The following is a 57,671-nucleotide window of genomic DNA, read 5'->3' as shown; positions in this document are numbered from 1 at the left end:
GGCTTCAGGGCCGTTCATATGGATGGCTTCGCGCTCGCGAGCGATTTCAGCGTGGTAGATTTCGCGTTCGCTTTTGGCGGCAAGATAGGCGCCGGAGCCCATGGAGAGCGCGGAGGCGATCATGCCGGAGAGGCCTGCGAGGAGAACGTATTTGCTGTCGCCGGCCGTGGCGCCGGAGACGCCGGAGACGATGCCGAAGATGGCTCCGAGGCCGTCGTTGACGCCGTAGATGGCGTCGCCGATCCATGCGCCGGGCTGCTTGCGGCCCTGGGCGCGCTTGGCGAGGAGTTCATCGAGGACGGCCTTGGGGTCGACACTGGGTGCGCCGGCAGGAGCCTGGTAGTGGCCGCGCAGGAGCGAGCCGAGTTCGCGGTGGTGGTCCTTCTCGTCTTCGATGACGTGGTCGAGGATGGCGATGGAGCCTTCGTCGCCGAGTTCTTTCAGTTGCTTGCCGTAGTTGGCGATGTGGCGGCTTTCTTCGATTTCGAGGCGACGCAGGGCCATGCGGACGCCGCCGGCGCGGTTGGCGAGGGAGTTGGCTTCGCCGCCGGGATTGCCGTTGTAGACAGGCTCAGTGCCACCGAGTTCAACGATGCGGCCATGCCAGAGGGCAGCATGCTCCCACTCGGCACCGGCGAGGTGGCGCAGGACTTGGGCGCGGACGGGGTCGCTGTCGCGGTCGGCGAGAGTCTGGTAGGTGTGGTAGCCCTCCATCTCTGCCTGCCAGTTGGCTTCGAGAGCGGCCAGAATCTTTTTCAACTTGGCGCTGCTGAGGGCGGTGGTGGCCACGATACGTCTCCTTCGGGTTCCTTTGAGGATAAGGCATTTTCAGGAGAAATCGCAGTGACCGGCGAACTGAAAACGGTGGTTGCAGTAGGGGCCGCGAGCGGAACGGAGCCGGGAGCGAGAAAGATTCGCGGGCAGTTGGGCGCATCACTTCCCCAAGCCGGGGTTTTCCGTATAGTGTTGTGTGCAGCAATTTTGCCGGAGATTTGGCGGCACAGTGCGATCCCAGCGCAAAACAAGCTGGTCTAAACAAGAGCGCGACGAACGCAAATGCGCTTGAGTGTGCCCTTACCGGGCAGAATTTCTGAGGAAGCGGGGGAGCAAACAGATTATGGCAACACGATCTACGCCGGGAGCGGCTGCAACGACGCCGAACTACACCGGACCGTTCATTACGGTGGCAGTGCTGTTCTTTATCTTCGGGTTCATCACCAACTTGAACATGGCACTGGTGCCGCATCTGCGGTCGATTTTCGACCTGCCGTATGCGTGGGCCATGCTGGCGGAGTCGGCCTTCTTCCTGGCGTACTTTGTATTTTCGTCGCCGACGTCGAAACTGATTGAGACGATCGGGTACAAGAAGACGATGGTCGTTTCGCTTTTCATCCAGGTGGTGGGATGCCTGTTGTTTGTTCCGGCGGCCAAGCTGGTCAGCTTTCCGCTCTTCCTGACTGCAGTGTTTATTGTTGGAGCGGGCGTGACGGCTCTGCAGACGGCGGCGAATCCGTATGTTGCGATTCTTGGACCGGAGCACAGCGCGCCGGTGAGGTTGACGCTGGCGCAGGCATTGAACTCGCTGGGCGGCACGATTGCGCCGCTCGTTGCGGGCGCATACATTCTGACTGATCCGGCAAGCACTGCGACCAAGGCTGCCGTTGCCAACACGGTGCGCGGACCTTATATCGCGATTGCGGCCGGGCTGCTGATTCTTGGCGTGGCAGTTGCGTTCATGCATTTGCCGCACATCGCGCAGACGCAGGAGTTTCGGCCGGCGAAGGAAGGCGATCCTATTCTTAGCCGGAGCATCTGGGGCTATCGACACACGGTTCTGGGAGCGGTTGGAATCTTTCTGTACGTCGGCGTTGAGGTGGGACTGGCTTCGATCGCGGTGAACTACTTCAAGACGCAGGGAGTGGACAGCGCGAAGACAGCATCGTTTCTCGTATCGCTGTATTGGGGTGGTGCACTCGTTGGCCGCCTGCTTGGATCGTGGGTGTTGACCAAGATCAAGTCGGGAAGGCTGTTGGGTGGTTTCGGATTTGCTGCGGCCCTCTTCGTGCTCATCTCCATGGTGACCACCGGCCAGGTGGCAATCTGGACGATTGTGATTTGCGGATTCTTCAACTCCATCATGTTCCCGAACATCTTCGCGCTGGGCATCAAGGGTCTCGGACCGATGACGAGCAAGGGATCGGGACTGATCATGACCGCGGTGGTGGGCGGAGCAATCGTGCCGCTGGCGCTGGGCGCAGCAGCCGACCGCTTCGGTATTCAGCATGCGTTTGTCATTCCGATGATTTGTTATCTCTTCATTGCCTACTACGGGTTGTGGGGATCCAAGCCTACGCGGACAGTGACAGCCTAGGCGGGTTGGGGCAGTACCCTTGAAGGCCCTCCGGTTGCCCGGAGGGCCTTCGCATGTCTGGGGTACCCGCGCGGGCGAAGGAGGGAGTTCCCCCCATACTTTGGGGATGCGTCTGCTCATTTGATTGGGTTACGCGACGGCAAGTCTGCAAGATATTCCTGGTATTGGATTTGGCTGCATATATTTCTATATAAAGGACTTAGAGGCGCGGCGGGTGGGCGCATGCCCAGGAGCCCGAGCGGACTCTCGCCTCAATTCTTCCAGTGTGCGCCAAATGGGGAAATTACCTGCAAATTGCGCATGAGGAATTTTCCTTTTGGATTGCTGGAGTTAGAGGCCGACGATCAGAAGACGCTATTGACTCTGCTTGAGTCTCGACAGAAATACGATTTTTCTTGACGCGTATTACGGATTGCGATATTGTTATTGCAATTTGCGATTGACTTGGAAGTGGTCTTGAGTGCTGATCGCGGACGGACCGGATGAAGCTGGGCGAAAAAATCAGGTATTTGCGCGAAGTGGAGGGCAGTCTCAGGGGCATGAGCCGCGCGATGAGCCAGCAGGAACTGACACGGGCGATCGCGGCGGAGACGGGCTCGAAGCTGAGCCAGAGCTACCTCTCGCAGATTGAAAGCGGGGCGCGTCCGCACCTGACCAACACGACGCGGCAGGTGCTGGCGCAGTTCTTCAAGGTTCATCCCGGATACCTGGTGGACGATCCGGCGGGCTATCACCCAGAGCTGATGAGTGAGGTAAGGGGCCTGGAAGACAAGCTGGACCTGTGGCTGGTTTCGGGAGCGGAGCGGTTCCGGCGCGATCCAGAATTGAAAAGTGCGCTGCTGACACTGGCGCAGCATGAGAAGTCGCGGGAATGCTTGTTGCTTCTCGAGGCGATTCTGGAGACGCCGGGGCTGATGCCGAGGTTGATGGAAGTGCTGAGAAAGAAGACAGGGATTAGGGACATAGGGACATAGGGACAAAGGGACATAGGGACAAAGGAACATAGGGACAAAGGGACATAGGGACAAAGGGACATAGGGACAACAGGCATTTGGGGGCACGGAGATGAATTGGGAAAGTTTCTATCTGGCTTGTTTTTTAGCGGGGCTGATGCTGAGTTTCATTTCGCTTCTGGGCGGGATGGGACATTTTGGCGGGCATGTACACGCACCGCACTTCCATCTTCCGCATGCTGGACATGCGCCGCATGGAGGTGTGGGCGTTTCTCATCCTGTAAATGCGGGCGGTGGTGGCGCAGCGGGGCGCGGGGTTGGGCCGGAGGTTCCGTGGTGGAACGCGTTTTCGATCATGATTTTTCTGTGCTGGTTTGGCGCGGCGGGCTTTCTGCTGACGAAGTATGGAAGCTTTGTGGCGGGCCTGGTGGTGGTGCTCGCGGCGATTTGCGGGATTGCGGGCGGGGCAATCATCTTCATGTTTCTGACCAGGGTGCTGATGCCGCACGATCGCGAACTGACCGCGGATGAGACGGATGTTGTGGGCGTAGTGGGGCGCGTGTCGTCTCCGATTCGTGCGGGCGGGACGGGTGCGATTGTTTATCAGCAAATGGGAGCCACGCGGTCGGCGATTGCGCGGGCTGAGGACGGTGGCGGGGTGCTGAGGAAAGACGAGGAGGTCTTCGTGATCCGCTACGAGAAAGGGGTCGCGTACGTGAGGCGGTGGGAAGAGGATTTGCTGACAGCAAATCCTCAGGGAACAGGGAGTAGGGAACAGGGAGTAAAAAGCCAGGGACTTGGGACATAGGGACAAAGGGACATAGGGACTAAGGGACGTTTTGCCCGGCTGAAGGACCGGGATTGCAATGACGAACTCAACCGTGCTGATTGCGGATATGGCTGTCCTGGTGGGGATTTTTCTGCTGGGATTGCTGGCGAAGTTGTTTCCGAGAAGGACGGGGAACATCCACCCTGACGAACACAGATCGTACGTTGGGGACCCCGGCAGAGATCAGGGGTCAGGGATCAGGGATCGGGCTGATTCGCGCTGATGACTGTTCACTCTGAACTGAAGTTCAACCATCAACCGAATTCAACCCCTGTTGAAAGGACAGGGATCGAATGACGAATGAAATGATTTTGATTGTCGGTCTGGGAGTGTTGGCGCTGATCTTCCTGATGGGCATTTTGGCCAGGATGTATCGCAAGGCGGGGCCGAACGAGGCTCTGATTGTGTACGGATTTCGCGGGCCTCGTGTGATCAAGGGACATGGCACGGTGATCTTCCCCATGGTAGAGAACTGTCGCGAGTTGAGCCTGGAGCTGATGAGCTTCGATGTCGCTCCGCAGCAGGATCTCTACACCAAGCAGGGCGTGGCCGTAACGGTTGAAGCCGTCGCGCAGATCAAGGTTCGCAGCGACCAGGCTTCGATTTTGACGGCTGCCGAGCAGTTTTTGACCAAGACCCCGCCACAGCGCGAAGGTTTGATTCGGCTGGTGATGGAAGGGCACCTGCGGGGGATCATCGGCCAGCTAACGGTGGAGCAGATTGTGAAGGAGCCGGAGATGGTGGGCGAGCGCATGCGTGCGACGTGCGCCGAAGACATGAGCAAGATGGGGCTCGAAGTGATTTCGTTCACCATCAAGGAAGTGCGCGACAAGAACGACTACATCTCGAACATGGGCAAACCGGATGTGGCGCGCATCAAGCGCGATGCAGAGATGGCGACGGCGGATGCGGAACGCGATACGGCGATCAAGCGGGCCACGGCACTGCGCGAGTCGGCAGTTGCCAAAGCACAAGCAGACCAGGAGCGCGTGATTGCAGAGACGGCATCGGCTACGAGACAGGCTGAGGCGCAGCGCGACCTTGAGATCAAGAAGGCCGAGTATGCGGAGCAGAGCCGGCGCCAGCAGGCCACGGCCGACAAGGCGTATGAATTGCAGACCAACGTGATGCTGCAGCAGGTGACGGCGGAGCAGGTGAAGGTGCAACAGGTGGAGAAGGAAGGCCAGATCAAGGTGCAGGAAGCCGAGATTGCGCGTCACGAGAAGGAGTTGATTGCGACGGTGCTGAAGGGCGCCGAGATTGAGCGTCAGAGGATTGAGAACCTGGCGTCTGCAGAGAGGTCGCGGTTAACTACAGAGGCAGAAGGCCGCGCGGCTGCGATTCGTTCGCAAGGCGAAGCCGAAGCCAGCATCATCTTCCAGAAAGGTGAAGCGGAAGCAAAGGCGATGAACGTGAAGGCCGAGGCTTACCAGCAGTGGAACCAGGCCGCTGTGGTCGACAAATTGCTGACCAACATGGCCGACGTTGTCCGTGCGATGGCGGAACCATTGAGCAAGGTGGATCACATCACGATTGTGTCGACTGGCAATGACGACGCCGCGGGCGCGCACAAGATTACGGGCGACATGACGCGGATTGCGGCGCAGGTGCCGGCTTTGTTTGAAGCGCTGAGCGGGATGGACATCAAGCAGTTGATGTCGAATGTGCAAGCGATCAAGAACAAGCCGGGAGACGATAAGTCGCAGAATGGGGATGCGGCGAAGAAGTGACAGCAATCCCCGGTTCTGCGCTGCGCGGAACCGGGGTGCTGGTTTGGACGGGCTAAAGCAAAGCGAGATTGGCAAACGCGACGAAACGTTTGAGAGGACCGAATGAAAGCACAAGCAATGATCGGAACAGTGGCTCTGCTGATGTTGTCGGCGGGAGCCGACGCAGGACGCGCGCAGGCTTACGCGGTCGGCGCGAATGGGCAGATGCAGCAGGAGAAGCAGGCTACAGCGATTGCACCGGAGAATCAGGCAACGACCGAGCAACTGGGCAAACTGTTTGAGGTAATGCGGATCAAGCAGCAGATGCAATCGGTGCGGCAGATGGTGCCATCGCTGGTGGCGCAGCAGATCCAGACGTCGATGAAGCAGACCATGGAGGGGCTTCCGGCGGGTAGCAAGCCCACTGCAGAACAGCGCGAGCGCATGCAGCAGCTAATGACCAAGTACGTGGGGAAGTCGATGGATTTATATCCCACTGACGAGATGCTCACGGACATGACGGCCATTTATCAGAAGCATCTCAGCAAGGATGATGTGGATGGGCTGATTGCGTTCTACAGTTCTCCCCCGGGACAGCATCTGCTGGATGCGCAGCCGGTGATCTCTCAGGAATATATGCCGCTGGTGATGGGGAAAGTTTCAGAAAGAAGCCGGGTGTTGACGCAAGAAATGATGAAGGAGATGGCGGCGATTGCGCCATCGACAAAACCTGGTGGAACAAAGCCGGCAGCGAAGCAAGGAACTACAAAACCGAAGGCAGAGTAGTTGTTCGACGTGGTGGTTCAAGCGGAATTTGAATCGAAGTTCGGGATTAAGAGGAGGGATTGTATGTCGTTACTGGATAGAGTAAGCACGCTGTTGAGGGCGAATTTGAATGACCTGGTGGAGAAGGCCGAGGATCCGGAGCGGATGTTGAAGCAGGTTGTTCTGGATATGGAGAACCAGCTTATGCAGGTGAAGACACAGGTGGCGATTGCGATTGCGGATCAGCATCTGCTGCAGAAGAAGAAGGCGGAGCACGAACTGCAGTCTACAGAGTGGCGGCGCAAGGCGGAGCTCGCGGTGCAGAAGGGACAGGATGATCTGGCTCGTGCCGCGCTGGAGCGTGCGCTGAGCCAGGATCAGCTTGCAATCGGATTCACGACGCAGGCCGAGGACCAGAAGCACGAGGCGGATAATCTGCGGCAGGCTCTGCACAAGCTGGAGCAAAAGCTGACGGAGACGCGCGCACATTGCGAGATGCTGATCGCAGAACATCGCAGAGCGAAGGTTGTGGGCCGCGCGGCGAAGGCGCAACACGTGGTGGCCAATGACCAGGAGAGCGCTATTGGCCGCATGAAGAGCAAGGTACGCGTGACCGCTGCCGAAAACGCAGCGGCTACCGAAGTGCTTACACCTGAATCGCTTGAAGACAAGTTCAGGACGCTCGAGAGCGAGGACCAGGTGGAGCTGATGTTGAAAGAAATCAAGAGCCGGCAGTCGGTTCAGTAGATGTGACTAATGTGATCATGGACTGAGCCGGCTGGACGACAAATTTTGTATCCCGGCGTGGCAAACTACGTCTAAAGCGCAGGTGAACTTTATGTGACGCATCCGCCGCCTGATCAGTGGCGGATGCACCCCGAGGTGCGTCGGTCCAGCTTGGAAGAGCTGATTTGGAGCCGCGCACCTGATTTCCCCCAAGGGTGAATGGATGCGCCATAGACCTTTGTTTGTTACCGCTCTCATTACGCTATTCGTGTGTTTTGCAGGATCGGCGGACGTAGCTCGCGGCCAGCAGCCGGTCGCTGCCCGACCTGCTGTCGATGTAAGCACAGCTCCTGCAACATCGATTCCCGATGCTCCGGTCGCGGCAAATCAACAATCAGCGAACCCAGGCACACAGTCAACGCCGGATGCTCCGTCGACCACGGATCTGAATGGAACTGTGACCGATGAGAACGGCGATCTGGTTCCGGGCGCGACGGTTGTTCTGGAGGGCGCGAGCCCGGCGGATCGTCAAAGCCAGGCGGCGAATGATAACGCGTTCTTCAATTTTCCAGGGCTGAAGGCGGGGATTCCGTATCGGCTGACCATCAGCGCAAAAGGCTTTGAAAACTGGGTCTCGCCGCCAATTACGCTTGCGGCAGGGCAATTTTTCGGCGTAGCCGATATCAAGTTGAAACTCGCGGGAGACGTTTCGTCTGTGACGGTGTATTCGTCGACGGAGCAGATTGCCACGCAGCAGGTTGAGCTTGAGGAACAGCAGCGGATACTTGGATTCATTCCGAACTTTTATGTTGTGTATGACTCGAAGAACGCGGTGCCCCTGACGACGAAGTTGAAATTTCAGATGGCGTACCGGGTGGCGATCGATCCTGTCAGTTTTGTCGGCGCGGCGACTCTGGCCGGGATGGATCAGGGCGGGGACGATCTGAATTATCCGCTCGGCGCTAAAGGGTACGGAGAGCGCCTGGGCGCGACGTATGCCGACGGGATCACGGACATCATGTTCGGTGGCGCGATTCTTCCATCGCTGCTGCACCAGGATCCGCGGTATTTCTATCAGGGCACGGGCACGGTGAAGTCGCGCTTGCGTCACGCGCTTTCGAATCCGTTCATCTGTCGCGGCGATAACGGGAAGCTGCAACCGAATTACTCGAGCATCGGGGGCGACCTGATTTCGAGCTCGATATCGAATGCGTACTATCCACCGTCTAATCGTGGAGCCGGCCTGGTGTTTGGAAACCTGCTGCTCAGCACAGGCGAGCGCGAGGTGAGCAGCGTGGTGCAGGAGTTTGTGCTGCGCAGGTTGACGCCAAGCGCGAAGGATCGAAACTGAACGATCGCGGCGCTGCATAAGATTTCAGCAATCGATGAACTAAACTGGAGTGAGCCGGACGAGCAAGATTTCCAGATCCGGCAAGAGCAGGTATAGGCGGATTGAATCAGCCTTGTTTCTTTCCGCCGAATTGAATTCAATTTGAAGGCTTTTACAGGCCGTGGTGATTGCATGCGATTTTTTCCCCGTTTGATCTTAGGCACAGTAGTATTGTCGACTTCAGTGGCTGTGCTCGCCCAGAACCCAGCACCCAATCTTTCCGATGTACAAATCCTGCAGGTAGAGGCAGCGGAATCCGCGTCATTGCTGCCGGATGCGCCGGAGCCGCAACAGACGCAGGTGAAGGATCCGAATTCGAAACAGGCGCCGGCAAATGAGGGTACCCCGGCATCGAAGCAGGAGCCGAAACGAATTCTTGGAATTATGCCGAACTACCGCGCGGTGAGTGCGGGAGCGATTCCGCCGCCGCCGACGCCGAAGGAGGCGTTCAAGATCGCAACTGACAACAGCTTCGACTATTCGTCGTTTGTGTTTGTGGGATTGACTTCGCTGATCGCGAAGGGCGAGGACGCTCATCCTTCGCTGGGCAAGGGGTTTCCCGGTTACTGGGCGTATACGTGGCGCGGATTTGTGGACAAGGTGGATGGCAATTACTGGGTGATTTTCGCGTTGCCGACGGTGTTCCACGAGGACGAGCGTTACTTCGCAAAGGGAGAGGGTCCGATCTTGAAGCGCGCGTGGTATTCGTCGACGCGAGTCCTGATTACACCGGATTATCACGGCCATAATACTTTCAATGCATCGGAGTTGCTGGGGCGCGGGATTGCGCAGGGGATTTCGACGACTTACTATCCCAGTTCTGACACTTCCGCACCGGAGATCGCGGAGAAGTACGGATATGCGATCATGCGCGATGCGCTGACGAATACGTTTCGCGAGTTCTGGCCGGACATTGCTACGCATGTGCTGCATCGGAAGCCGTGAAGGCAGTGAATGAGTGAAGCAGTGAATGAGTGAAGAAGTGAACGAGTGAGAAACAGGCCTGGGCAGTTGCCCAGGCTTTCTTTTTGCGGTTCCCGATGCATGGAAAGTTATACTTGTGATCGCGAGTAAATCGGTTCACTGAATGGCGGCGGGAGGCAGATGTGTACATGCGTGTTGGTTCTCGGATGATGGTCATGGTTGGGATGTTGTGGATCGTTTGTGGAGCAATGGCGATGGCGAAGACTTCGCCGCAGGATGGCGGTGGGGCTTATGCGACGGGAAAATATCGCAACCTGTTTGCCGAGGATGGGCACTCACAAAAGGAGATCCGGGCGAAGATCGATGCTGCGTACCAGCAGTTGTTTCACGGGGACAAACAGACGCAGGCGATTGCGTTTGATGCGGGCAGCAACGCGAACGGACCTCTGATGTACGTGACGGACTGGGCGAACCACGATGTGCGGACGGAGGGCTTGTCGTACGGAATGATGATCACGGTCGAACTGGGCAAGAAGGTCGAGTTTGATGCGATCTGGAATTGGGCGAAGACCTACATGTATATCTCCGACCCGAAGGCGCCGAGTTACGAGTTTTTTGCGTGGTCGTGCAAGACGGATGGAACGCACAACTCGGAAGGTGCGGCGCCCGATGGAGAATCGTATTTTGCCATGGCCCTGCTGTTTGCGTCGAACCGGTGGGGAGATAGAAAAGGAATCTACGATTATCATGCCGAGGCGGAGAAGTTGCTGACGGCGATGGTGCATCGGGAGCGGATCACTGCTCCTGGCAAGTATGGGCCACACACGGTAGGGCCGATGATGAATCCTGATCCGCCGATGATCTTGTTTGTGCCGGATGTGTTTGGCCAGCCGTTCACCGATCCTTCGTATCATTTGCCGGCGTTTTACGAATTGTGGTCGCGGTGGGGGCCGGAGGAGGATCGCGCGTTCTGGGCGAAGGCCGCGGAGACGAGCAGGGCATTTTTTGTAAAGACGACAAATCCGCAGACGGGGCTGGCGCCGGATTACGCGAATTTTGATGGGACGCCGCATGCGAATCGCTTTCCGCAGTCTGGCGAATTTGGTTATGACGCTTGGCGCACGGCGAGCAACTGGTCAGTGGATTGGTCGTGGTGGCACAAGGCGCCGGAGGAGCGGGAACTGAGCGGTCGCATTCAGGAGTTTTTTGCGTCGCAGGGCATCGATAAATACGGGCCAGTGTACACGCTCGACGGAAAAGATATGGGCGCGACGCCGGGGCTGACGCATGAGGATCATCCGGCAGGGCTGGCAGGGACGAATGCGGTGGCGGGGCTAGCGGCTACAGATCGAGCGCGGGCGAAGGAGTTCACGGAGGCATTGTGGAAGACGCCGATACCGTCAGGGCAGGGGCGATATTACGATGGGATGCTTTACTTGATGAGCCTGATGCATGTGAGTGGGGAGTTTCGGGTGTGGGGACCGAAATAGGACCCTACTGAGAGAAAGCAAAAGCAGATCCTTCGCCCCCTTTACCCCACTGTGTGGGGCCCCGAGCGTGCGGGGCTCAGGATGACACTTCAACGATTACACTTTGTCCACTTTGCCCCAGGCGCCGCCGCCGGGGGATTGTATGCGGATGCGCGAACCTGCGCGGAGTTCGCGGGTGCATTTGCCGGGAAGGTTTTCTTCGGTGTTGTCGCGGAGAATGGTGGTCTGGCCGCTGGAGCCAGGGTCGCCGCCGGCGAGACCCCAAGGCTGGGTTTTGCGGCGGTCGGCCAAGAGCGTGACTTGCGCGTCGCCCAACAATTCCAATTCGCGGATAATGCCGTCGCCGCCGCGGTGCTTCCCTGCCCCGCCGGAATTTCGGCGTAGCGCGTATTGAATCATGCGGAAGGGATACGCGTATTCGAGGGCTTCGACGGGCGTGTTGAGGGAGTTGGTCATATGCGCGTGATGGCCGCTAGCGCCGTGCGATTGCGGCGAGGCTCCGTGGCCACCGGCGATGGTTTCGTAATACGTAAACGACTGGGCAAAGTTCGGACCGGGGCGAGGATCGATTCCGCCGATGGTCAGGTTGTTCATGGTGCCGGAGCTGGCGGCGGGGATGCGATCGGGGAGCGCGGGGGCTAGCGCACGCATGAGCGTGTCGACGATGCGCTGCGAGGTTTCAACATTGCCACCGGCAACGGCTGCGGGCGGGCGCGCGTTGACGATGGACCCCGGGGGCGCGAGAACTGTAACGGGACGCATGAGGCCGGCAGTAGCGATGGCGGCACTGGGCAGCAGGCAACGGAAGACGTAGAAAACCGCGGACCAGGTGATGGCGTAGACGGCGTTGATGCTGCCGGGGACCTGCGGGTCGGTGCCAGCAAAATCAACCGTGGCACGCCGGCGTTTGGGATCGTTGGTGATGCAGACGCGGATGGCGATGGGGCCGGGGATGACGCCGTCGTCGTCGAGGAAATCTTCGGCTTGCCATTTACCTGCGGGCAGCGAGGCAAGCACATTGCGCATGAGGCGCTCGGAGCCGGTGAGCATCTCGCTCACACCTTGGAGGAGGCGCGCGTAGCCGAAGCGCTCGACGAGTTCGATCATGCGCGTGGCGCCGATGCGGCAGGCGCCGAGTTGCGCGGTGAGGTCGCCTTCACGTTCCTTTGGCGTGCGTACGTTGGCGAGGATGACGGAGAGAAGTTGTGTGTCCATTTTGCCGGCACGCATGAGCTTGACGGGCGGGATGCGGATGCCTTCCTGCGCAATCTCGCGACAGGGGCCCATGGAACCTGGATACATGCCGCCCACGTCGGCGTGGTGGGCGCGATTGGCGACGTAGAAGGAAGCGCGCGATCGGCCGGGCAGGAAGACGGGCGCGACCATGGTGATGTCGGGCAAATGCGTGCCGCCGCGATAGGGATCGTTGAGCAGCGCGACGTCACCTGGGTTGAGGCGCAGATCGGCGAGGACGGCAGCGACCGACATGGGCATGGAGCCGAGGTGGACGGGCATGTCGTCGCCCATGGCGATGTGGTCGCCATTCCACCCCTCAGACGAAGACCTGCCTGAGGGAACCCCGGTCTCCGCTGAGAAGACGGCGGAAGAATAATCGCGACGCTCCTTGATGTTGGGCGAGAAGGCGGTGCGGCGTAAGGCTGCGCCCATTTCGACAGCGACGGAGTGGAGCGCGTGGCCGATGACGGCGATCTCGGCGGGATCGAGAGGGCGGCGCGCGGTCATTGGCGTGCTCCTGAGTTTGGACGGAGTATGAGATTTGAGAGTGGGTCGACGGTGGCGGTCCAGCCGGTGGGGAGATAGGTTGTCGCGCTGAGTTCGGTGATGACGGCGGGGCCGGCGATGCGTTTGCCGGGATGGAGACGGGAGCGATCATAGAGCGTTGCAATTCGCCAGCGGCCGGCCTCGAAGATGCGGGTGGAGGAGATGAGGGCGTGACCTGAATCGGTCTTCGTTGGCTTCCCACCCATCGCACGATGAAGCTGTGCGATGGATGGGGCACCCGGATTATGCGTGCGCGCGATGGCCTGCACGCGGAGAGTGACGATTTCAACGGGGCGTGCGGGGTCGGCATAACCGTAGGACTGGGCGTGGAGTTTGTGAAAGCGGGCGACGGCGTTGGCGGACCAGTCGACGCGAAGTTCGAATCCCTGGCCGTGATAGCGGAGGTCGGCGAAGCGGACGAAGATGGGCTTTGCTTTTTCAGTACTGAAGGCGGCGCGCGCTTCGTCTTCGAGAGAGCAAAAATGCGATGCAATTTGCGGAGAGCCGGGCGCAAGCATCACGGTGCGGGAGAACTCGCGGCGCAGATCCGCATCGAGGATGCCGAGAGCAGAGAGCGCACCGGGCGCGTTGGGAATGAGGACGCGGCGGATGCCGAGCGATTGTGCAAGCGCGCAGGCGTGGAGCGGGCCGGCGCCACCGAAGGCCAGTAGCGTGAAGGTGCGGGGATCGTGACCGCGTTCGACGGAGACGCGGCGCAGGGCTGACTCCATGCGCGCATTGGCGACACGAAGAATGCCTTCGGCGAGATGTTCGAGAGTTGCGAAAGATTTGGTGGGGACCGCTTTGAGTGCACGGCGGGCGCGGGCTTCATCGAGATGCATGGCGCCGCCGAGGAAGTGATCTGGGTGGAGGCGGCCAAGGACGAGGTTGGCGTCAGTGACGGTAGCGCGATCTCCGCAGCCGTAGCAGGCGGGGCCGGGATCGGCGCCGGCGGATTGCGGACCGACTTGCAGAGCGCCGGCATGATCCATCCATGCAAGGGAGCCGCCGCCTGCGCCAGCGGTGTGGATGTCGAGCATGGGCACGCCGACAGGTAGACCGGCGACCTGGCCTTCGGTGGTGGTGGGAGGTTCGCGTGATGTGTCGAGGACAGCGACGTCGGTGGATGTTCCGCCCATGTCGAAGGTGAGAATGCGAGGCATGCGCGCGGCTCGGGCTACGCTGAGTGCGCCGATGACGCCTCCGGCTGGGCCTGAAAGAATCGTGCGGACGGGCTCGCGCGCGGCGGATGCGGCGGAGAGGATGCCGCCAGAGGATTGCATGATGCTGAGACGCGCGCCGCGCTTGGCGAGGCCGCGTTGGAGCGCTTGGATGTACTGCTGCAGGAGCGGGGCGAGGTAGGCGTTGAGGGCGACGGTCGAGCCGCGCTCGTATTCGCGGAATTCAGGAAGGATCTGGTGGGAGAGCGAGATGGGCAGGCGGAGCGAACTTAATGCGGCGGCGATGGCTTGCTCGTGAGCGGGATTGGCGAAGGAGAAAAGGAGCGAGACGGCGATGGATTCCGATTTCGATTTGCGGATGTCGCGGCGAAGTTGATCGAGGGCCACATCGGTTGGTGCGAGGAGTACGGAGCCGTCGGGGCCGATGCGCTCGGCGATGCCGAAGCACTGATTGGTGACAGGCGCAGGGCGGTGGTGATTCCAGTCGTAAAGGTCGGGGCGGGCCTGACGGGCGATGGCGAGTGTGTCTTCAAATCCCGCAGTTGTGATGAAGGCGACGCGCGCGCCTTTGCGTTCGAGCAGCGCGTTGGTGGCGACAGTGGTGCCGTGACGGACTTCGACGGAAGCTTCAGGGATGAGCGCGGCAATCTTGCGGACGGCTTCAAGGATGGCGCGGCTGGGATCGTCTGGGGTTGAAGGAAGCTTGAGGACTTCGACGCGGGGGCCGATGCGATAGACGCAGTCAGTGAAGGTACCGCCGGTGTCGATGGCGATGGTGAGGTGTGGGGTCATTCTCAAAAAACATATCAGGCAGAGGCGGCAAGTCAGTAGACCATGAGTAAAAGGGAATGAGACGTTAGAGTTCAATCGAAGGCCATGCGCGACGAAGCTTCCCCTATTTCGATAAAGACGAACGGCCCAGCGGCATTCAGCTGGAGAGCGGCGACGACTGCGCAGCGGCGCGTGGTGATTGCAGCGGCGCTGGGGTGGATGCTGGATGCATTTGATGTGATGCTGTACTCGATTGTGCTGGCGACGCTGATGCGCGCGTTCAGCATGAGCCGAACGACGGCGGGGTTGCTGAATGCGCTGACACTGGTTGCGTCGGCGATGGGTGGGCTGGGGTTTGGCATGCTGGCGGACCGGTATGGGCGGCGGCGGATGCTGGGCGCGAGCATACTTGTCTATTCGATTTTCACGTTCGCATGCGGCTTGTCGACGTCGATCGCGATGCTCGCTACTTTCCGTTTTCTGTTGGGGCTGGGAATGGGTGGCGAGTGGAATACGGGCGCGGCGCTTGTGGCGGAGACGTGGCCCTCTGCGCTGCGGGGACGCGCGCTGGGGATTGTGCAAAGCAGCTGGGCCGTGGGGTATGCGATTTCGGCGGTGGTGGCGGGGGCGATCTTTTCTTATACGGGGGGGGCGCACGGAAGCTGGCGCTGGGTGTTTTTCGCGGGGATTTTGCCGGCAGTGCTGGTGTTCTGGATCCAGAGTCACGTGCCGGAGCCGCCGTTGTGGGAGCGGGCGCACGCGGGGTCCCCAAACGCTGGAAGACGCGGCAAGGTACCGGGGTCGGTAAAGGCGCTGGTGGTGCTGACGGCTACGAACACGTTTGGCATGTTCGGGTGGTGGGGGCTGTTTACGTGGATTCCGGCGTATCTCGTATTGCCGGTTTCGCAGGGCGGGCGGGGATTTGCGGCGCTGAGTTTGACGGGATTTCTAGTGACCGTGAATCTTGCGGGAATGCTTCCCGGTTATTTGCTGTTCGGCGCGTTTGCGGATCGGTTTGGACGGAAGCGGACGTTTGCGGTGTATCTTGCGGCGGCAGCGGCGGCCGTTCCGCTGCTGGCAGGGGCGCGCGAGGCGGGTTGGATTCTCGTGTTTGCCTGCGTGGCGGCGTTTTTTGGAACAGGGTTCTTCACCGGATCCGGGATCATCGGGAGCGAGATTTTTCCGACGGAGAGCAGGGCTACGGCGCTGGGCATTTCATATAACGTGGCGCGGGGGTTGAGTGCGCTGGCACCGGTGACGATCGGTGCGTTGAGCGAGCGGCATGGACTGGCGTGGGCGTTCGGCGCGAGTGCGGTGGCCTTTGCGGCGGCGGCGTGCGTCGCGCTGTTGCTGCCCGAGACGCGGGGCGTGGAACTGGCTTGAGCGATGCGCTGGAAGTTCAATCCATGTCGCCGGGATTTCTTTGCAGCATTCGGAGTCTATTGCTGCACGGCCCAGGCGAGGCCATCGGGGTTTCCGCCCGCATCGATTTTTCCGACGACTTCAAGTGTCTTCAGGTCGATGACCGCGACGAAGTTGTCGGCAGCGAATGAAACGTAGGCGCGCTCGCCGTCGGGCTGGACTTGAATGCCGCCTCCGCCGCCGCGGCCGATGTGAAGGCGCTTGATTTCTTTCTGCGTGGCCACGTCGAAGAACACGAGGTCACCGCCAGCGGAGATGAGGGCTTTGGTGCCGTCGGGGGTGAATTTGAGCCGGTTGGCGCCACGGGCGTTGGCCTGGAGAGTCGCTGTGACTTTTTTGGAGGCGATATCGATGACGGAGAGGGTGCCATCCCGCGCGTTGGCAACCCATGCCTGTTTACCGTCAGGAGTGACATCGAAGCCTTCAGAACCGCGGCCGACGGGGATGACGGTTTCGTTCCAGTCACCGCCGGGAGGCAGGGGCGGAGGGTCGCCGGGTGCGCGCATTCCGGGAGGAGGAACGCCGGCACCTGCGGGCGGCGGACCCTGTGGCCGACCACCGGCTTGTCCCGAGGTGTGCTCGAGAATCGTGACTGTGGCTGAATTCACGTTGGTGGTGACGATTTTCCCGGCACCGGGGAAGATGTAAATCATGTGGGTGCGGTTCTGGCCGGTGCCCATGATCCAGTTAATTTTTCCGCTGAGGGGATCGTAGCTGCCGATGGCCTTTGCGGCCTCGGCTGTAAACCAGACCTTGCCCTCTGCGAATGCGAGGCCATGCGGACCTCCAAGGGCGCCAAGATCGATTTGAGGTTCCGCTTTCTGGCCGATGAGGTCAACCACGGCGAGCGTATGGAATGCGCCGAAACCGTAATTTGAAACATAAGCGGTGTGACCATCGGCGGAGGCAACGACTTCGTGGGGATCATCGCCTACGGGAATTCGCGCGACAACCTGTAGCGTTGCGGGGTCCACGATAGCGAGGGTGTGGTCTTGCTTGGAGAGAACGAGCAGCGCTGCCTTCGGGGTTGTGGATTGGGGAGACTGCGGCGACGAACGCTGCGCGATCAGGGCCACCGCGAAGAAAGCGGAGCAGGCGGCCAGAGCGGCCGCCTGCCAAAAGCTCTTCTTGATCTTCATAGGTTCTTCCAGTTAGACGAACATGTCCTGATCGGCGACGATTTCAGCCTGTTGATCGGGTCTGCGCCCGGTGGCCAGCACGGTGAAGAATGCTTTTGCCCCGGTCAGCATCGCCGTAATTCGCCGAACCGGTTTGGCAACGGAATCAACGACCATGTTGCTGGCTTGCTCGACGCCGTCGACCATTCCGGTGAACATGTTGTCCACGCGGCTGGTCTGGCGATGCACGCGTTCCAGAATTTCCGCAGCGACGGCCTGGAATTCTACGCTCTGCTCTTTCAGGAGGTGAGCAAGATCGGCCACGTCGGTCGCAACCGACTCGATCTTGGGAGCGACTTTCTCCAGGGTCTCCCTGGTCCGGGAGAGGATCGGCATGGCCGTCGTACGGAGTTCCTGCACGTCGGACTGCAGAGACACGATGGTCTTCCGCATGGTGAGGAAAGCCACCAGCATGACGATGGCCTGCACGACCAAGGCGAGCCCCGTGATTCCAACAAAAATTACCAGCAAGGTTGTTTCATTGTTCATTTCGGCTCCGACGCTAACTTTCTAATTGGTCAAGCCCATTCAGCAATTCCGCGCACTCAGGGAAAGGGCGGCAAGCGGGCCGGAGCGCCGATTTCGATCTTCGCAACGAGCTCTGGCCTTGAAACTACCGAAAGGAGCCTGAATCGAAAGGACGATTCAGGCTCAATCCATCGTCAGGCCGTGGGTTCAGAAGGCTTGGCATTTGACTGGTAGGCTTCGCGACCCGCGTCAACGGCTGCACCAACGCGGGTGGTCTGATCCTGCACCAGGTTCTTGCCACGCTCGACGAAATCTTCCCATTGTGCCCGGCCGCGATCGACAACTTCGCGTCCGCGCCCGACATATTGATTGACCTGTTCCTTGCCCTTGTCGACTATCTGGCCGACCTGCTCGGCCGCCTGACGTCCGCGGGCGCGCAAATACTCAGACCCTTCACGAGCGCCTTGCGCAAGGTCTTCGCGCGTTTCACGACCGCTCTTCGGGGCATACAAAATGCCGATTAAAGCGCCTACACCCAATCCGGCCAGAAACCATGCCACTCCCTGACCCTTGCTCGTATCTTCGCTCATAACCTATATCTCCTTTTTGCCCAGTATCAAGAAACCTGAGCCTATCAAAACTCCATGTTACGCCGCAAATACGCCGACGCGCTGAAATTGCACTATACGCCGTGTGAATCGAATTGCGGAATTTGCCGGAGCATCGGCTTTAACTTGCCCGGCTCTTCTGGCATTGGACGCCGTTGGATCGAAATCAGTTGCAAGTTCTGGCGGGTGACCTCGGGAGGAATAGCCGGGCGGGCGGAGTGCCCTTCACTTCGGCAGGAGGCTGCGAGCGATTGCATCGAGGATGCCGTTGAGGAAGTTAATGGACTCCGGAGCGGAGTAGCGCCTTGCGATCTCAAGAGCTTCGTTGATGACGATGGGGAATGGAGTCGACTTGAACCCGATCATTTCACCCACGGACATGCGGAGCAGGTTGCGGTCGACGGCCGGCATGCGTTCAAGACGCCAGTGGCGCGAATTCACGGCGAGCAGTTCGTCGATCTGCTGCTGGTGGGTAATTGCCGCGTTGAAGAGATCTTCGGCAAAGCTTCTGACTTCGGGCTCGACGTCGTCAACCGACCTGAAGAAAGTTGCACGCACATGGTCAGGCGTTTGCTTGCCGACGTCCGCCTGAAAGAGCATCTGCATGGCGATTTCGCGGGATTTGCGTCGAGTGCCAGCGGTCAAGCTTTCCCGCTTTCCGCGAGCTTGCCCCGCAGGCTCACCATCTCGATTGCCGCCAGGGCAGCCTCGAAGCCCTTGTTTCCGGCCTTGATGCCGGCACGATTCAGCGCCTGCTCCAATGTTTCGCAGGTCAGCACGCCAAAACTGTGCGGGATACCGGTTTCCTGCTGCGACTGCCCGATGCCGCGCGCGACTTCGTTGTAGATGGCTTCGTAGTGCGCAGTTTCTCCGCGCAGCAGGCAGCCGAGCGCGATGATGGCGTCTACTTTGTGCTGCTCGGCTATGGTGCGGGCAGCAGGGGGAATTTCCCAGGCGCCGGGGACGCGGACCACTTCGATGTCTGCACGTTTGGCGCCGCTGCGAACCAGCGCATCGAGAGCGCCGTCAAGCAGGCGGTCAGTGATTACCGCGTTCCAGCGAGCGACAACGACGGCGAACCGCATGCCTTCCGCAGAGAGGTCGCCCTGGACCGCGATTGGCTTCCCCTTCTCCGGATTGCTCCACGCCCAGAATGTGAAGGCGAAGCCGGGTTCCGGCTCGACGGTGAAGATGCGCGACTTCCAGGACGTGTCGGTGATTTCGGATAAGCGGGCGGCTTCGGATTCTCTGCCGCCGGCGCGGAGCCATCGTGCAGCGGCCTGATGAGCGGAGTCGAGCGACGTCACTTCCACCATAAGATCGGCAACCGACTGAAACTGGCCGTGCACGAATTCAAGGTTTCCCAGGGGAGCGAGAAACGATGTCCCGGAGCTCTCTCGATCGTTCCATCCCGAGCCCTTCGCAAACCCCATCGCCTCAAAGAAGGATGCCAGCCGCTCGTAGACATCGGCGTTCCCGGCGGGGCGAAGGACGGAGATTCCCTTGATCATGCCTTGATTCTATCGTGCTGCAGCGGCTGATTCTTGATTGTGGCGGGCGCGCCTGAGGCGAATGTGGAGCGCAAGAAGAAGGCCGGCAGAAAGCCGGCCTTCAAGGACGCATCCCGGGTGTTGCTATGTGGTCGAGCGCGGCTTGACGGCAATCGCGGTGGCCGGCACGGAGTTCGTGGTCGGAGTCGTGATGAGGCAATCCGGATCGGAGCCGGGCGTGCACGCAGGCAAATTGGGATTGATCTGCTGCGTGTCCTGGAAGGTGGATGTGTTGACGAAGTGAATGAGGTTGTCGCCTGACGTCGACACGAAGAAGAGCTTGTCGTCTAGGCTGAAGGCACCGGCAATGGGAGCAGTGACCGCGTTGCCGCCATTGAGCGTGACGTAATTCAGTGCGCCTGGAGCTCCACCCGAGCCAGGCAAGTAGTAAGGGAGCTTTGCGCCCGGAGTCGAGCCGGTATAGGTAAGGAAAGCGAGGTTGGACGCAGGCGAAGCAACAATCTGATTGACCGCCGTCGCGCTGATGCCGCTAACGCTGTATTGCTGTGTCCCAAAGGGATGCATAATCGTCAGTGGTTCCAGGGTCTGGCCGGACTGCGGACAGGCGATCGGCAAATTCACGGGGGTGGTTGTTCCCCCTGTTGCCGTGCCGGTGCTCGGGTTGAAGGGGATCGAGACATCGATATCCGACAGCTGCGCTCCGCCGCCCACGATTGCGGCGCCGAGCATGTGCTGTCCATCGTTGGTTGCGGCCAGGGTCTCTGTCTCGACCGGAACTGAGTCACCCTGCGGATAGAAGATGAGGCTGCTGTAGTTGCTTGCAGTTCCGGAAGGGCACCATGTGTGAGCGACCGTGGGATTGCCGCTGAGATAGGCGCCGACGCCGGGGACGGTGATCGCGAGATTAGTCGCGCCCCCTGACGGAGTCAGATCGTAGGTAGTCCAACCGGTGTTTCCGTTGTAGACATACAGCGTGTCGGAGTGTCCCGCGCCGAGCGAAGCGCTATCGCTTACATACAACGTCTGCGAATCGGGCGTCCACTGAGCGGAATTGGCAAGACCGGTGAAAGTGGCGGCAACCGAACCCGTTGTGTTGTAGATGTAGAAGACACGCCGGACGGGATCGTTAATGAGAATCTGCTTATTGCTGGGGGCGACGGCAAGGACGACGCCAGGGACCGCTGTGTTGGGCGTACCCGACAAGGCGTCGCTTGTGGTACTAACCGTCATCAATGCGCGGGACGATCCGAAGTAGAGCGTAGAGCCGAGCTGATCCATCACCATCGAGTTGGGAACGTAGGGCAGGCGAGAGGTAGAGCCGAGCGAGTTGCCGACAAGGTCGTAGCGTACAAAGTACTGCGATTGTCCGGGGGCTGAGAACCACGCAGAGCCACTGGCGGTACCGGGCGTGGTGATACCGACGGCATTGCTGGAGATCGAAAGTCCTGTGCCGAAGAGCCCGATCTGGTTGATGGGCGCAGGATTGCACGTGGAAGGCTGGCATATGGCGTAAACAGATGTGGCGCCCGGAAAGGATGGAACCACTGCTCCCGCACCGCCGACGGAGATGTCGAGCGGGTTGGTTGACTGGTAGAGAAGGGTGAGGCCCGTGATCGGCTGATTATTAGTATCAAGCACGGTCGTCGTGAGATTCTGCGTCACTCCCTGGGTCACGGTTGCGGTGGTGGAGCCGTTCACCGTTACGGAGATGGACTTAGGCGGGCAGGTGCTGAAGTATCCCGCGGAAGAGCCGGAACCGGCGACCGATGCGGTGATCGTGGTGGTGCCGGGTTGTGCCGCGGTAATCACGTTGGTGGCGTTGTTCAGGGTGGCAACCGAGGCGGTGCCGACCGAGTACGTCAGCGCGCCGATCGAGTTGGAGCAGCTCGGAACTGAACTGACGCCGGGAGCCAATCCACCTGGGCACGAATAGTGGGTGACGGTGGAGGGGGCGCAGAACTCATACTGCGTGCCGCCCGACGTAAAGCACGCTTCTGAATCGAGCTGGGCGCTCGCACCCTGGGAATAGCATTGCTGCGCTCCCTGGGATATTCCAGATGTTGCGAGCGTGACCGAACTCACCTGGGCATGTATATAGACCTCGACGGGATTTGAGGTTACCGAGTTGGCAGAGGCTGAAATGTACGCTGTCTGGTAAGGCAGTCCCCCCGTGTTGGGAAGAGGGCTGGGAGGATTGCAGATGGTGTAATCAGGGATGCCGCCGCCGGAGTTGCGGTTCCATGTCCCTGCGCACATATTCCCGGTGGGTGCGATGTCGAGAATCTGGTTGTTGGTGGTGGCATAGCTGTAACTTCCTACGCTTGCGTTTGCGCCCTTGCAGGTGGTCGCCGTGGGGGCATTGATCTGGCGGGTCTGTCCGAAGGCCATGGACACGCCCGTCGTTTTTGGCTCCAGGTCGATCGCGTAGACTTCTGTATCTTTCAATCCGTAGCCGAGACCGTTGCAAAAATTTCCTGCCGGGTTACGAAAACAGCCGGAGACGGACATCCCCGCTGGAATTGCCAGAACCACCATGAAGACAAGCGTCAGATACCGCCGCATGAATCCTCCCCGCCCCGCCCGATCGAACCGCGGAACGGTCTCTGCAGAATGCGTTAAGAAATATGGGTTAAAAGCGAGCCTGGCTTTTGCCCGGCGCCGGCCAGAAGCCGGCTCAAAGTGCGCGGGCTACCGGCCTTCGGCATTCGTCCACTGCATGCAGCCGGTCGACAGAACACGCTCGATTTGCTCCAAAGAAAAGTGTATCAGGACAGGATGGCCATCCAGCTCTATCCCGCCCTGTCTGATTGCCTTGTACTCCAATAGACTCGCCGGTCTACGGATGGGGAGCAAAAGCGCCTAATGAGAGCCTGCGCCGGTATCGGAAGATGCTGGAGTTGCCGGCATGTATTTGGCGAACCATTCAACGGCCCGATCCATGACATCCCGCCGATGTTCCGGATTCACAAATCCGTGCCCTTCGTTGGGATACACCACAAGCTGCGTTGGAACGTGCTCATCGCGGAGAGCGTGCCAGAACTCGTATGACTGCGGCGCCGGACATTCGCCGTCGCGGTCGCCGACTACGACGAGGGTGGGGGTATGCGCCTGCTTGATGTAGTTGATGGCCGAGCTTTTGGCGTAAACCGCAGGATCGTCATACACGGAGGCGCCGAAGTACGGAATCATCCACTGATTGATGGAGTTTTCACCGTAGTAGCTCTGCCAGTTGGAGAGACCGGCGCCGGAAACAGCAGCCTTGAAGCGGTTGGTTTGGGTGACGGCGAACATGGTCATGAATCCGCCGTAGCTCCAACCCGTAATCCCCACGCGCTGGGGATCGATCGGGTACTTGGCCAGCACGGTATCGACGCCGGCCAGGATGTCGCGCAGGTCGCCGTAGCCGAAGTCTTTCCGGTTCGCCTGGGTGAAGGCCTCGCCCTGGCCGTAGCTGCCGCGGGGATTCGGCTCCAGAACAAAGTAGCCGAGCGCGGAGAACGCGGTGGAGCTGAGGCCGCCTCCGCCGCCCCAGCGCGCCACGACCGCTGCGGCAGGGCCGCCGTGCACTTCAACGATGAGGGGATATTTCTTGTTTGGGTCGTAATCCTTTGGCAAAAGCAGCCAGCCTTGCACGCGGAAACCTCCGCTCTTCCAACTGACGGATTCGGCTTTGCCCCATGCAGGCTGGACGCCGTCGTTGAAGTGGGAGAGTTGCATGACGCCTTCGAGGCCCGAGGTCATGACGATGCCGGGTTTGGCTGCGTAGATTTCGCGGGGATGCTCGAAGTTGCTGGCTCCGAATACAAACATGGAGCGATCGGCCGTGGATGAGAGGCTCATCTCCATGCGGCCGTCGCCCACGCTCCCTGGAATCGAAAAGATGGGCGAACCGAAGGTCACCTGCCCGCTGCCGGTGCGATCGCCGCTGAGCTTGTATCGGATCAATTGGCTGTTGCCGCCGGCGAGTTCGCTGACAAAGAGATAGTCGTTGCTGCCCCATGCAATCCAGGCGGGCGAAGTCGGTCTTCCTTGTGTGAGATCGCGAGGTTGGCCGCCGTCAGACGAAACGATCCAGACATCGCCGCCAGTGGAACCCTGGTCGCTCATCAGACCGCCAATAAAAGCGATGGCCTTGCCATCGGGCGACCAGCGGGGCACGGCGATCTGCAATCCATGGAGCGGGCCGGATACCGTTTCAGGCTCCAGAATCGGTTTTGGCTTGCCGTCGAGGGTCTGGGTATAGAGCTTGGCCACCCACCAGTTGTTTTCGCCAGGCGGTTCGGCTGCCACGTAGGCCATCGCTTTGGAATCGGGCGCCCAATTGAATTCGTAAATATGGAGATTGGGGGGCGTCACCAGGGTGGGCTGAGCTGCCTCAGCGTCAACGCGGGCAACGGCCACGCGCTGCACTTCTACGCCGTCTTCGCCGATGACGCCGGATGGAGGCTTCATGGCGGCAAGCGCGCCTGCGGGCCGGGTTGCGCCTTCCACGTACAGGAATGCGATTTCACTGCCGTCCGGTGAAAATGCGGGGGCCTGCGGAAGTCCTTTCAGGCTCGTCAGCCGTTTTGCCGGAGTCCCATCGAGCTTGGAGAGATAGAGGTCAACCTGGTGGTCCGCGGAGTTGGCGCAATCCGAGAAGAAGGCAAAGCTTTTGGAATCGGGCGCCCACGCGAATCCGCCTTCGCGACAGTGCTGGTCGGAGTTGGTTGCCGCCGTAGCACGCTCAGTTTTGGCGAGGTCGGACGGCGAAGCGATACGAATTCCCGAGCCCCCGCGGCCGCCCTCGATCCATGCTAGCTTTTTGTCGTCGGGCGAGATTCCAACCTGCCCGAAGCCCCGGCCGCGATTGAGCCCGCGCAGGACTTCCTCAATGTGGGAACGATCGGTGGTGCCGGAGGCTGGAGCTGCTTGCGCGTCCATCCGCGGTGCGGTTACGGCGACAAGTGCGAAGCAAGCGCCGAACGCCAGCATGGAATGGAGGGCTTTGCGAAGGGAAATACGTGACATGCGGAAATGCTATCAGGCGCAAGCGTCCGTGCCACGTTATCCGATTGTTCACCGAAGACCGTTCCCGCTTGGGATGGGATGTTGCGATGACAATGTGGTTCGGTGCCGCCGTCGATGTTCGGAATAGCTGCACTGAAGTACGGCTATTTTTCGCTGTCGAGGACCAGCATCTGATGCGCGTCGTAGCGGGTGCCGGCAATGGCTTCTGCGGGGATGGCGGCTTCAACAGCGGCAACGTCTTTGGATGTGAGCGCGACGTCGAGAGCCGCGAGACTTTCGCCGAGTTGGGTGCGGGTGCGTGCGCCAATGACAGGAACGATAGACGGATTTTTGGCGAGAACCCAGGCAATGGCGAGCTGCGATTGCGTGATGCCTTTTCCGGCTGCAATTTCGGCAAGGCGGGCGACGAGTTTCTGATTCTGTGCCTGGTTCTCGGTGTTGAAGCGTGGGAAGCGGTTGCGGATGTCTCCGGGGCCATTTTTTGAGGAGCCGGAGAGCAGCCCGCGCGAGAGGACGCCGTAGGCGGTGACAGCGATGCCGAGTTCGTCGAGGACGGGAAGAATTTTCGACTCGGGCGAACGGCTGATCAGCGAGTATTCGATTTGCAGGTCGACGACGGGATGGACTGCGGCGGCGCGGCGGATCGTTTCCGGGCCGACTTCAGAAAGGCCGATGTGGCGAACGTAACCTGCCTTGATCATGTCGGCGATGGCGCCAATGGTGTCTTCAATTGGGACGTTGGGATCGAGGCGTGCGGGGCGATAGATGTCGATGTGGTCCACACCGAGGCGCTTGAGCGAATAGGCGAGGGCGGTTTTGACGGCGGCGGGACGCGCGTCGTAGCCGAGCCAGGCACCATCGGGGCCGCGCTGGGCGCCGAACTTGACGGAGATCAGGACTCTTTCGCGGAAGAAGCGAAGAGCCTGGCCGAGGAGCATCTCATTGTGGCCCATGCCGTAGAAATCACCGGTGTCGAGGAGGGTGACGCCAGCGTCGATGGCGGCATGGATGGTGGCGAGGGATTCCGGTTCATCGGCGGGTCCGTACATGCCGCTCATGCCCATACAACCGAGGGCGATGGGGAAGACGGCGGGGCCGGAACGGCCAAGTTTGCGCAGCTGAACGGCGGATGCTGTGGTCATGGTGGAAACTCTCCGGGAAGCATGGTAAGCCTGCCGATGAGATGCGGCAAGGTACGTAACCGGTGCGATGATGCAACGCGGGATACACCCTTGGAGGTGACGGCGCGCACGGAGCAAAATTCGCGAGGGACTATGCTTCGATTGTGATGCAAGGCAGGTGTCTCCGATGAAAGCTATCGTGTATCGCGAATATGGATCGGCGGATGTGCTGAAGCTGGAAGAGGTGCCCCAGCCGACTCCTGCGGACAATGAAGTTCTGATCAAGATCCGCGCGGCGGCTGTGAATCCGCTGGATTGGCATTTGATGAGGGGCGTGCCCTGGCCTCTGCGCTTTTTCAGCGGGTTGCGAAAACCGAAGCGTACGAGCCTGGGTGCGGATATGGCCGGCGACGTGGTGACGGTGGGTGCCGCCGTGGCGAATCTCAAGCCGGGGGATGGGGTGTTCGGCGCGGTCGACGGGGCGTTCGCAGAATATGTGTGCGCTCCTGCGTCGATCGTCGCTCTCAAGCCGCTGAACGTGACTTACGAGCAGGCAGCCGCTGTGCCGATTGGAGGGCTTACTGCACTCCAGGCTCTCCGAGACAAAGGCAATCTTCAAGCGGGGCAAAACGTGCTGATTAACGGCGCGTCAGGGGGCGTTGGCACGTTTGCTGTACAGATTTCCAAGTGGATGGGCGCGAAGGTCACGGGCGTTTGCAGCACGCGCAACGTGGATCTTGTGCGTGGAATCGGTGCGGGGCGGGTGATTGATTACACGCGTGAGGACTTCACGGCCAGCGGAGAACGTTACGACGTCATCTTCGATCTCGTCGGGAACCGGCCGCTAGCGGACTTTCGCCGTGTCTTGAATCCCAAGGGAGTCTTCATCGCGTGCGGAGGAGGAGGTCCGGAGACGCCGGCTGGTGATGCACTCGCAGGCATGATCAAGCAACTGGTGCAGGGGTGGTTTACGAAACAGCGGCTGGTGGGGATTTTGGCAAAGCGAGACAAGGGAGATCTGGAAATCCTGAGCCAATTGATGACCAGCGGAGATGTGATTCCTGTAATTGACCGGTATTACGGCTTGAGCGAATTGCCGGAGGCGATCCGATATCTGGAAGCGGGACACGCACGCGGGAAAGTCGTGATCGCGACGCCGAAGTTCAGTTAGGTCCCGTGACAGAGTTTGCGGACAGCAGCGACAGTCGTCGCGGAAAACTCTTCCCCGAGCCGTGCAAAACCGGGCCAGGTGAACGCGCCATGTGATCATGCTCACCGCTGTCGTCCGGCTGCGGGTTGTCGGCTATCGATTACCCGCGGCCCAGGAATCCTGTTTACCGCAATTCAGTCAAGGCCAGAATGAGTTCCGAACCTGGTCCAAGCTGAATTCTGCTGTTTGAGCTGGTCATCTTGTCGCTGCAATCCGCACCGGCGGTGGGTTCCAACTTCAACTGCGGAACACCCACCACAATACCCGGGCGCACGGTATGGGGAGGACCACCGGGATTCAATTCCATGTCGAGGCCATTGGTACCTGCCATGGCATCGTTGATATCGCGACCTCTTCCGGACACTTCGGCGGGCATTTCGCTATGCATGCGATGCCTCTCGTCGGGAGGTCCCACGACCCCGATAAGCCTCAGGTTCAATGGCTGCTTGCCGCGGCCGGAGCAATCGGCATGGTCGAAAGCAAGGGAAAGTTCGGCTGCGGCAGGGTCTTTAGAAGAACTGACGGATTTTATCCGAGCATATACAACTGCATCCGCTTCGAGCGTGCAGCCTGCATAGATCACGCCATGCGCAACTTTGAACCAGATTTCCTTGCCGAGTTTTAAATGTGCGGAGTCAAGCCCGTCGACCTTGGCTTCGACGGTTGCGCTGACTGGAGTAGCGGTATCGGCAAGTCGACTGCATGGAACCGGCTCGCCGCCGTTTGCAGAAACCTGGCGCGCGGCGGGCGCGGACGCCTGTGCGAAGGAGACGCCGCTCGTGAGAACTGGAAACACTGCCAATACGATCAGGGATCGCTTTAGACTTCGGAAAGGCAACATTGGGCATCTCCCTCTAACGACAAACACGGGGAGTATACATGCTATGAGAACAAGGTTGTGAGGGGGTTGAGAAAGCACCGGGGAGCGCGATCCGTGTCGCAGATCACCATTTTTCCGCACGAGCACTGCGGGGCAGCGGTGAGGAAAGTATTTAAAGAATCGCGGAAACTATTTAGACACTTATATTTATCGGATCGAGGTTTCGCTTGTTGCACATCGGCATCTATTTTCCCGTTCTACGGGATGCGATTTTCTGCCATACTTGACTGTGCCCACCAGGTACGGCCAAACCCAACAATCAAATAGCGAGGTTGCAGCGATGTCGGCAAAGTATGTCTTTGTAACGGGCGGAGTTGTGTCCAGTTTAGGCAAGGGTCTTGCAGCGGCGTCGATCGGCTGCCTGCTCGAGAGCCGCGGCCTGCGCGTGAACATGATGAAGTTTGACCCGTACTTAAACGTCGATCCGGGGACGATGTCGCCGTTTCAGCACGGCGAGGTCTTCGTGACCGACGACGGAGCCGAAACCGATCTCGATCTGGGGCACTACGAGCGCTTTACCCATGCGCCGCTCTCGCGGGACAACAACTTGACCACCGGGCGAATCTACGAGCAGATCATTCTGAAAGAGCGGCGCGGGGACTACCTCGGCAAGACCGTGCAGGTGATTCCGCACGTGACGAACGAGATCAAGAATGCAATGCGCAAGGTCTCGGCCAACGGACACGATGTGACGATCGTGGAGATTGGCGGGACGGTGGGCGATATCGAGTCGCTACCGTTTCTTGAAGCGATCCGCCAGATGCGGCAGGAGCTGGGTCGCGAGAACACGGTGTTTGTTCACCTGACGCTGGTGCCGTGGATTGCGGCGGCGCAAGAACTGAAGACCAAGCCGACGCAGCACTCGGTGAAGGAACTGCTGAGTATCGGCATCCAGGCCGACGTGCTGCTGTGCCGCAGCGACAGGCACCTGAGCCGCGAGATGCGACAGAAGATTGCTGCGTTCTGCAACGTGGAGGAGCGGGCGGTGATCGGAGCAACGACCGTGCCGTCGATCTACGAGGTGCCACTGAACTTTGCGCAGGAGGGTCTGGATGGACTGATCCTAAAGTATCTGCACAAGGAGGCTCCCGAAGCAGACCTGAGCAAGTGGAAGGACCTGGTTGACCGCTGCTACCACCCCAAGGATGAAGTTTCGATTGGGATTGTGGGCAAGTACGTGGAGTATGAGGACAGCTATAAATCGCTGAAAGAGGCGCTGACACACGGGGCGCTGGCGCACAACCTGAAGCTGAATGTGACGTGGATCGAGGCGGAAGGGCTGGAATCAAAAACGCCCGAGGACACGAGCTATGAATCGCAACTGGAGGGGTTCGACGGAATCCTGGTGCCGGGCGGATTTGGTAAGCGCGGCATCGAGGGGATGCTGAACGCCATCAAGTATGCGCGCGAGAAGAAGGTGCCATATTTTGGCATTTGCCTGGGCATGCAGACAGCGTGCATCGAGTATGCGCGTAATGTGTGCGGTCTGAAGGATGCGAATTCGAGCGAGTTCGACCCGGCGGCGCAGCATCGCGTGATTTACAAGCTCCGCGAATTGCTGGGTGTGGAAGAGATGGGCGGCACGATGCGGTTGGGGGCGTGGACCTGCATACTTCAGCCCGATACGCTGGCATATCGCGCGTATGGCACGACAGAGATCAGCGAGCGGCACAGGCATCGCTACGAGTTCAACCGCGAGTATGAGGCATTGCTGACAGGTGGCGGGTTGCAGATCAGCGGATCGACGCCGGATTCAACGTATGTGGAGATTGTGGAACTGCCGGAGCATCCGTACTTTATCGGCTGTCAGTTCCATCCGGAGTTCAAGTCGAAGCCGCTGGAGCCGCATCCGCTGTTCCGGGAGTTTATTGCGGCTAGCTACAAGAACCGGGTTGGACGAGGAATAGAGAAGTCGGCGACAGTCGCAGAGGTTCGCTAGGTTTCGCGGGAGAGCGAGACGATGTTCGAAGACCTGGAAAATCAATCCGAAGAGACACAAAGCGGACCAGACGCCGAGCAGAAATCTCATTGGTGGATAGGGCCCTGGGCACACGTGATCGCTGTAGCGGTCTTCTGCGTGATCTATTTTCCCTTCGATCAATACCCGTGGAGCTGGCAGGTTGCAATCACTCTCACTTACGTTGTATTCATGTTCTGCTGCACCTGTGGATTGGTCTTCAAGGACTCGGATGATTTCTTTGGGAACCTTCCGGTCATGAAGTTCATGAGCAAACTGCTGACCCGGCAGACGGTTGTTCTGGCACTTGTGAGCGGTACAGCTTATTTGTGGCGGTATTCGAAGACTCTGCTGCCGGGATGGATGACTCTAGAAGGACGACGGATGTCGCTGTGGGATTTTTTCGGGATCATTGTCTTCTACGTCATTGCCGTGAGAGAGGCGAAGTGGATGGCAGCCAAGATCAAGCTTCAGTTTTCAGACCTTGAGAATCCTTCATGAGACTGTAGCGGTTTAGTCGGCTGTGCCCTTCACTCAACAGCGACGATTCTCGTTGCAGTGAATTCACCATAGGAATGTGGCCTTCGTCACACGACTATGTGACGAAGCTGGAATGAGCTTGACAGTCGTTTTTGGATGGACCTACTGTTGCTGCGTTTTTGGCAAACCCCTGAGAAGGGGCTGAGCCACGGGCAAAGGAGGGTTCGCATGACGGCTCACTTTGAACTTCAGCCATCGGAAAAAGAGCTGCAGCAACTGGCGGAGCAGTGCTGGCAGGAAGCTCCCAACAAGGAGCGGCGTCTGGAAGAAGAGGCGTTCGAGGCCGGGGAAGCAATCCGGCATGGCGACTACTCTCTGGCCAACCTGGAGGCGATTGTCCGCTGGAAATCGGAAAGGTTCGTGCAGTTCGTAATTGCCAACAGCACGACCAGCATCCGGCGGGCACTGGAGGTAGCGGCGGCGCCGGAGAGCTCGACGGCCGAGGCGGTGAGCGCCCTGCTGGCACTGCGCGGCGTGGACATTTCGCTGGCTACGACAATCCTGGCGACCATCTATCCCGAGCGGTACATCGAGTTGGAGATGGGCGACCTTGAAGCGCTGGGGCAGATGCGTCAGGACGTTCGGTTCTATGAGGAGTACCTGGAGTTTTGCCAGCGACTGGTGGAACGCGGGATTGTGATGCCGCAGACCGATCTGCCGGGGCCAACGCCTTTGCACACGCTGGATCGTGCGCTGGTGCAGTGGTCGCGGAACCGGTCGTTGTAGCCGGGGATGGCTGTCCGATTCTCGCGGGCGCGGCTGAGCGGGTAGAATCGGCTTCGTGAGTCACTCCTTCGAGATTGGTCCTGTTCGCGTAGGCGAGGGACAGCTTTTTCTGATTGCGGGCCCGTGTGTTATCGAGTCCGAGGCACATGTGCGCCGGATGGCGGAGGCGATCCAGCGGATCACCAGCGACCTGGGCATCCCCTACATCTTCAAGGCGAGCTTCGACAAGGCGAACCGGACGAGCGTGAAGAGTTTTCGCGGGCCGGGGCTGGTGGAAGGCACGAAAATTCTTGGCCGGCTGGCGAAGGATACTGGTTTGCCGGTGCTCACCGATGTGCACGAACCGGCGCACTGCGAAGTTGCGGCCCAGGCTGTGGACGTGTTGCAGATTCCGGCGTTCCTCTGCCGCCAGACCGATCTGCTGGTGGCGGCGGGAAAAACCGGTCGCGCGGTGAACATCAAGAAGGGGCAATTCGTGGCGCCGTGGGATATGGCGCATCCTGTCGAGAAAGTGCGCTCAACCGGAAATGAACGCGTGTTCCTTACGGAGCGCGGGGCGAGCTTCGGCTACAACACACTAGTTGTGGACTACCGCTCGTTGCCGGTGATGCGGGCAATGGCGCCGGTGGTGTTTGACGGCACGCATTCGGTACAGCAGCCTTCAGCGGCGAATGGCGTGAGCGGCGGGCAGCCGGAATTCATTCCGCTGCTGGCACGGGCGGCGGTGGCTGCTGGCGTCGACGGCATCTTTCTCGAGGTGCACGACGACCCGGCACATGCGAAGTCGGACGGCGCGAATGCGCTCCGCCTGGATCTGCTGAAACCACTGCTGGAGAGGCTGCTGGCGATACACGCGGCTGGCGGCTCGTAATGGGACGCGGCCGCTGGTGAGAACCCAAGGTTGAATGCCGCCCAGAATTGGATAGCCTTCGATTCTACGTTCTGAAATTGAAATGCAACCGTTTGGTTGCGCGTCAACTACAGCGTCGAAGCGAGCGCACCCATGCCTTCCATGCTGTTCGTGACACGCGGTTGGACCGACGCTGCAAACGGCGCATTGCGCTTTCCGAAAGCGACAAGGCCAGCGGTTCCGACCGACACGAGCGTGACGAAGAGAACGAGTACTCCAGCCAATTCAACGGAGCCGGCCAGGGAATATTTCACGATGGCAATGCCCGCAACAAGGAACGGCATGCTCATCAGCAGGCACGAGATGCTTGCGGCGAGTACCCGCATCCGCGCGGATGGAAGGCCCTTGCGAAGAGCCCACCAGGCCAGCCCAGTGGTAATTGCCATGACCGCGGGCATGACGAGAATCACCTCTCGCATGGCGATAAGCAGCAGCGAGAATGGATCTGCGTGAAAGCGCGGAGTGGCATGCGGGAGTGGCGCCCGGAGAAACGCAGGAGCGAGCGCTATGGACACGGCAAAAGAAACGACGGACGCATAGCCAAATGAGCTTCGCAGTAGTTTCTGAAGTTTGGGCATCGAGGACTCGTTCCTCCGGGGCCTTAACGTGAGCCTCGGATGGCCGTAACTCTATCTCAGGAGTTTGTGGGGAATCACGTCGAACCGCAAAATCTTGACAGTCACCGGTACCCATATTGCCGAATCATTGGAGATCGCATTCGATTACCGGACGGTTACCCGGGCGGAGAAGCACATCGCCGTTTTGGACACTAAGTGTATTGATTTCAGACACCAACATAGAGCGCGAGGGCTCCCTCCCCCGCGCCTCAGGAGAGACGCGGGAGATCGCTTGGGAAGACGATGCAGGGTCAAAAGTTAAAGGTTATCTTCGCTGTTATGGCACGCGGAGTTACGTAGTGCGTGCCGCTGAAGGTGGAGAGAAAGTTGTAAAGCGCGTACTTATCGGTCACGTTGACGGCTGTGATATCGAAATCCGTCTTGAGACGATCCGCGTGGAAGATGTTGTTCTGGCCGACTGAGATGTCGAACAGGTTGCGCGGCGCAATGCGAGGTGGATCTTCGTCGTCGTCCTCTTTTCCTGGAGCCGGGATGCTCACCAGCGACGATGTGAATCCTGCGGCATCGCAGGAAGTGAAGCCGGACGTTGGCGTAGCTTTCACGCCATCGCAGGCAAGGCCCGCTTCGAACTGTTGATCGGGAGTGAGCCCGCTGAGATCGATTCCAGGCTGGCCGCTGGGCAGCGTGATGGAGGGACCTCCGTTGACCGGATTACAGAGACTGTTCGGATCGGTGACGTTATAGCAAGGAACCGAACCGGCGACGAGGCCGCTGTCATAGCGCCAGTTCCAGCCCGCCCATGGACCACGTTTGCCGAATTGATATTGGACGTGGGTGGTCTGGTTGAACCTTTCGTCGTGATCGATGCGGAATGGGAACCCGCCTTGTCCGGGCGCGGCGCCAGCACCGGCCGACTGTGGCGGAAAGAAGCGAGCAGCGACCGAGGACATGACCGAGTAAGCACTGAAGTGATGGAACTCTGGCATGTCGACGTGCAGGGCGTACCCAGGGATCTTTGAGTTATGCCAGTCAATGGGGAAGAAGATGGGGGTATTACCCAGAACGCCGAAGTCGAAGGCGTTGTGGGTGTACTTCCAGATGTACTCGCCGCTGACGACAGCCCACTTTCCAAAGGCTTGTTGAATGCCGGCGTGAAATTCATTCCGATAGCCTGGATCAAGAGTTCCCGAAACGCCGGGGCTACAGGCTAGCAGAGGGTTCAGAACATTATTCGAGCATCCGCTGCTTGAGAGCACCAGATTCTCATTGAACGGCGTCTCCAGAGTGCGCGCGTACGAAACGCTCAGAACCGTCTTCGAGGGCTTGATGTTGTAGGCAATACCCAGACGCGGCTCCGCCTGACGGGCGATGGCGAGACCGTTATACAGGTCGCCGCGAATGCCCAGATTGAAGTTCCAGTTTCCGGCCTTGATCTGGTCTTCGATATACATCGACAGTTCTTTAACATCGGTATGCCCAAAGTAGCTGTAGAAGCTGCCGCTGCGGGTGAGATCGTAGGGCGCAAGAACCGGAAGGTAGTCCGGGTTCTGGCCTGTATCGCCGCCCGGGCACTCGGAAGGGTCGGAATAACCCGGAAGCGGATTGCCGGCGTCGTCTACGCAGGGGGAGTTGTAGATTGCGCTCACAACGCCGAGGTTGTCATGCTCGCGCAAGAACGTCTGTTGGTAGAGCACACCGGCTTTTATGTTCTGGTTGCCGACGCTGTAGGTGTAGTCCGCATGGATCGCAGCGTTGGTGAGAGTTCGATCCTGGCTGATGGATGAAGTCTGAATCGGTCCCAGATCTGCCAGAGGACTATTGCTCGGGTAGTAGTTATAGTTGTCGCGGCGAACATAGGCGCCGAGATTGAGGACGGAGTTGTTGTCGATTACCCGCGTATAGGTGGGCGAAATATTGAATGTGCCGATCTTTGAGCGCTGGTCGGTATCGCCGACAGTGTCGAAGGTCGGATCGGTGCTCACACCCCCGCTTACCACGTTCTGCACGTTGAGGTTGTCGAACGAGTCGGGCGTCTGGAACCATGAGCGGCTGTAATTGAAGTCCACGTGCATAGAATCGGCGGGGGTGAAGCTCCAATCGACGCGATCGAAGAAGTTCTGCTCATTCCCCTTGTCGTGGAAGACTGAGAACTCGGGTGGATCGAGGAAGCGTCCGGTGCTAAGGGCATCGAGTTCTGTGAAGTTGCCCCATTTCTTTCCGCCGTAGGACAAATCGGACCCAGCGGCAGCCGATCCAAAGCTGCCATACGAGGCGTTAATGCTACCCGTAGGTTTGGTGACGCCCTGTCCGGAGCGGGTGGTGGCCACGATGACCAGGCTGGTCTTGTCGCCGTACTCGGCGGGAGGGGCGCCTGAGATCACTTCGATGGATTGAATGGCGTTGGAGGGAAGCTGATTGGAGAAGACTTTACTTTGCTGATCGGTGATGGACTGGCCATCCACGGAAAAGGAGTTGGAGGCGTGATCGCCCAGGCCGTGGAAGAGGCCGTTAGAGTCGGCCGAAACGCCAGGAGTGGTAAGCGTCACGAGGGAACTGAGAGTTGAGGACTGGCTCTCCAATGGCACTTTGGTGAACAGGTCGCGGTCCACATCGGTGTGGAAAGTGGGATCGGTTTCGATCAAATCGCCCGTGGCTTCGACCGTGACGGTTGAGCTGCCGCCTTGAATCGCAAGGGTGAGTTTGAGGTTTGCTCCCAGGGCCGAACGAATTTCGAACTTTTGAGAAATCGCTGAAAACCCTTTGGCGGACACGCTGATCTCATATGGATTGAACGGAACATTCGAAAAAACGAACTGGCCCGTCGCGTCGCTGGTCGTGGTGCGGTCAAGGCCGCTCACCTCGTTGGATAAGTGAACCGTTGCGTTTGGAATCACCGCTCCGGAGGGATCGGTCACAGTGCCTCGCACTATGCCGGCATTGCCGCCCTGCGCAGTCGCATAGGGCAACGTAAGGGCGAAGAGAAACAGCGGAAGAATGCGAAGTATTGCGCTGCATTTGAAAAGCATGGGAAAAGTCTCCAATTGTTGACTGAATGGGCGTGGCCCGTGCTGGAAACGCACGGCATCGTCAGTGCAACGGCGGCATCGTTGACTTCAGGTCAAAGCCAGAGAACGCTGAATATCAAGCCCGGTGCGGGCTGTCTTGATTTGAGAATCCGGCCGAAACGCGAGGTCAGAACGAAGCCGGGGAGAGGCGCGGAGGCGGGCGAATGAAAAGCTGTTGGCGCCAGAGGATTCCGAGGGGACGAATCGCCACTACCGGTGCGACCGCCTCGAACGAAACCAGCACAATCACCAGCACAGCCACAGCAGCGGGAGCTGCCGCGGTATGCAAAACGATGCAGAGAGAGCAGTGATCGGCGTCTGTGTCGACGGAGTGGACGTGGGCTACCTGGACGAAGGCGAGCAGGGCCAACAGTGCCAGGCACAGCACGACGATGCCGGCGTAGGCTCTGGGCCTTGCGGCTCGGTTACTCCGCGTCCATGTGTGAAGTCGGGTCAAACTTTAAGCATCCTTACAGAACGAGCCCACTAGCAGAATACACAAGATTGGATGCGCGGCATCCCAAGATGTAAGCGTCTAAAACACGCCTCTAGTAACCGGACGCAAACGAGACGTTGCCGAAAGCGTCTAAACTGGTGGGCAATGAAGCATTTGAGTCATCCTTGGCGGGTATTGGCAGTGGCGCTGACAACGGTGTTGGCGTGCGCGGGGATCGCCTGGAGCCAGCAGGATCAGCAGGGGCAGCCGAATCATGGGACGGTCATCAAGCCGGATGCGCCTGGGCTGGCGCGGAATCATCGCCTCATTCTGAAAGACGGCAACTATCAGATGGTCCGCAAGTACGAGGTCGTGGGCGATCGCGTGCGTTATCTCTCTCTCGAACGGAATGAATGGGAGGAGCTGCCCTACGACCTTGTAGATTGGGACGCGACGCGCAAATGGGAACAGCACCACGTTGGTCCGTATGAAAGCCCGGACGCGGCTTCGCCGGGGATGAAAGAGGCTGAGGAGATCGACAAGGAAGAGGCGGCGGAACGCAACGAGTTGAAAGCCCGCATGCCGGAAGTCGCCAAGGGTCTTGAATTGCCCGACGAGGACGGCGTGTTTGTGCTGGATACCTTCCAGGGCACGCCGGAACTGGTAGAGCTGGTGCCGTCGAATCTCAGCTTGAATCAGCGAAACCGGAAGGGCTTGGCGACGCTGAATCCGCTGGCAGGCCAGAGGGCCACGGTTGAGCTGGACGGAGCGCACGCGAAGGTGCACCTGCACGTGAACGATCCGGCAATCTATCTCTCGCTCGAGGGCCAGGATAATGTGGAGCAGGTGCTGTCGCACGCTGTAACGGTGCAGACGCACGGCGCCAAGGAAGTGGCGAATCGAAAGCATGGCGCGCACTCACCTAGCTCAGGATTTGCGATTGTGAAGGTGGACGAGCGCCGGGCGGTGAGGATCATCGGCGCTGTCCACGTGAGCCCGACGGGCAAGGTGACGCAGAGCGAGGATGTGATTCCGACCAAAGCGGAAGTGATGCCGGGCAAGCACTGGCTGAAGCTGACGCCGGAGACAACGCTGACCATCGGGGAATACGCGCTGGTGGAGATTCTGTCGTCGGATATCAGCCAGTCGGTTTGGGATTTTCGCGTGGATCCGCGTACGGGAGACAATCCGGCGTCGCTGGGACCGATCTTGAAGTAGCGAGATCCTGCGCGGGCTGAACCGTTTCCGGCTATGGCGCTTCGCGGCGAGCGAGCTTGATGCGGCGCTGCTCCCACTCTTCGCTGGAGAAGATGCGCGGGCCGACTTCAATCAACCGCGGCATCATGTTGAAGACCGCAACGCGGCTCCAAGGACGGCCTTCGCGGGTTCGAAAGCCCTTCTCGTTGAGGTCGCTGACGATGGCTGAATAGGAGAAATCCTGGGCCAGCAGATCCATCATCAGAAGGAGGACCTGGTTTTCGTGGGGATCGACTTCGAGCCGCTTGCAATCCTCGGAGATGCGGAGGCCATAAGGGATGGCTTCGCTGAATGCTCCGTCCGACGGAGTTTCGGAGTCGGGCAGCTCGCGCCGCCACTCGATTGAGACCATCTGCCATCCGGCAGCAACGCGCTGGCGGATCACATCCGAGCTGAAGGGCTCGGAAACCACATCACGAATACGCTCGAAATAGGCCATGGGAGCCTCCAAAAGACACAGCAACGCGCCCTGTGGGGAGCAATTTGGAGGCCGAAGACGGCAACGATGCTCAAGGGCCCAAAGCATTGCGCCGGAATGGGTTCCGAAAAGTCCAGACTGCCAATCGACCGGAAATGCTGGCCGTTTTTGCAACTGCATGTCCGGTAATGGACAAGGCTCGAGGCAGCATGAAGCTAAGAGGCGTAATCGCCGAGGAAATCAAAATTTGTCCTCCAGGAATTTTCCTGAACTGAACAAAGACTGCTACAATTCGGCATTCCTCTGGGGCCAATCTGTAACATCACTACGTGCTGGAAAATTGAGACGAAAGACAGACAGGGATGATCGACTACTATGAGTTCCTGCAAATCAGCCCCCACGCTGACGCCGATACGATTCATCGCGTCTATCGCTACCTCGCGGCACGGCTGCATCCGGACAATCCGGAGTCGGGTGATCCGGAGATGTTCCGGCTGCTGAGAACCGCCTTTGATACGCTCTCGAACCCGGCGCGCCGCGCCGAATACGATGCCGCTTGCCGGCGCGAGGCAATGGAGGTCAAGCCGCTCTCGAATTCCGTTGACTTCATGGACAGCGTGGAAGGCGAGTTGAACCGTCGTATCGCAGTGCTGGCGGTGCTCTACTTCAAGCGGCGGGCGAATCCGCGGTTTCCTGAAGTGTCGCTGGCGGAGATTGAACGGCGAATGGGATTTCCGCGAGACTACCTGGACTTCACGACCTGGTATCTCCTGAAGAAGAGCTACATTACCAGGGCGGACAACTCCGACTTCACGCTGACGGCGGAGGGTGTGGACTACATCGAGTCGCAACGGGGCAATCTGCCGGTGCTGAATAAGCTGCTGACCGACGGCAAGGTGCAATTCGACAAATCGGCACGCGGGCACAGACAACAGGCAAACGGGGCGCAGGGCGCCAATGGAACCAGCGCGGCAAATGGGAAGAATGGATCTGGACCGATCATTTTGCCATCTTCGATGTCGGTCTGGCTGGACCGGCGACAGACTGGTCAGGACCGGCGGAGCGTGGTGGTCCTGCGGATGCCCGGATCCGATCGGCGGGCAGGAACGCGGGACCGGCGTGTGAATGTCGGCGACCGGCGGCAGATCAAGGGAGACAGGCGGACTTATGCGCTGGTAAACGTGCAGGACGATCCACTGTCTACTCGCGTACAGTGATTCCGAGGGTTTTCATCTTCCGATAGAGATGGCTGCGTTCGAGGCCGAGGAGTTCAGCGGCGCGGCTGACATTGTTGCGGGCTTCTTCAATTTTCTTGAGGATGTAGTCGCGCTCGTAGGCATCGCGAGCCTGCTGGAGCGTGGAGAAGTCTTCCGTCGAACGTGCGCCGGATTTGTGAGTGAGCGGCGGCAGTTGTTTGCGCTCGATGCGCAGGGTGCGCGGATTCAAGATCAGGACGCGCTCGATCACGTTTTTTAATTCACGTACGTTGCCCGGCCAGTGATATTGCTGGAGGACTTCGAGCGCCTCGTCGCTGATCTCCATGCGCGGGCGGCCGTACTGGCGACCGAATTCTCCGAGGAATTCGCGGGCGAGGAGCGGGATGTCCTGTTTGCGCTCGCGGAGCGGCGGCACGAAAAACGGAACAACATTGAGGCGGTAGAAGAGGTCTTCGCGGAAGTTGCCTTTGGCGATCTCCTCTTCCAGATCCTTGTTGGTCGAGGCAATAAGGCGGACGTCGACACGCAAGGGTTGCGTGCCGCCGACCGGAGTGAACAGCTGGTCATCGAGGGCGCTGAGCATCTTGGCCTGCGTCTTAAGGCTCATGTCGCCGACTTCATCCAGAAACAGCGATCCGCCATCGGCGCGTTCGAGCGTGCCGCGCTGCTCGGGCGGGCCGCCCGGCTGCACGCTGTGGCGATAGCCGAAGAGTTCCGATTCGATGTGCGCTTCAGGGATGGCAGCGCAGTTGAGTTCGATGAAGACACCGTCGCGGCGCAGGCTCTCGGCGTGAATGGCGCGCGCGATGAGTTCCTTGCCGGTGCCGGATTCGCCGTAGATGAGAACACGGCCGTTGGTCGGCGCCATGAGACGAATCTGTTGACGCAGCGCCTTGACGGGAACGCTTTCGCCGGTGAGCGCAGCATTCAGGCTGAACTGGCGCTTGAATTCAAGGTTCTCGCTGCGAAGGCGGCGGGCATCGACCGCATTCTTGAGAACAATCAACGTGCGATCGAGGGAGAGCGGCTTTTCGAGGAAGTCGTACGCGCCGAGCTTGGTGGCTTTGACAGCCGACTCGATGGTGCCATGGCCGGAGATGATAACGACCTCGGGGCGCTTCTCGGGAACCAGGGCGTGAATGTCGGCGAGAACGTCGAGGCCATCGCGATCGGGTAGCCAGATATCGAGCAGGACGACGTCGTAGGGCGCGTCCTGAATGAGGACGAGGCCTTCAGAGGCGGTTGCAGCGGTGGCTACGCCGTAGCCCTCCTCGGTGAGGATCTCTTCGAGCGAGGTGCGGATCTCTGCCTCGTCATCGACCACGAGGACATGGTTCATGAGTGAGCCTCGGTAAGAGGAGTGGCGCCGGCAGCGTCACCCTCATGCGCGGGCGTGTCGGTGCGATCGAGCAGGGGCAGGCGGATGAGGAAACGCGCGCCTTTGGGGGTGTTGCTTTCGGCGCGAATCGAACCGCCGAGTTCCTGAATGATCTTGGCCGCGATGGAAAGGCCAAGGCCGGTACCGCGGTGCTTGGTGGAGTAGAAGGGCAGGAAGAGCCGTTCGCGGATTTCTTCGGTCAGGCCATGGCCAGTGTCAGAAACTTCAATCTCGACGGCGCCGCCATCTTCCGCAAGAGAACTGCGCACGCGGAGTACGCGAAGCAGACTGCCCTGCATGGCCTCGGCGGCGTTGTCGATGAGATTGGCGAGCGCGCGGCGGATGGCCTCGCGATCGGCAAGCACGGGAGGCAGACCGGGTTCCAGATCGCGCTGTACGGTGATGCCCTCGAGACGGCCGGCAAACAGGGCAAGCGCTTCGTCGGCAATCTGGTTCATGTCGCAGGGGCGCGGCTGGGGAGCCGGAAATTGAGCCAGTGCGGAGAACTGATCGACCAACGTCCGCAGCGTCCCCACACAGGCCAGGATAACTTCGCTGCACTTGCGAATGACGGAGGTCGAGTCAGGCTGGCCTCGATCGAGATGGCGGCCGATGCGCTCGGCGGAGAGTGCGATGGGCGTGAGCGGGTTCTTGATCTCGTGGGCTACGCGCTGCGCCACCTCCTTCCACGCCAATTGACGCTGGGCGCGGAGGAGTTCCGATGTGTCTTCGACAACAAGTACGGTGCCTGCTCGGCCCTGCGCGAGTTCAAGCCGCGCACTGGTGACGGCGAGATGCATGTTGCGGCCGTGAAGATGGAATTCGATTTCGGTGGAGGCCGCACCCATGCGCTGGCCGCGCCGGATGACGCCGGCGAGCTCGTCGATGGAATCCTGTGGTAACAAAGCGTCGATCCTGGTGCCCCGAACGGTTGCAGTTTCGTCCTGCCCCATGAGGACGCCAAAGGCGCGATTGGCCTGCAGCACGTTTCCTGCCGCGTCGAGCGTGACGACCCCGGATGGGATGGTTTCGAGGATGGTTTCGAGTTCGCGGCGGCGAGCTTCGATGGCCTGGTTTGCGGCACTGAGCTGGGCCGAAGAGCTTTCAGCGAGTTTACGGCTGGTGTCGAGATCGGCTGCCATGTGATTGAACGAACGCACGAGCTCGGCCATCTCACCAGTGGTGATGAGAGCGACGCGGTGCTCGTACTTGCCGGCTGCGATCTCATCCATGGCATCGGCGAGGGCTTCAACGGGCCGCGTAATCTGCTTGGACAGAAAGAGGGCGAGCCAGACGCTGGAGAAGAAGACCACGACGGTGATGAGCAGCAGCATGAGGAAGAAGGTGTCGCGGATACTGCGGCGGGAGCGGAAGAGATTCCAGTACTCGGCGGCACCGGCACGAATGCGCGCGGTGGTCTGGCTGAGTCCCTGAGGCATGGGAAGCGCGGCAATCACCAGCTTGCCGGAACCGGTAGCTGCTTTGCCCAATGCGTAATCCTGGCCGGCAATGCGGATAACCGGCTGGTCGTTGCGCTGTGCAGAGGTAAGAATGCTCGCGGAGAGCGGCCCTTGCAGCGGCACTGCAGATTGCATCGGGACCGCACCGGTTTTTTCCGGCAGCCATGGAATCAGGCTGGCCGGACTGTTTTCCGGAGGGGCCTCGAAGCTGGCCACCACATGACGACCCTCGTCATAAATGAGAACGAAGCCTCCCTGGAGCGTGATGCGATGGGAAGCAAGAACCTGCTGCAGGGATGAGGGCGGGCCCTCGAACGCCGCGATGGATTCTGCCTCGCCGCGCGCGTTACTGGTGACGTACTGGGCCAATTCCAGAACGACGCGGGTGGAGTCTTCATGCAATTCCGAAGTGTTGGGGGAGAACCAGCGGTCGATGGAGCGGTTCATGAGCTGAAAGCTGAACAGAAACATGAAAACCGCAGGCGTGAGCGCGATGAGGGCGGCGCCGAGCACCATGCGCGTCCGCAAACGCGCGCCAAGAGCACTGCTGCTTTGATCCGCATAGAGCTTGAGAATGGCGCGCAGCAATAGGAGAAGAAAAACGAGGAGCGAAAGGAAGACGACGAAGGTGAGGCCTGTAAAGGCCAGGGTTTCGCCGGAGGTTTCGGGATGGAGGAAGGGGATGGGGTTGAAAGCCTGGAGAGCTCCCAGCACGGCAAAGAAGAGCAACACGCCTGCGCCGAGGAATATGACCGTCCGCCGCCGCGAGCTGCCATCGAAGGGCATGCGGCGATTATAGTGCGGGCAGCAAACGAGAGGCAGGCCGGACAACGAACATCAGGCGACGCGCCAGACGACGAACTTTAGCCACCCTTCCCACACGTCCGTGAAGGCGTGCGCAACGATATTAACGCGCAAATTGCGACGCCATGCCACCAGCGCGCCGTACAACATCCCGAGCACACTGATCACGACGACATTCCGCCAGCCCTGGTAGCTGTGGAACAATCCAAAGACCAAGCCCTGGCCCAGCACTGCGACCGCGATGTTCCCGCTCAGGGCGTGGAGTTGCCGTTGCAGAAAACCGCGAAACGCCATCTCCTCGCAAACACCCGCAGTGATCGAAGTTGCAATCCAGATCAATATCTCGATCAGGCTTTGCGGCAGCAGGCTGTCGACGGTCTTTGCGCTGCCTGGCGCGGCCGTCCCGTCCATGAGCTTTGAAACTCCGTACGCAGTGCCCTCCCATATCACCAGGAATGGCACCATGATCCCCATGTCTAGCAGCACGTCCTTCCACGAGAGCCAGCGCCCGCCTGAAAGTGTCCACAGGCTGCCACCATAGTGATGCACCGAGGACCAGCAGTAATAAAACAGGGCCCAATCCATTAGGATGGCGCCCAGGTAGATGGGAATCGCTTGTCTGTGGCTGGCGAGCTGGCCGCCGGTACCGTTGCCGGCACTTGACGTATGTTGTGCAAGGAAACCCAATACCACGACGCCGGCCCCAATCAACAGGAAGCCAACCAGCCGGTTCCAGGAGGCGATCTGCGCTGGTGCTTTCCTCTCATCGGAATTTCTCGGCGCAACAATCTCATTTGCCCGCATGGCCTTCGTCCTTTCGACTGCCCGGCACTCGGTCGCGCTCTTTATCGAGCTTGCCTAACGCAACCAAGGTTTCTTCAGCCCACCGCATGTGCGCCTCGAGTTCATTCTGCCCGAAGCGCAGCGCCATCTGCCAATAGGGAGCGTCGGGGTAGTCTGCACTTTTTGGGATTTCGCGCTCGATGACAGCGAATCGCCCGAGCACCGCCCGCTCGCGCGCAACCATCTGCTCCACGTAGCCCTTGATCGTTTGGGGAGAAGCGTTCGCGCCAAAGAATAGTTTCAGCAACAGTTCATTGCGCGGAACTTCGGGCTGCGGTTCAACCTGAAGCCAGCGCTGAAGGCGTTCCCTGCCCTTCTTCGTGATGGAGTAGATGTTCCGGTCGGGCTTGCCCTTCTGCTTTTCCGTTTTGCGCGTAACGAACCCGCCGGATGCGAGCCTTTTCAGGTTGGGATAGATCTGCCCATAGCTTTCGTTCCAGAAGTGATGAATGCTTTCCTTGATCATCTGGCCGAGGTTGTAACCCGACATCGGTTCGATGGTCAGCAGGCCGAGCAGAACTTCCATACTTGAGCTAACGCGTCTTGCCATAGCACTAATAGATATATGACTAATAGAAATCTAAATCAAGAGAAAACTTGTGAGCACTTCCTGACAGGCGAGACTACCCGAGGACGATTTCGGTTCCTGTCCAGGGACGCTTCTGGCTGTCGGCTACGCCTCGATGGGTCAGCGTGCCGAGATAGGTGTTGAGGCCTTCGGCGAAACCAGGATCGCGCTTGAGAGCTTCACGAGCGCCCAGATTTGCGATGCGCATCAGGTACGGGAAGGTTGAGTTGGTGAGCGCCAGCGTGGAGGTGTGCGGCACCGCGCCCGGCATGTTGGTGACGCAGTAGTGAACGACACCGTCGACCACGTAACTGGGGTTGGAGTGCGAAGTCGGTTTGGCGGTCTCGACGCAGCCACCCTGGTCGATGGCGACATCGACGATGACGGCGCCTTTCTTCATGGCAGAGACCATGGCGCGGGTGACGATCTTGGGGGCGGTTGCGCCGGGAATAAGCACGCCGCCAATGACTAGATCGGCCTCGCGCGTGGCGAGCGAGACGTTGTAGCTGTTCGAAGCCAGCGTGTAGAGGCGTCCGCTGTAGAGGTCGTCGAGTTCGCGCAGGCGGCTTAGGTTGACGTCGACCAGCGTGACTTTGGCGCCGAAGCCGAGGGCGATTTTCGCGGCGTTGGTGCCGACGATACCGCCGCCGATAATGGTGACGTTTGCCGGGGGAACGCCTGGGACGCCGCCGAGAAGAATTCCGCGGCCACCGCGCTCCTTTTCGAGATACGCGGCGCCAACCTGCACGCTCATGCGGCCGGCGACTTCGCTCATCGGTGTAAGCAGGGGAAGAGTGCCCTGGCGATCGCGGACAGTTTCATAAGCAATGCCGATCACCTTGGAGTCGAGGAGCTTGTTGGTGAGGACTGGAAGCGGCGCGAGGTGGAGATAGGTGAAGAGGACCAGGCCTTCGCGGAAGTAGACGTACTCCTGCTCGATGGGCTCCTTGACCTTGACCACGGTGTCGGATTTGCCCCAGACGTTGCCGGCGTCGCCGACGATCTCTGCACCGGCATCCTGGTAACTGGCATCGGTGAAGCCCGAGAGTTCGCCTGCGTGGGTTTCGACCAGGACTTTGTGGCCGGCTTCGGTAAGCGCCTTCACCCCGGCGGGCGTGACGCCAACGCGGGCTTCGTTATCCTTAATCTCTTTGGGAACGCCGATGATCATGGAGGGCTCCTTCGTCCGGCTTCAGTGGCTCGACTCGCAGGGGAGGCAGTCGCAAGGCTGGAGAGCTGTGCGCCGGACAGTTTTTGGTACCCGGGGGAGGGCTTGATCCGGCGCGGCAGCTCGATGGTGGCTTTCCAGTTTGGACACATCCTACGGCGATTTGGGGTTTCAATGTATGCAAAGTTCGTGTAAAAAGACAGGCATGGACACGAAACGTGAAGAAAAAGACGCTCTCATGCAAAAAACCGGTGAGGCGGAGATCAAATCCGAACTCGATGAGCTGGATATCTCGATTCTGCGCTATCTGGAGCGTTATGGACGGGCCACGAACTACGAGGTGGGTGAGGCGGTGGGATTGTCGGCTTCGGCGGCTTCGCGCAGGATTCAGGCGCTGGAAAGTGCGGGAACGATTCGGGGCTACCGGGCAATGGTAGACGACCGGCTGCTGGGGAGGCGAATGACGGTCTACATCCGCGTGACGCTGGAGCGTCAATCGGCTCCGGTTTTGAGCTCATTTGAAGCGGCGTTGCGGCATTGCAAGGAAATCGTGAGCTGCCACCTGATGGCTGGCCAGTACGACTATATGCTGGTGGCGCGGGTAGCGGGCATCGACGATTACGGGCGGCTTCACCAGAACGAACTATCGCGGTTGCCGGGGGTAACGAGGCTGGAAACAAGCTTTGCGCTTCGGGATGTGCTGGACGGAAACCGCGTGTAGAACAAGGGCGAAGAACCTACCTAGTCACGTGAAGCCCGGGTGCGAATTGGCCTCGCTGGAGGTACATTGGTTACGCCGGTACTTTGCTTATGGCGTTACCTGCATGGGACAATTCCGGACGGCGTTCTTGAAGGCGTAGTTATGTTTGAGTCCGACCAACACGAGTTCGACGAGGAGTATGCAGAGATAAGCCATCCGGCGCCTCCGCCGCCGCCCACGCCACCAGCGGCTCCTGCCGCAGCAGCACAGTCCAGGGCGGTCGTCACCCACGAACCAATCGTGGAGGAGCCAGAAGAAGAAGAGCACGAAGAGTCTGAAGAGGCGGAACCGGATGAGTTTGTCGATCAGGCAGAAAGGCGTGCGGAGGAACAAGGGCCGCCGCCGAAGAAGAAGCCGAATGTGCTGCTGCTCGGCGGGTTTGCGGCGCTTGTCGCCTTTGGGATTTTTGTTGTGATGACCATGAACAAGCCGAAGGACGATACTCCGCCGCCGGGGGATCTGGGACCGGGAATCGTCGCCGTGGACGGTTTGCGCGGACATCTTGAAACGCGATGGGATGGCAATGCCAAGACCGGCAGACTTGCGTACAAACTGCAGATCGTGCCGATGGAGGATCGCTGGGGCGCGGGGTTCTCGCGAGCGGTGAGCAATCCGCCGATGCCGATGTCGGTCAACATTCGACTGCTGGATTCAACGGGATTTGCGCTTTGCGGAAAGGAAATCGATTTCCGCTTCAATCCCCAGAGCGCAGGAATGCCGGTTTCTGTGTCGCCGGTAGGCGCCAATGGAAAGAAGCTGTCGGCTGCGGAACGGAACGCGGCAATGCAAGCGGCCCGGCAAAGCCAGGTCGCCCAGATGCAGGCTGCGGAAACAGCGAGAGAGCACGGGAAAGATATCTTTCAGAACCAGACTACGGCTGACGGACAGGTAGCCGCCGTAAATGCGCAAGGCTCGCTTCCCTGCTCTCCCGACCAGTACAGGCGCGCCAATTACTGGGACTTGAATACGAATTTCCCGACACTCGACGAGCAGGCCATGCTGCTTGACCCCAGGGCGCACGCGAAGGAATTCGAGGGGCCGGGCCATCCCCAGAAGCGAACCCTGCCCAAGTGGGGAGATGGATTTGTGATCCAGGGCGATGACCGCGTGACGGGATACGACCAGGTACGCGGGCTGCTGTGGGCGGAGGACCGGACCTTCGCAATCGACAAGCGCTATGGGCAGACGACCGCGGCGGCATGGGCGAGCAACTATACGCTTATTCATTTTCGTTGCGACCAGCACGCAAGCTGTGCTCTCACGGCCGCGGGGCAGGCCGCGGTGCTGCACGCGCGGCTGAGCGAGTAGCTGAGACCATTCGCGTCCAGACCTGAATCTGAGTTACCCCAGACACAACGATCATTGTTCTCGCAGGGCCTTTGCGGGATCGAGGCTGGACGCTCGACGGGCGGGCAGCCAGGATGCGAGCGCGGAGATGGCCAGGAACCCTGCCGTCATGGAGACATAGGTCATGACGTCTGAGGGTTTGATTCCTCCCACAAGCAGCGCAGAGATCACGCGGCCAAGGAAGATCGATCCAATCACTCCAATGACAATGCCGGCTGCGCTTAGACGCAGTCCTTGCGCGACGATGAGGCGAAGGATGTCGCCGCGCTCGGCTCCCATGGCCATGCGGACGCCGATCTCGGACGTGCGTTGTCGTACCGAGGTGGAGATAACGCCATAAAGGCCAACCCCCGCGAGCAATGCAGCAATGACTGCAAAGACCGAAATCAGCAGAAGCGAAAATCGAGTGCCGGCCTGCGAGTCGTAGACCACGGAGTCAGCGGTCTGCATCTTGGTGATGAGAAGTTGCGGATCGAGCGCCTTGAGCGTTGCGCGGACCTGGTTTTCGTAGGAAGCCGGATCGCTGCCGGTGCGCAATGCCCAGGATTGGATCACGCCGGATCCAAGGAATGCGTCGGGGAAGTAGATCTGCTCGCGTCCAACCTCGGCGAGCGAGGTGACGCGCTGGTGCGCAACAACGCCGATGATCTGTACCTTCTCTGCTTCGGGCGTGCGGAGGCGAATGAGGATTTGTTTGCCGATCGCCGACTGGCCGGGAAATGCTTTGGCAGCGAGAGCGTAGTCGACGACGACATCTGTGCGTCCAGGGAGATTGTCTTCTTCAGTAAAAGTGCGCCCTGCGAGGAGGGGCGTGCGCATGGTTTCAAAGTAACCGGGAAGAACGATTTGAAGATCGGTGGCCTGAAAGCGGCTTGGGTCGCGCGCTGCGTCCACGGTGCCCCAGCGGATGGGGCTGAATTCGCCAGTGAGCGGAAATGGAAATGAGCCGGTGGCGCTTTGAACTCCGGGAATGGATTTAAGCTGCCCGGTGATCACATGCATGAAAGCGGCGCGTTGCTCCGGAGTCTTCCGGTTGAGGCGGATGCCCTGAAGCTGGAAGGTCAAAAGATGATGCGGATCGAAGCCCGGATCGATCTGCTGCAGCTTGAGGAAACTACGGAACATCAATCCGGACCCGATCAGGAGAATGAACGAGAGCGCGACTTCGGCCATCACCACGGCGTTGCGGAGGAAGGCTCCGCTGCCAATGCCGGAGGTTCGGCTGACGCCGCGTAACACATTCATGAGCGCGGGGCGCGAAGCCTGCAAGGCGGGGACAATGCCGAAGATGGCCGCGGATACGAGGCCGGCGAGCGCGCTGTACGCGAGCACCGTGCCATCGATGCGGACGTCTTCAAGACGAGGAAGGTTGGCTGGAGCGAGTGCCCGCAACGCGAGGATTCCGGCCCAGGCAAGGGCGAGACCTACGATCGTGCCCAAGGCGGCGAGCAAGACCGCTTCAATGAGGATCGGAGCGATAAGCCGCGCACGGTTTGCTCCCAGGGCTGCACGCACTGAGAATTCCTGCTGGCGCAGAGAGGCGCGGACCAGGAGAAGATTGCCGACATTGGCGCAGGCGATCAGAAGCAGGAAGATCACCGAGACCATGAGGGTGAGTATGGCGGGGCGCACCGCTGCCACGAGATGCTGTCGCATGGGCGCGAGATGAATGTAATAGCCGGCGGTCTCGTCGATGGTAAACGTCTGCCGCGCCTGTGCGGCTATTCCGTCGGCTGCGCCTTGCGCACTTTGGAGCGACGCTCCCTCTTTAAGCCTGCCAATGGGTCGAATGGAGAAGTCGTTGCGCTCCGCTGAGTCGTAGCCGAGACGATTGGCGATGTAGATGTCGGGGGCGGGCTGGACGTCGGCGTCGGGTGGAAAGTAGAGACGAAAGCCCGGAGCCAAAACACCCACGATCAAGGGACCGGGCTGGCCGGGAATCGTGATGTTATGGCCCAGCACAGCGGTGTTGGCGCCGTAGCGACGGCGAAAGTACTCGTAACTGAGGATGGCGATGCCGGGCAAGCGGGCAGGTGCGGCATTGGCCGCGGCGTTGGCAGGCGGCTGCGGCTGCGGGATTCCATCCTGCGCATTGAAGTCGCGGCCGAGCATGATTTTGCCGCCCATCACATCGAAGAAGTTGGTGGTGGCGACGGCGAAGCTGACCTGTTCGGGCGATCCATCTTCCTGGGGAACGACCATGCGGCCGGTGAAGACGCCGGCCATGTCAGAGAAGTAGACCTTGGTGCCTTCGCGCAGGTCGATGTAATCCGCATTGGAGAAGGGGAGATCGTGGACGTCGCGCTTGCGCAGGTCCATGCCGGCGATGACCAGCTTGCCGGGATCACGGTAAGGAAGCGGCTCGAGCAGGACCGCGTTGGTGACGCTGAAGATGGTGGTGCTGGCGCCGACGCCGAGGGCGATGGTCAGGACGGCTGTCAACGTGTAGCCGGGACGCCGGGCGAGGATGCGCGCGGCGATGGCGACATCTTTCCATGTCATGGGGCGACCTCTCAGATGAGAGTTAAACCGGGGAATTGACCGACTGTCAATCAGGAGTTATCAACGATAGGTGATGTTGCGGCTGCGGTCGCCACGGCGATCTGTCGCTCAGCACACCTCAGTTGCAGGAGCAGGCACCGGCGGCGTCGGGGCGGGTAGAGCAGGAGCCGATCTGGACGGGTGGGCCGAGGGCCTTGATACACGCGACGTGGCCGGCTTTGGCTTTGGGGGAGGCGACGGGAAGCTGGGCGGCGGAGACTCCGCTGTCGGTGACGTTGCCGGTCGCGTCCCACTGCGGAACATTGCCGCCGGCGCCAGTGCCATCGCTGATCTGGACCCTGCGGCCGGAGCCGTGAAAGCCGTCAAGATTTGCGGGAAGTACGGTCTTTGATCCGATCTGGAACGATGCGGCGCGGGCGGCGCGGGTGACGGTGAGCGCGTTGTCGATGGTGGTGGCGCCGTTCTTCTGGACGAGGAAGGTGTAGGCGTTGTTGGCGGCATTGGTGACGGAGACGGCTGCGCCGGTTTCTCCGTTGGCATCGGGAGTGATGCGAATGGCAGCCGCGTTCGCAGCGGGCAGGAAGACGTTGCTGCCGTCGTCGCAGAACTGCTGGCGAAGTGCGGTTGAGAACGTGTAGTTGTAGCAGCCGATGGGGCGCGCTCCGGCGCTGGGCATGAACTGGCGCTTGAAGACTTCGAGCACCGAGGCGTCGCCGTCCCACCAGGATTCGATGTCGGCCTGGGGAATGCTCGGGAAGTTGTGCTGAGGTCCTGCGGAGCCGACTGCGTTGGAGACAACCGACCATTGCAAGTCGGACCCTCCGCCGACAGGCCCGGCCTCAAGCGCCGCATAGATGGCGCGTTCGACCCAGAGGCCGTCGTACCAGTAGGAGCCGCTGTCTTCGTCGGTGGCGAGAAAGGCGGATGTTCCGTGGGTGACTCCCGAGGCATTGCCGGCGATGGTGGCGGCGATGCCGAAGATCTGGCTCGTGGCGGGGGAGGCTTTGCCGGGAGGGCCGGGGTCGAGACCTGTTTCGTTGAAGATGTTGGCTTCGACGCCGTAGGTGAGGGAGTTGACGCTGCCGTGGCGCTGGATGGCGATGGGATTGATGCCCCAGACGCCGTTGTGCAAGTCGCCGGGGTTGTTCTGCGCAATCATGAATGCACCGACGCAGGGGGCGGCGGAGTTGGCGGCGGTGTAGTTGCAGTTGTGGTAGGTGTAGAGCGGCGCGGTGTCGTTGACGCCCCCGTCAGAGGAGACGATGCGGGTGACGGGCGTGACGTAGGGGTCGCCCTGCGCTGTCGAAGTCTGCACGAGGGTAGCGGTATCGGAGATGGATTGATTGAAGACGGGACTGGTAAATACCAGCGGGGCCTTGGGCACGGAGGTGTAGTTCTGATTCATCCGGGAGCCCGGACGGAGGGCGTTGTTCCGGGTGAAGACTTTGGAGAGTTTGAGCGCTGGCGCGGTGAGAAGGCTTTTGAGATTGAGATCCTGGTGGGTGAGGTTGTGGGGATCGGGGGCCGACTGGGGACAGACGAAGATGGCGCTGAAAAAGAAGAGAAATGCAGCGAGGGACTTAAGAAACAAGCGCATGGCGTGGGGAATCAACCTCCCGTGAATTGTGCAGGCGTAAGAAGAGCGCACGGTCTCTACAGGTGAGACGGGGCGGAGGGTGAAATGGGTTTTAGAGGGGACGGAATTGCACCCAGGTTTGTGCTATCCCACTCATGACGCAAAAAGCGCGTCATGAATGGAGCACCCAGCGTAGACTCTTGTGCGAACACGATTCCCCACTCATGAAGGACTCTGCGAATGTCTGGAGCAACGATCTCCCCGGAAGAGGCGGCCGGCCTCGTTAAATCGGGCATGTGGCTGGACTATGGCGCGGCGCTTTGCCAGCCGGATGCTTTCGACAAGGCGCTGGCTGCACGCAAAGATGAACTGACGAACGTGAAGATACGTTCATGCCTGTCGATGCGTCCGCGCGCGGTGATTGAGGACGATGCGGAAGGCAAGAGCTTTCACATGTTCAGCTGGCATTTTTCAGGCTACGACCGCCGAAAGCATGACGAAGGCCGTTGTAACTACGTGCCGCTGAACCTGGGTGAGGTGCCGGATTATTACCGGCGCTTCCTCTATCCGGTCGACATCGTCATTCTGAAGACCTGTCCGATGGATGAGGGCGGCTACTTCAACTTTGGGCCGACCAATCTGTGGCAACGAGCCGCAGTAGAGCGCGCGAAGACGGTGATCGTCGAGATCAATCGAGAGTTGCCGTATGCATTCGGCAAAGAGAATGGGGTCCATCTGCGGGAGGTTGATTTTGTGATTGACGGTGATCATCAACCGTGCGCGGAACTGCCCAACCCGGACCCGAGCGAGATCGACAGCATGGTGGCGCGGCGGATTGCGGAAGAAATCGAAGATGGCACATGTCTGCAGATCGGGATCGGGGGAATGCCCAATGCCGTGTGCTGCCTGTTGCTTGAGACCGGGGTGAAAGATCTGGGCATCCACACGGAGATGCTGACGGACGGAATTGGCCTGCTCTACCGTTCGGGCCGGGTGACGGGATCGCGGAAGACGCTCGATCCGGGCAAGGTGACGTACACGTTTGCGCTGGGGTCGCACTCACTGTATGCCACGACAAATCGCAATCCCGACATGTACTGCCACCAGGTGGATTACACGAACTCGCCGCACGTGATCATGCAGAACGAGAAGGCCGTCTCAATCAATAACACTACACAGATCGATCTGCAGGGACAGGCGGCTTCGGAAACCGACGGTCAGCGTCACCTCAGCGGCACCGGAGGCCAGTTGCAGTTTGTGCGGGGAGCTTATGCATCGAAGGGTGGAAAGTCGTTCATCTGTCTTGCGTCGACGTACGAAAAGCACGGGGAACGGAAGAGCCGGATCGTGTTCAGCCTTACGGCGGGGAACATTGTGACGACGCCGCGGTCGGACGTGATGTATGTGGTGACGGAGTACGGGATGGTGAATTTGAAGGGGAGATCGGTGGCAGAACGCGCGAAGGGGCTGATCGGGCTGGCGCATCCGGATTTTCGCGAGGAACTGGAGCGGCAGGCGTATGAGCACCGGTTGATTCCGCGGGGTGTTTCGTTTGCGTGAAGCGGATGAGCCGCTTTCACCTCAGCGAACGTCGCGAATCAGCATCACGTCCGAATCGCTTCGGCCATGGGTCAAGACGATTTGTGAACCGTCGCGGGAAATATCGAAGTCCCAAATCTGATCGCTGTTAAATCGGGTGACCTGGGTCGGTCTCCCACCGCTAAGGGGCTGACGCCAGATATTGGCAATGCCGCCGTCGCCCTTGCTAAAGAGAATTTCGCGGCCGTCCGGCGTCCAACGCAGGGTAGTGGCCTTGGGTATGTCGAACGTCTTGATCGCCGGGCCCCCTGCGAAGGGCATGATGGTAACTCTGGGAGTGTGGCCCTCGGGGCGGTCCAGGTACGCGATCATTTTCCCGTCCGGTGAAACGACAGGAATATCGGCGTTGCCCTCAATCAGTCGAACCGGGTCCCCACCATCAATGGCGACCTTCCAGACTCCTTTTTCCGCGCCGGATTTGCTATATATCACCCAAGCCCCATCGGGCGAGATATCTGGGGCGCTAAAGTCGTACTTTCCGTTGGTCAGTTGTTTGAGGTTGGTACCGTCTGTGTCAATCCTCCAGAGATGGAGACTGCCTGTTTTCCATGAAATGAAAACCACATGTCGACCATCTGGCGAGACCCGAAAATAACTGACATTGGATTCAAAGGCAGGCGTCAACTGCATCGCCTCGTTTCCGTTAGCCTGCATAGCCCAGATGGAGTTTCCCCCCGCAAAATTGGCGTAGACGATTCGTTTGTCTGGTGTCCACGTGGCATAGGCGGATCGGCCGCCGGATGTAATTGTCCGGAAACTGTCCGAGTCGTTCAAATGACCTACCCAAATATCTTCGAAGTCACTGGTTTGCACAGCCGCTAAGGTCTTGGAGTCAGAACTCACGCTGATATCTTGAAAGGTGTCATTCAGTCCGTTCGTGATTTTCCGAATCTCGCCGGTATCATGCGATACGCAAGCAATATCAGTCGGACCGCCCGCTTGATATTGCTCTGCTACCAACAGGCAGTGTCCCTCTGCGGGCCAAGCAAGACCGAATATTGCACTCCAACGATCGGAGCTTATGGATCGTTCGGGGCCGCCGGTCAGCGGGATTTCAACCAGTTTGCGATAAGTGGCTCCCGGGGTATCGGACTGGCGTACGACGGCAGCAATCGTTCTCCCCCCCGGAGACCACACAAGTCGCTCAAATCCACCGGGATCCTTAAGCTCCGAAACCTCTCTCTCTCTACTGCCGTCCTCGTTTGCAACGATCAACACCGAGTTGTGTTTTTCATCGGAGTCGCGCTCGAAAGCTAACAGTTTCCCGTCCGGGGACGGATAGGCGGGCGAATCCAAGTGTTCTGCAACGCGCAGGAGCGTTCCTCCGAGTGCAGGTAGTTTGTAGAGAATCCCATTGTCTGGATCGGTTATCTCGGCACGGAGTACGTAGATATTGTTTCCATCCGGCGAAAAGGTGAACGCATAGTAAATCGATACCGAGGGTGCGACAATCTGCACTTCTCCGCCGTCGACCTGTTTCACCCAAACGCTTCGCAAGACCAACCCCTCCTTAGAACTGCTGGTCTCCGACCTGGAGTAGACGACATATCTTCCATCCGGTGAGAGCGCTGCGGTACCCACTCTGCCTGAACGAGTGACCTGCGTAATCTCGATCTGTTTGAAGGGTTCCGGTTGTGGAACTAAACGATCGCGAAACGTCCAACCAATCGCAAGGAGCGGGAGAAGTGCGAGTCCGGCCCAGAGCAATCGCCGCCTCAAATAGCTAGTCGGCAGGACCGGCGACGTGGCAACCCGGTTCGATTCCGTTTCTCGTTTCAGCCGTTTCAAGTCCGCTCTTAGATCCGCGGCGGACTGATAGCGCACATCCCGATCCTTCTCCAGCGCCTTATTGAGGATCCTTTCCAGTTCGGCGGGGACGTCGGGATTCAGGCGCACCGGGGCTACCAGCGGTCGCTCGAGTATGGCGTTGAAGATGAGCGCAGGGGTGTCGCCACGGAATGGCAGCTTGCCTGTGCACATCTCATACAGGATCACGCCGAATGAGAAGAGATCTGTGCGCGCATCCAGTTCCTGGCCGCGCACCTGTTCCGGAGACATGTAGGTGACTGTGCCCATCGCCGTTCCGGGGCTGGTGAGGTATTGCTCTGGCTCAACCGTTGGTGCGGTCATGGTGTGACCGCCGGATGGAGCAGAAAACTTAGCGAGACCAAAATCCAGAACTTTTGCTTGTCCGCGAACGGTCACGAAGATGTTGGCCGACTTGATATCGCGATGGATGATCCCTCGAGTGTGGGCCGCGTCCAGAGCGTCTGCGATCTGTGAGCCCAGATTGAGCACTCTGTCGATCGACAAGGGCTTGCCGGCGATCATGTCGCGCAGTGTCTGGCCTTCCAGCAACTCCATGGCGATGAAGGCCTGCCCCGCGCATTCGTCGATTTCATAGATGGTGCAAATGTTTGGATGATTGAGCGCCGATGCCGCTTTGGCTTCTCGCCGAAAACGGCTTAGCGCCTGCGCATCCTTCGCCACGTCTTCGGGTAGGAACTTGAGCGCTACAAAACGCTCAAGACGCGAGTCGTGCGCCTTGTACACCACTCCCATGCCACCCGAACCGATTCGCGAATCGAGCTTGTAAGGTCCTAATTGCGTGCCGGATTGCAGTGCCATGGGCGTCCTGGATTATTGATGCTAGCAAACCGCACATTTATTTGCGCCAAGAATCGCCCGCGTTGCATGCTGGTTCGCAGGGCACCGAGAGCAGATATATGTGCGTGCAACTTTGGAGCGGCTGATCAGGGCTTTGAGGGTAGTTTCGGGGGCCGGGTGGGATAGGTGCGCTCGACTTCATCTTTTAATTGTTTGAAGAGGGTGAGCTGGGGCGGGTTGAGGCCATCGGGGAGAGCGCGCTGCCAGAGCAGTGCTCCGCGAGCTTCGTTGGGATTGGGCAGGAAGACCTCAAGGAAATCATCGGGCGGACCTACTTCGCCGCCAACGGCGATGCCGTTTCCTGACAACGGGCCACCAGCGGGACGGTTGGGACCTGCCTGCGGAGCAGAACTGACTTGTCCCCCGAGCGTTGCGGTGGCGAGGCGGCCCTTGCGGACTGCGAAGATCAAGTCTGCCTCCTCGCGGCGGGTTGTCACGATGTAGCGGTTCCAATCGTAGAGAGCTCGATCAACATCGGCGATGGCGCCGCGGTCGTCTGGATTCAATCGCGGGTTAAACTCCTGGCCGTCCTCTGCTTCCACGTACACATAGCGCGCCTGCTCAAACGCGGCGGGCAGCTTGTAGGGCTTTTTGGGCTTGGCCTGGAGGGTGGTGGAGGCGGTCGCCAGCAGCAACAACAACGTGATCGCTTTGAATGGCTTCATCGGGCCCTCTGGAACGCGACTGCGTTTGTTTGACAGTCAGGTTGGCCGAACGCAACCAGTGTACTCGTGTTGATTTGTTAATTGGATGCGATTTCTTTGGTTCTGGGTCACTTGTCGACAAGGCGGAAGTTAGACAAGCGAGATGCTCTAACTTCATGTCTCGAAACCCGGCTTGGGAGGTGAATCCCTGCCGAACCAGTTTCAGACTCGTCCCCGCCAGTAATCGAAACGGCGCTTGGCATGGGCAATCGCGTGAACGAGAATCACGTCGTCTTTCTCTTGAAAGATCACGGAGTAGGGAAATCGCTCCAGCATTCGTCTGCGGGTGTTCTTCGTGTACTGCGGATAGAGTTGGGGATTTGAAACAATCTGCGCCAATGACGCGCCAATCTCCGCAAGAAAGGCATCGGCAGCGCGAGGGCTGCGCTGGAAGTACCGGTCAAATGCCGAGTTGATCTCTTCCTGGGCCTCGAAGCGAATGCGAAGAGGCTTCTGACTCACCTGTTCAGTCGGGCACGCAAAGGCGGTTCCACCTCTTGCCAGGAAGCGGTAGCCCCGGTTCCCGCGTCGGCGTCGGCGACGCGTCGCTCAACCTCGGCCTTCCAGGAGGCCTCGATCTCGGCGTCGCTGGACCCATCACCGGCCTGGAGAAGCTCCCCTATCAACCAATTGAACTCTTCCGGTGGCAAGCGGCGTGCTTCTTCGAGAAGCTGGGCGGCGGTGCGGTCCATGGAGAGATTGTAGCGCGGAACCGGGTATCGAATCACGCTGCACTCCCGGGTCTCAGAATCAAGGACACAGGGTGCTAGCCTGGATGTCTCACACGTACTGAGTTTTTTGAGGTTGAAGCTTAGCGTGCGTGTTTTGGCGGCTTGTGAGTTGCATCGAGGGGCAGTATGCGCCGAGGGCGCGGCCCGGGTAAGCGGGGTGG

At 59.7% G+C, this 57,671-nt stretch carries 47 protein-coding genes (1 of these 47 running past the window's edge); 20 read left to right on the top strand and 27 right to left on the bottom strand.

The window, feature by feature from the left end; translation table 11 throughout:
* Positions 1-789 carry the 5' portion of a VIT1/CCC1 transporter family protein gene (locus WCA10_RS16020; RefSeq protein ID WP_472823517.1) on the bottom strand. The gene continues 417 nt to the left of window position 1, outside the view, so the window shows 789 of its 1,206 coding nt (coding positions 1-789); it begins with the start codon at positions 787-789; its stop codon lies off the left edge, out of view.
* Positions 790-1,117: 328 nt separating this feature from the next.
* Here WCA10_RS16020 and WCA10_RS16015 point away from each other — a divergent pair, with 328 nt between their 5' ends.
* The 9 genes from WCA10_RS16015 (at position 1,118) to WCA10_RS15975 (ending at position 11,157) form a co-directional block, all read left to right on the top strand.
* A complete protein-coding gene (locus tag WCA10_RS16015) occupies positions 1,118-2,371 on the top strand; it encodes a sugar MFS transporter (protein WP_472823516.1) in 1,254 nt (417 codons plus the stop codon).
* A gap of 539 nt (positions 2,372-2,910) precedes the next feature.
* The gene (locus tag WCA10_RS16010; RefSeq protein ID WP_472823515.1) at positions 2,911-3,345 is read left to right on the top strand and encodes a helix-turn-helix domain-containing protein; all 435 of its coding nucleotides are present in this window, start codon (positions 2,911-2,913) and stop codon (positions 3,343-3,345) included.
* 91 nt (positions 3,346-3,436) lie between these two features.
* Positions 3,437-4,132 (top strand): NfeD family membrane protein, encoded by a 696-nt coding sequence (locus WCA10_RS16005; RefSeq protein ID WP_472823514.1) that lies wholly within the window; start codon positions 3,437-3,439, stop codon positions 4,130-4,132.
* Between the two features lie 326 nt (positions 4,133-4,458).
* A complete protein-coding gene (locus tag WCA10_RS16000; protein ID WP_472823513.1) occupies positions 4,459-5,883 on the top strand; it encodes a flotillin family protein in 1,425 nt (474 codons plus the stop codon).
* A gap of 102 nt (positions 5,884-5,985) precedes the next feature.
* The gene (locus tag WCA10_RS15995) at positions 5,986-6,648 is read left to right on the top strand and encodes a DUF2059 domain-containing protein (protein ID WP_472823512.1); all 663 of its coding nucleotides are present in this window, start codon (positions 5,986-5,988) and stop codon (positions 6,646-6,648) included.
* Positions 6,649-6,711: 63 nt separating this feature from the next.
* Complete coding sequence (locus WCA10_RS15990; protein ID WP_472823511.1) at positions 6,712-7,374, top strand: PspA/IM30 family protein; 663 nt, start codon at positions 6,712-6,714, stop codon at positions 7,372-7,374.
* A 202-nt stretch (positions 7,375-7,576) separates the two neighbouring features.
* Positions 7,577-8,704: a carboxypeptidase-like regulatory domain-containing protein gene (locus WCA10_RS15985; protein WP_472823510.1), complete on the top strand. Its 1,128-nt coding sequence runs from the start codon at positions 7,577-7,579 to the stop codon at positions 8,702-8,704.
* 171 nt (positions 8,705-8,875) lie between these two features.
* Entirely contained in the window at positions 8,876-9,688 is an 813-nt protein-coding gene (locus WCA10_RS15980; RefSeq protein ID WP_472823509.1) for a hypothetical protein, read from the top strand.
* A gap of 233 nt (positions 9,689-9,921) precedes the next feature.
* Positions 9,922-11,157 (top strand): glycosyl hydrolase family 8, encoded by a 1,236-nt coding sequence (locus WCA10_RS15975; protein WP_472823508.1) that lies wholly within the window; start codon positions 9,922-9,924, stop codon positions 11,155-11,157.
* 96 nt (positions 11,158-11,253) lie between these two features.
* On the opposite strand, the gene WCA10_RS15970 is transcribed toward WCA10_RS15975, so the two are convergent.
* Both WCA10_RS15970 and WCA10_RS15965 read right to left on the bottom strand, forming a co-directional pair.
* On the bottom strand, positions 11,254-12,900 hold the full coding sequence (locus tag WCA10_RS15970) for a hydantoinase B/oxoprolinase family protein (RefSeq protein ID WP_472823507.1): 1,647 nt from the start codon (positions 12,898-12,900) through the stop codon (positions 11,254-11,256).
* The gene (locus WCA10_RS15965; RefSeq protein ID WP_472823506.1) at positions 12,897-14,912 is read right to left on the bottom strand and encodes a hydantoinase/oxoprolinase family protein; all 2,016 of its coding nucleotides are present in this window, start codon (positions 14,910-14,912) and stop codon (positions 12,897-12,899) included. Before WCA10_RS15965 ends, WCA10_RS15970 begins: the two co-directional genes overlap by 4 nt.
* 84 nt (positions 14,913-14,996) lie before the next feature.
* Here WCA10_RS15965 and WCA10_RS15960 point away from each other — a divergent pair, with 84 nt between their 5' ends.
* Complete coding sequence (locus WCA10_RS15960; RefSeq protein ID WP_472823505.1) at positions 14,997-16,274, top strand: MFS transporter; 1,278 nt, start codon at positions 14,997-14,999, stop codon at positions 16,272-16,274.
* A 56-nt stretch (positions 16,275-16,330) separates the two neighbouring features.
* Here WCA10_RS15960 and WCA10_RS15955 read toward each other — a convergent pair whose 3' ends face one another.
* The 8 genes from WCA10_RS15955 to WCA10_RS15920 form a co-directional block, all read right to left on the bottom strand.
* Positions 16,331-17,452, bottom strand: coding sequence for a YncE family protein (locus WCA10_RS15955; RefSeq protein WP_472823504.1), 1,122 nt, complete (start codon positions 17,450-17,452; stop codon positions 16,331-16,333).
* A gap of 12 nt (positions 17,453-17,464) precedes the next feature.
* Positions 17,465-17,980 (bottom strand): hypothetical protein, encoded by a 516-nt coding sequence (locus WCA10_RS15950; RefSeq protein ID WP_472823503.1) that lies wholly within the window; start codon positions 17,978-17,980, stop codon positions 17,465-17,467.
* A 173-nt stretch (positions 17,981-18,153) separates the two neighbouring features.
* Complete coding sequence (locus WCA10_RS15945; protein ID WP_472823502.1) at positions 18,154-18,549, bottom strand: YtxH domain-containing protein; 396 nt, start codon at positions 18,547-18,549, stop codon at positions 18,154-18,156.
* Positions 18,550-18,792: 243 nt separating this feature from the next.
* A complete protein-coding gene (gene nusB / locus WCA10_RS15940) occupies positions 18,793-19,173 on the bottom strand; it encodes a transcription antitermination factor NusB (RefSeq protein WP_472823523.1) in 381 nt (126 codons plus the stop codon).
* 35 nt (positions 19,174-19,208) lie between these two features.
* Complete coding sequence (ribH, locus tag WCA10_RS15935) at positions 19,209-20,078, bottom strand: 6,7-dimethyl-8-ribityllumazine synthase (RefSeq protein ID WP_472823501.1); 870 nt, start codon at positions 20,076-20,078, stop codon at positions 19,209-19,211.
* A 123-nt stretch (positions 20,079-20,201) separates the two neighbouring features.
* Positions 20,202-22,640: a hypothetical protein gene (locus WCA10_RS15930; RefSeq protein WP_472823500.1), complete on the bottom strand. Its 2,439-nt coding sequence runs from the start codon at positions 22,638-22,640 to the stop codon at positions 20,202-20,204.
* 297 nt (positions 22,641-22,937) lie between these two features.
* Positions 22,938-25,088 carry a S9 family peptidase gene (locus WCA10_RS15925; RefSeq protein ID WP_472823499.1) on the bottom strand — a complete coding sequence of 717 codons (2,151 nt, stop codon included), beginning with the start codon at positions 25,086-25,088 and terminating at the stop codon, positions 22,938-22,940.
* Between the two features lie 143 nt (positions 25,089-25,231).
* Positions 25,232-26,230, bottom strand: coding sequence for an aldo/keto reductase (locus WCA10_RS15920; RefSeq protein WP_472823498.1), 999 nt, complete (start codon positions 26,228-26,230; stop codon positions 25,232-25,234).
* A 166-nt stretch (positions 26,231-26,396) separates the two neighbouring features.
* On the opposite strand from WCA10_RS15920, the gene WCA10_RS15915 reads away from it, so the two are divergent.
* Positions 26,397-27,380 (top strand): NAD(P)-dependent alcohol dehydrogenase, encoded by a 984-nt coding sequence (locus WCA10_RS15915; protein ID WP_472823497.1) that lies wholly within the window; start codon positions 26,397-26,399, stop codon positions 27,378-27,380.
* Positions 27,381-27,543: 163 nt separating this feature from the next.
* Here WCA10_RS15915 and WCA10_RS15910 read toward each other — a convergent pair whose 3' ends face one another.
* Complete coding sequence (locus tag WCA10_RS15910; RefSeq protein ID WP_472823496.1) at positions 27,544-28,260, bottom strand: hypothetical protein; 717 nt, start codon at positions 28,258-28,260, stop codon at positions 27,544-27,546.
* 319 nt (positions 28,261-28,579) lie between these two features.
* Here WCA10_RS15910 and WCA10_RS15905 point away from each other — a divergent pair, with 319 nt between their 5' ends.
* From WCA10_RS15905 to kdsA, 4 genes are all read left to right on the top strand, one after another.
* The gene (locus WCA10_RS15905; RefSeq protein ID WP_472823495.1) at positions 28,580-30,238 is read left to right on the top strand and encodes a CTP synthase; all 1,659 of its coding nucleotides are present in this window, start codon (positions 28,580-28,582) and stop codon (positions 30,236-30,238) included.
* A 21-nt stretch (positions 30,239-30,259) separates the two neighbouring features.
* Positions 30,260-30,757 carry a hypothetical protein gene (locus WCA10_RS15900; RefSeq protein ID WP_472823494.1) on the top strand — a complete coding sequence of 166 codons (498 nt, stop codon included), beginning with the start codon at positions 30,260-30,262 and terminating at the stop codon, positions 30,755-30,757.
* A gap of 207 nt (positions 30,758-30,964) precedes the next feature.
* The gene (locus WCA10_RS15895) at positions 30,965-31,522 is read left to right on the top strand and encodes a hypothetical protein (protein WP_472823493.1); all 558 of its coding nucleotides are present in this window, start codon (positions 30,965-30,967) and stop codon (positions 31,520-31,522) included.
* A gap of 55 nt (positions 31,523-31,577) precedes the next feature.
* Complete coding sequence (gene kdsA / locus WCA10_RS15890; protein WP_472823492.1) at positions 31,578-32,393, top strand: 3-deoxy-8-phosphooctulonate synthase; 816 nt, start codon at positions 31,578-31,580, stop codon at positions 32,391-32,393.
* Between the two features lie 107 nt (positions 32,394-32,500).
* Here kdsA and WCA10_RS15885 read toward each other — a convergent pair whose 3' ends face one another.
* The 3 genes from WCA10_RS15885 to WCA10_RS15875 form a co-directional block, all read right to left on the bottom strand.
* On the bottom strand, positions 32,501-33,010 hold the full coding sequence (locus WCA10_RS15885) for a hypothetical protein (RefSeq protein WP_472823491.1): 510 nt from the start codon (positions 33,008-33,010) through the stop codon (positions 32,501-32,503).
* Positions 33,011-33,300: 290 nt separating this feature from the next.
* Positions 33,301-36,036 (bottom strand): carboxypeptidase regulatory-like domain-containing protein, encoded by a 2,736-nt coding sequence (locus WCA10_RS15880; RefSeq protein ID WP_472823490.1) that lies wholly within the window; start codon positions 36,034-36,036, stop codon positions 33,301-33,303.
* Positions 36,037-36,202: 166 nt separating this feature from the next.
* Entirely contained in the window at positions 36,203-36,532 is a 330-nt protein-coding gene (locus tag WCA10_RS15875) for a hypothetical protein (protein WP_472823489.1), read from the bottom strand.
* A gap of 180 nt (positions 36,533-36,712) precedes the next feature.
* Here WCA10_RS15875 and WCA10_RS15870 point away from each other — a divergent pair, with 180 nt between their 5' ends.
* On the top strand, positions 36,713-37,729 hold the full coding sequence (locus WCA10_RS15870; RefSeq protein WP_472823488.1) for a hypothetical protein: 1,017 nt from the start codon (positions 36,713-36,715) through the stop codon (positions 37,727-37,729).
* 31 nt (positions 37,730-37,760) lie between these two features.
* Here WCA10_RS15870 and WCA10_RS15865 read toward each other — a convergent pair whose 3' ends face one another.
* The gene (locus WCA10_RS15865; RefSeq protein ID WP_472823487.1) at positions 37,761-38,207 is read right to left on the bottom strand and encodes a recombinase family protein; all 447 of its coding nucleotides are present in this window, start codon (positions 38,205-38,207) and stop codon (positions 37,761-37,763) included.
* Positions 38,208-38,548: 341 nt separating this feature from the next.
* Between WCA10_RS15865 and WCA10_RS15860 the strand changes: the two genes are divergently transcribed.
* A complete protein-coding gene (locus WCA10_RS15860) occupies positions 38,549-39,403 on the top strand; it encodes a J domain-containing protein (protein WP_472823486.1) in 855 nt (284 codons plus the stop codon).
* On the opposite strand, the gene WCA10_RS15855 is transcribed toward WCA10_RS15860, so the two are convergent.
* The 5 genes from WCA10_RS15855 to ald all read right to left on the bottom strand — a co-directional run bounded on the left by WCA10_RS15855 (position 39,387) and on the right by ald (position 45,627).
* Positions 39,387-40,742: a sigma-54-dependent transcriptional regulator gene (locus WCA10_RS15855; RefSeq protein WP_472823485.1), complete on the bottom strand. Its 1,356-nt coding sequence runs from the start codon at positions 40,740-40,742 to the stop codon at positions 39,387-39,389. The two genes, WCA10_RS15860 and WCA10_RS15855, sit on opposite strands and share 17 nt — an antisense overlap.
* On the bottom strand, positions 40,739-43,027 hold the full coding sequence (locus tag WCA10_RS15850; protein ID WP_472823484.1) for a sensor histidine kinase: 2,289 nt from the start codon (positions 43,025-43,027) through the stop codon (positions 40,739-40,741). Before WCA10_RS15850 ends, WCA10_RS15855 begins: the two co-directional genes overlap by 4 nt.
* 51 nt (positions 43,028-43,078) lie before the next feature.
* A complete protein-coding gene (locus WCA10_RS15845) occupies positions 43,079-43,849 on the bottom strand; it encodes a CPBP family intramembrane glutamic endopeptidase (protein ID WP_472823483.1) in 771 nt (256 codons plus the stop codon).
* Complete coding sequence (locus tag WCA10_RS15840; protein ID WP_472823482.1) at positions 43,836-44,414, bottom strand: PadR family transcriptional regulator; 579 nt, start codon at positions 44,412-44,414, stop codon at positions 43,836-43,838. Before WCA10_RS15840 ends, WCA10_RS15845 begins: the two co-directional genes overlap by 14 nt.
* A 97-nt stretch (positions 44,415-44,511) precedes the next feature.
* Positions 44,512-45,627 carry an alanine dehydrogenase gene (gene ald, locus WCA10_RS15835; RefSeq protein WP_472823481.1) on the bottom strand — a complete coding sequence of 372 codons (1,116 nt, stop codon included), beginning with the start codon at positions 45,625-45,627 and terminating at the stop codon, positions 44,512-44,514.
* A gap of 202 nt (positions 45,628-45,829) precedes the next feature.
* Between ald and WCA10_RS15830 the strand changes: the two genes are divergently transcribed.
* On the top strand, positions 45,830-46,345 hold the full coding sequence (locus WCA10_RS15830; RefSeq protein ID WP_472823480.1) for an Lrp/AsnC family transcriptional regulator: 516 nt from the start codon (positions 45,830-45,832) through the stop codon (positions 46,343-46,345).
* A gap of 141 nt (positions 46,346-46,486) precedes the next feature.
* Complete coding sequence (locus WCA10_RS15825) at positions 46,487-47,692, top strand: hypothetical protein (protein WP_472823479.1); 1,206 nt, start codon at positions 46,487-46,489, stop codon at positions 47,690-47,692.
* 51 nt (positions 47,693-47,743) lie between these two features.
* On the opposite strand, the gene WCA10_RS15820 is transcribed toward WCA10_RS15825, so the two are convergent.
* Positions 47,744-50,233, bottom strand: a complete 2,490-nt coding sequence (locus tag WCA10_RS15820) for an ABC transporter permease (RefSeq protein ID WP_472823478.1) — start codon at positions 50,231-50,233, stop codon at positions 47,744-47,746.
* 118 nt (positions 50,234-50,351) lie between these two features.
* Positions 50,352-51,830, bottom strand: coding sequence for a hypothetical protein (locus WCA10_RS15815; protein ID WP_472823477.1), 1,479 nt, complete (start codon positions 51,828-51,830; stop codon positions 50,352-50,354).
* Positions 51,831-52,049: 219 nt separating this feature from the next.
* Here WCA10_RS15815 and WCA10_RS15810 point away from each other — a divergent pair, with 219 nt between their 5' ends.
* Positions 52,050-53,369, top strand: coding sequence for an acetyl-CoA hydrolase/transferase family protein (locus tag WCA10_RS15810; RefSeq protein ID WP_472823476.1), 1,320 nt, complete (start codon positions 52,050-52,052; stop codon positions 53,367-53,369).
* Between the two features lie 21 nt (positions 53,370-53,390).
* Here WCA10_RS15810 and WCA10_RS15805 read toward each other — a convergent pair whose 3' ends face one another.
* The 4 genes from WCA10_RS15805 to WCA10_RS15790 form a co-directional block, all read right to left on the bottom strand.
* Positions 53,391-56,036 carry an LpqB family beta-propeller domain-containing protein gene (locus WCA10_RS15805; protein WP_472823475.1) on the bottom strand — a complete coding sequence of 882 codons (2,646 nt, stop codon included), beginning with the start codon at positions 56,034-56,036 and terminating at the stop codon, positions 53,391-53,393.
* Between the two features lie 125 nt (positions 56,037-56,161).
* Positions 56,162-56,740, bottom strand: a complete 579-nt coding sequence (locus WCA10_RS15800; RefSeq protein WP_472823474.1) for a hypothetical protein — start codon at positions 56,738-56,740, stop codon at positions 56,162-56,164.
* A 201-nt stretch (positions 56,741-56,941) separates the two neighbouring features.
* The gene (locus WCA10_RS15795; RefSeq protein WP_472823473.1) at positions 56,942-57,241 is read right to left on the bottom strand and encodes a type II toxin-antitoxin system RelE/ParE family toxin; all 300 of its coding nucleotides are present in this window, start codon (positions 57,239-57,241) and stop codon (positions 56,942-56,944) included.
* Positions 57,238-57,507, bottom strand: coding sequence for an addiction module protein (locus WCA10_RS15790; RefSeq protein WP_472823472.1), 270 nt, complete (start codon positions 57,505-57,507; stop codon positions 57,238-57,240). The genes WCA10_RS15795 and WCA10_RS15790 overlap by 4 nt, the downstream gene beginning before the upstream one ends.
* Positions 57,508-57,671 lie beyond the last annotated feature (164 nt).

This window comes from Occallatibacter sp. (genome assembly GCF_049582745.1).
In the GTDB taxonomy this organism is placed as follows: Bacteria; Acidobacteriota; Terriglobia; order Terriglobales; family Acidobacteriaceae; genus Telmatobacter.
The sequence above is the reverse complement of the archived record's forward strand: the minus strand, read 5'-3'. Positions and strand labels throughout refer to the sequence as shown.

Coding starts and splice junctions, on each gene's coding strand:
- WCA10_RS15995 (WP_472823512.1), top strand. CDS start 5,986: ATGAAAGCACAAGCAATGATCGGAACAGTGGCTCTGCTGATGTTGTCG.
- WCA10_RS15915 (WP_472823497.1), top strand. CDS start 26,397: ATGAAAGCTATCGTGTATCGCGAATATGGATCGGCGGATGTGCTGAAG.
- WCA10_RS15865 (WP_472823487.1), bottom strand. CDS start 38,207: ATGGCCTATTTCGAGCGTATTCGTGATGTGGTTTCCGAGCCCTTCAGC.
- WCA10_RS15830 (WP_472823480.1), top strand. CDS start 45,830: ATGGACACGAAACGTGAAGAAAAAGACGCTCTCATGCAAAAAACCGGT.
- WCA10_RS15845 (WP_472823483.1), bottom strand. CDS start 43,849: ATGCGGGCAAATGAGATTGTTGCGCCGAGAAATTCCGATGAGAGGAAA.
- WCA10_RS15905 (WP_472823495.1), top strand. CDS start 28,580: ATGTCGGCAAAGTATGTCTTTGTAACGGGCGGAGTTGTGTCCAGTTTA.
- WCA10_RS15925 (WP_472823499.1), bottom strand. CDS start 25,088: ATGTCACGTATTTCCCTTCGCAAAGCCCTCCATTCCATGCTGGCGTTC.
- ribH (WP_472823501.1), bottom strand. CDS start 20,078: ATGATCAAGGGAATCTCCGTCCTTCGCCCCGCCGGGAACGCCGATGTC.
- WCA10_RS15910 (WP_472823496.1), bottom strand. CDS start 28,260: ATGTTGCCTTTCCGAAGTCTAAAGCGATCCCTGATCGTATTGGCAGTG.
- WCA10_RS15805 (WP_472823475.1), bottom strand. CDS start 56,036: ATGGCACTGCAATCCGGCACGCAATTAGGACCTTACAAGCTCGATTCG.
- WCA10_RS15840 (WP_472823482.1), bottom strand. CDS start 44,414: ATGGAAGTTCTGCTCGGCCTGCTGACCATCGAACCGATGTCGGGTTAC.
- WCA10_RS15800 (WP_472823474.1), bottom strand. CDS start 56,740: ATGAAGCCATTCAAAGCGATCACGTTGTTGTTGCTGCTGGCGACCGCC.
- WCA10_RS16005 (WP_472823514.1), top strand. CDS start 3,437: ATGAATTGGGAAAGTTTCTATCTGGCTTGTTTTTTAGCGGGGCTGATG.
- WCA10_RS15965 (WP_472823506.1), bottom strand. CDS start 14,912: ATGACCCCACACCTCACCATCGCCATCGACACCGGCGGTACCTTCACT.
- WCA10_RS15945 (WP_472823502.1), bottom strand. CDS start 18,549: ATGAGCGAAGATACGAGCAAGGGTCAGGGAGTGGCATGGTTTCTGGCC.
- WCA10_RS15975 (WP_472823508.1), top strand. CDS start 9,922: ATGGCGAAGACTTCGCCGCAGGATGGCGGTGGGGCTTATGCGACGGGA.
- WCA10_RS15815 (WP_472823477.1), bottom strand. CDS start 51,830: ATGCGCTTGTTTCTTAAGTCCCTCGCTGCATTTCTCTTCTTTTTCAGC.
- WCA10_RS15990 (WP_472823511.1), top strand. CDS start 6,712: ATGTCGTTACTGGATAGAGTAAGCACGCTGTTGAGGGCGAATTTGAAT.
- nusB (WP_472823523.1), bottom strand. CDS start 19,173: ATGCAGATGCTCTTTCAGGCGGACGTCGGCAAGCAAACGCCTGACCAT.
- WCA10_RS15985 (WP_472823510.1), top strand. CDS start 7,577: ATGCGCCATAGACCTTTGTTTGTTACCGCTCTCATTACGCTATTCGTG.
- WCA10_RS16015 (WP_472823516.1), top strand. CDS start 1,118: ATGGCAACACGATCTACGCCGGGAGCGGCTGCAACGACGCCGAACTAC.
- WCA10_RS15920 (WP_472823498.1), bottom strand. CDS start 26,230: ATGACCACAGCATCCGCCGTTCAGCTGCGCAAACTTGGCCGTTCCGGC.
- WCA10_RS15960 (WP_472823505.1), top strand. CDS start 14,997: ATGCGCGACGAAGCTTCCCCTATTTCGATAAAGACGAACGGCCCAGCG.
- WCA10_RS15955 (WP_472823504.1), bottom strand. CDS start 17,452: ATGAAGATCAAGAAGAGCTTTTGGCAGGCGGCCGCTCTGGCCGCCTGC.
- WCA10_RS15860 (WP_472823486.1), top strand. CDS start 38,549: ATGATCGACTACTATGAGTTCCTGCAAATCAGCCCCCACGCTGACGCC.
- ald (WP_472823481.1), bottom strand. CDS start 45,627: ATGATCATCGGCGTTCCCAAAGAGATTAAGGATAACGAAGCCCGCGTT.
- WCA10_RS15900 (WP_472823494.1), top strand. CDS start 30,260: ATGTTCGAAGACCTGGAAAATCAATCCGAAGAGACACAAAGCGGACCA.
- WCA10_RS15880 (WP_472823490.1), bottom strand. CDS start 36,036: ATGCTTTTCAAATGCAGCGCAATACTTCGCATTCTTCCGCTGTTTCTC.
- WCA10_RS15855 (WP_472823485.1), bottom strand. CDS start 40,742: ATGAACCATGTCCTCGTGGTCGATGACGAGGCAGAGATCCGCACCTCG.
- WCA10_RS15885 (WP_472823491.1), bottom strand. CDS start 33,010: ATGCCCAAACTTCAGAAACTACTGCGAAGCTCATTTGGCTATGCGTCC.
- WCA10_RS15950 (WP_472823503.1), bottom strand. CDS start 17,980: ATGAACAATGAAACAACCTTGCTGGTAATTTTTGTTGGAATCACGGGG.
- WCA10_RS15825 (WP_472823479.1), top strand. CDS start 46,487: ATGTTTGAGTCCGACCAACACGAGTTCGACGAGGAGTATGCAGAGATA.
- WCA10_RS15850 (WP_472823484.1), bottom strand. CDS start 43,027: ATGCCCTTCGATGGCAGCTCGCGGCGGCGGACGGTCATATTCCTCGGC.
- WCA10_RS16010 (WP_472823515.1), top strand. CDS start 2,911: ATGAGCCGCGCGATGAGCCAGCAGGAACTGACACGGGCGATCGCGGCG.
- WCA10_RS15895 (WP_472823493.1), top strand. CDS start 30,965: ATGACGGCTCACTTTGAACTTCAGCCATCGGAAAAAGAGCTGCAGCAA.
- WCA10_RS15820 (WP_472823478.1), bottom strand. CDS start 50,233: ATGACATGGAAAGATGTCGCCATCGCCGCGCGCATCCTCGCCCGGCGT.
- WCA10_RS15930 (WP_472823500.1), bottom strand. CDS start 22,640: ATGCGGCGGTATCTGACGCTTGTCTTCATGGTGGTTCTGGCAATTCCA.
- WCA10_RS15810 (WP_472823476.1), top strand. CDS start 52,050: ATGTCTGGAGCAACGATCTCCCCGGAAGAGGCGGCCGGCCTCGTTAAA.
- WCA10_RS15970 (WP_472823507.1), bottom strand. CDS start 12,900: ATGACCGCGCGCCGCCCTCTCGATCCCGCCGAGATCGCCGTCATCGGC.
- WCA10_RS16000 (WP_472823513.1), top strand. CDS start 4,459: ATGATTTTGATTGTCGGTCTGGGAGTGTTGGCGCTGATCTTCCTGATG.
- WCA10_RS15980 (WP_472823509.1), top strand. CDS start 8,876: ATGCGATTTTTTCCCCGTTTGATCTTAGGCACAGTAGTATTGTCGACT.